This window comes from Alteromonas sp. 4NH20-0056, assembly GCF_057539655.1.
Genome location: NZ_BAAJLS010000002.1, coordinates 1 through 57671, shown reverse-complemented (window position 1 = coordinate 57671; position 57671 = coordinate 1). Strand labels below are relative to the sequence as shown.

At 45.1% G+C, this 57671-nt stretch carries 51 protein-coding genes and 5 tRNA genes (1 of these 56 running past the window's edge); 36 read left to right on the top strand and 20 right to left on the bottom strand.

Annotated features, from left to right (window positions below):
- On the top strand, nucleotides 1–365 hold the end of the coding sequence (gene der / locus AC27EZ_RS03850; protein WP_487134056.1) for a ribosome biogenesis GTPase Der. The gene continues 1081 nt to the left of window position 1, outside the view; the window shows 365 of its 1446 coding nt (coding positions 1082–1446); its start codon lies beyond the left edge, outside the window; it ends in the stop codon at nucleotides 363–365.
- 37 nt (nucleotides 366–402) lie between these two features.
- Here der and AC27EZ_RS03845 read toward each other — a convergent pair whose 3' ends face one another.
- Nucleotides 403–1452, bottom strand: coding sequence for a hypothetical protein (locus tag AC27EZ_RS03845; RefSeq protein WP_487134055.1), 1050 nt, complete (start codon nucleotides 1450–1452; stop codon nucleotides 403–405).
- Nucleotides 1453–1523: 71 nt separating this feature from the next.
- The gene (gene xseA, locus AC27EZ_RS03840) at nucleotides 1524–2879 is read right to left on the bottom strand and encodes an exodeoxyribonuclease VII large subunit (RefSeq protein ID WP_487134054.1); all 1356 of its coding nucleotides are present in this window, start codon (nucleotides 2877–2879) and stop codon (nucleotides 1524–1526) included.
- 100 nt (nucleotides 2880–2979) lie between these two features.
- Between xseA and guaB the strand changes: the two genes are divergently transcribed.
- From guaB to AC27EZ_RS03820, 4 genes are all read left to right on the top strand, one after another.
- On the top strand, nucleotides 2980–4449 hold the full coding sequence (gene guaB / locus AC27EZ_RS03835) for an IMP dehydrogenase (protein ID WP_487134053.1): 1470 nt from the start codon (nucleotides 2980–2982) through the stop codon (nucleotides 4447–4449).
- 66 nt (nucleotides 4450–4515) lie between these two features.
- Entirely contained in the window at nucleotides 4516–6093 is a 1578-nt protein-coding gene (guaA, locus tag AC27EZ_RS03830) for a glutamine-hydrolyzing GMP synthase (protein WP_487134052.1), read from the top strand.
- A gap of 177 nt (nucleotides 6094–6270) precedes the next feature.
- Nucleotides 6271–7893 (top strand): methyl-accepting chemotaxis protein, encoded by a 1623-nt coding sequence (locus AC27EZ_RS03825; protein ID WP_487134051.1) that lies wholly within the window; start codon nucleotides 6271–6273, stop codon nucleotides 7891–7893.
- Nucleotides 7894–7991: 98 nt separating this feature from the next.
- Nucleotides 7992–8891, top strand: a complete 900-nt coding sequence (locus AC27EZ_RS03820) for a histone deacetylase family protein (protein ID WP_487134050.1) — start codon at nucleotides 7992–7994, stop codon at nucleotides 8889–8891.
- A gap of 87 nt (nucleotides 8892–8978) precedes the next feature.
- Here the strand turns inward: AC27EZ_RS03820 and AC27EZ_RS03815 are convergent, their stop codons facing one another.
- The 6 genes from AC27EZ_RS03815 to folD all read right to left on the bottom strand — a co-directional run bounded on the left by AC27EZ_RS03815 (nucleotide 8979) and on the right by folD (nucleotide 14965).
- Complete coding sequence (locus AC27EZ_RS03815; RefSeq protein WP_487134049.1) at nucleotides 8979–9971, bottom strand: phospholipase A; 993 nt, start codon at nucleotides 9969–9971, stop codon at nucleotides 8979–8981.
- 43 nt (nucleotides 9972–10014) lie between these two features.
- Nucleotides 10015–10863: an MBL fold metallo-hydrolase gene (locus AC27EZ_RS03810; RefSeq protein ID WP_487134048.1), complete on the bottom strand. Its 849-nt coding sequence runs from the start codon at nucleotides 10861–10863 to the stop codon at nucleotides 10015–10017.
- A gap of 29 nt (nucleotides 10864–10892) precedes the next feature.
- Nucleotides 10893–12611, bottom strand: coding sequence for a proline--tRNA ligase (locus AC27EZ_RS03805; RefSeq protein WP_487134047.1), 1719 nt, complete (start codon nucleotides 12609–12611; stop codon nucleotides 10893–10895).
- 133 nt (nucleotides 12612–12744) lie between these two features.
- Nucleotides 12745–13467: a tRNA (N6-threonylcarbamoyladenosine(37)-N6)-methyltransferase TrmO gene (gene tsaA / locus AC27EZ_RS03800; protein ID WP_487134046.1), complete on the bottom strand. Its 723-nt coding sequence runs from the start codon at nucleotides 13465–13467 to the stop codon at nucleotides 12745–12747.
- Between the two features lie 39 nt (nucleotides 13468–13506).
- Nucleotides 13507–14067 (bottom strand): DUF1415 domain-containing protein, encoded by a 561-nt coding sequence (locus AC27EZ_RS03795; protein ID WP_487134045.1) that lies wholly within the window; start codon nucleotides 14065–14067, stop codon nucleotides 13507–13509.
- A gap of 43 nt (nucleotides 14068–14110) precedes the next feature.
- Nucleotides 14111–14965, bottom strand: coding sequence for a bifunctional methylenetetrahydrofolate dehydrogenase/methenyltetrahydrofolate cyclohydrolase FolD (folD, locus tag AC27EZ_RS03790; protein ID WP_487134044.1), 855 nt, complete (start codon nucleotides 14963–14965; stop codon nucleotides 14111–14113).
- Nucleotides 14966–15393: 428 nt separating this feature from the next.
- Here folD and AC27EZ_RS03785 point away from each other — a divergent pair.
- The 11 genes from AC27EZ_RS03785 to AC27EZ_RS03735 all read left to right on the top strand — a co-directional run bounded on the left by AC27EZ_RS03785 (nucleotide 15394) and on the right by AC27EZ_RS03735 (nucleotide 24963).
- Nucleotides 15394–15470, top strand: a tRNA-Pro gene (locus tag AC27EZ_RS03785).
- A 26-nt stretch (nucleotides 15471–15496) separates the two neighbouring features.
- Nucleotides 15497–15573 (top strand) — tRNA-Arg (locus AC27EZ_RS03780).
- A gap of 88 nt (nucleotides 15574–15661) precedes the next feature.
- Nucleotides 15662–15737: transfer RNA gene (locus AC27EZ_RS03775), tRNA-His, on the top strand.
- Between the two features lie 7 nt (nucleotides 15738–15744).
- Nucleotides 15745–15829: transfer RNA gene (locus tag AC27EZ_RS03770), tRNA-Leu, on the top strand.
- 47 nt (nucleotides 15830–15876) lie between these two features.
- Nucleotides 15877–15953 (top strand) — tRNA-Pro (locus tag AC27EZ_RS03765).
- Nucleotides 15954–16258: 305 nt separating this feature from the next.
- Complete coding sequence (gene tig / locus AC27EZ_RS03760; protein ID WP_487134043.1) at nucleotides 16259–17563, top strand: trigger factor; 1305 nt, start codon at nucleotides 16259–16261, stop codon at nucleotides 17561–17563.
- A 98-nt stretch (nucleotides 17564–17661) separates the two neighbouring features.
- Complete coding sequence (clpP, locus tag AC27EZ_RS03755; protein WP_487134042.1) at nucleotides 17662–18291, top strand: ATP-dependent Clp endopeptidase proteolytic subunit ClpP; 630 nt, start codon at nucleotides 17662–17664, stop codon at nucleotides 18289–18291.
- A 74-nt stretch (nucleotides 18292–18365) separates the two neighbouring features.
- Nucleotides 18366–19640: an ATP-dependent protease ATP-binding subunit ClpX gene (gene clpX, locus AC27EZ_RS03750; RefSeq protein ID WP_421131974.1), complete on the top strand. Its 1275-nt coding sequence runs from the start codon at nucleotides 18366–18368 to the stop codon at nucleotides 19638–19640.
- 242 nt (nucleotides 19641–19882) lie between these two features.
- The gene (gene lon / locus AC27EZ_RS03745) at nucleotides 19883–22237 is read left to right on the top strand and encodes an endopeptidase La (protein WP_487134041.1); all 2355 of its coding nucleotides are present in this window, start codon (nucleotides 19883–19885) and stop codon (nucleotides 22235–22237) included.
- Between the two features lie 302 nt (nucleotides 22238–22539).
- Nucleotides 22540–22812 carry a nucleoid-associated protein HU-beta gene (gene hupB / locus AC27EZ_RS03740; RefSeq protein WP_012518978.1) on the top strand — a complete coding sequence of 91 codons (273 nt, stop codon included), beginning with the start codon at nucleotides 22540–22542 and terminating at the stop codon, nucleotides 22810–22812.
- 267 nt (nucleotides 22813–23079) lie between these two features.
- Nucleotides 23080–24963 carry a SurA N-terminal domain-containing protein gene (locus AC27EZ_RS03735; protein WP_487134040.1) on the top strand — a complete coding sequence of 628 codons (1884 nt, stop codon included), beginning with the start codon at nucleotides 23080–23082 and terminating at the stop codon, nucleotides 24961–24963.
- Between the two features lie 391 nt (nucleotides 24964–25354).
- Here AC27EZ_RS03735 and olsF read toward each other — a convergent pair whose 3' ends face one another.
- The 3 genes from olsF to AC27EZ_RS03720 all read right to left on the bottom strand — a co-directional run bounded on the left by olsF (nucleotide 25355) and on the right by AC27EZ_RS03720 (nucleotide 28934).
- Complete coding sequence (gene olsF / locus AC27EZ_RS03730; RefSeq protein ID WP_487134039.1) at nucleotides 25355–27073, bottom strand: bifunctional ornithine lipid synthase OlsF; 1719 nt, start codon at nucleotides 27071–27073, stop codon at nucleotides 25355–25357.
- A gap of 70 nt (nucleotides 27074–27143) precedes the next feature.
- Nucleotides 27144–27941: a UDP-2,3-diacylglucosamine diphosphatase gene (locus AC27EZ_RS03725; RefSeq protein WP_487134038.1), complete on the bottom strand. Its 798-nt coding sequence runs from the start codon at nucleotides 27939–27941 to the stop codon at nucleotides 27144–27146.
- Between the two features lie 99 nt (nucleotides 27942–28040).
- A complete protein-coding gene (locus tag AC27EZ_RS03720; protein WP_487134037.1) occupies nucleotides 28041–28934 on the bottom strand; it encodes a LysR family transcriptional regulator in 894 nt (297 codons plus the stop codon).
- A gap of 102 nt (nucleotides 28935–29036) precedes the next feature.
- Here AC27EZ_RS03720 and AC27EZ_RS03715 point away from each other — a divergent pair, with 102 nt between their 5' ends.
- The 4 genes from AC27EZ_RS03715 (at nucleotide 29037) to AC27EZ_RS03700 (ending at nucleotide 32757) form a co-directional block, all read left to right on the top strand.
- Nucleotides 29037–29909, top strand: a complete 873-nt coding sequence (locus tag AC27EZ_RS03715; protein ID WP_487134036.1) for a bile acid:sodium symporter family protein — start codon at nucleotides 29037–29039, stop codon at nucleotides 29907–29909.
- A gap of 177 nt (nucleotides 29910–30086) precedes the next feature.
- Nucleotides 30087–30929 (top strand): SDR family oxidoreductase, encoded by an 843-nt coding sequence (locus tag AC27EZ_RS03710; RefSeq protein WP_487134035.1) that lies wholly within the window; start codon nucleotides 30087–30089, stop codon nucleotides 30927–30929.
- Nucleotides 30930–30931: 2 nt separating this feature from the next.
- Entirely contained in the window at nucleotides 30932–32002 is a 1071-nt protein-coding gene (locus AC27EZ_RS03705) for a phosphotransferase family protein (RefSeq protein WP_487134034.1), read from the top strand.
- A 2-nt stretch (nucleotides 32003–32004) separates the two neighbouring features.
- Entirely contained in the window at nucleotides 32005–32757 is a 753-nt protein-coding gene (locus AC27EZ_RS03700; RefSeq protein WP_487134033.1) for an SDR family oxidoreductase, read from the top strand.
- A 103-nt stretch (nucleotides 32758–32860) separates the two neighbouring features.
- Here AC27EZ_RS03700 and rpsT read toward each other — a convergent pair whose 3' ends face one another.
- Nucleotides 32861–33124 carry a 30S ribosomal protein S20 gene (rpsT, locus tag AC27EZ_RS03695; RefSeq protein WP_070178347.1) on the bottom strand — a complete coding sequence of 88 codons (264 nt, stop codon included), beginning with the start codon at nucleotides 33122–33124 and terminating at the stop codon, nucleotides 32861–32863.
- A gap of 315 nt (nucleotides 33125–33439) precedes the next feature.
- On the opposite strand from rpsT, the gene murJ reads away from it, so the two are divergent.
- From murJ to AC27EZ_RS03640, 11 genes are all read left to right on the top strand, one after another.
- Complete coding sequence (murJ, locus tag AC27EZ_RS03690; protein ID WP_487134032.1) at nucleotides 33440–34999, top strand: murein biosynthesis integral membrane protein MurJ; 1560 nt, start codon at nucleotides 33440–33442, stop codon at nucleotides 34997–34999.
- A 128-nt stretch (nucleotides 35000–35127) separates the two neighbouring features.
- Complete coding sequence (ribF, locus tag AC27EZ_RS03685; protein WP_487134031.1) at nucleotides 35128–36048, top strand: bifunctional riboflavin kinase/FAD synthetase; 921 nt, start codon at nucleotides 35128–35130, stop codon at nucleotides 36046–36048.
- 109 nt (nucleotides 36049–36157) lie between these two features.
- Nucleotides 36158–38977, top strand: coding sequence for an isoleucine--tRNA ligase (gene ileS, locus AC27EZ_RS03680; RefSeq protein ID WP_487134030.1), 2820 nt, complete (start codon nucleotides 36158–36160; stop codon nucleotides 38975–38977).
- On the top strand, nucleotides 38970–39494 hold the full coding sequence (gene lspA, locus AC27EZ_RS03675; RefSeq protein ID WP_487134029.1) for a signal peptidase II: 525 nt from the start codon (nucleotides 38970–38972) through the stop codon (nucleotides 39492–39494). The genes ileS and lspA overlap by 8 nt, the downstream gene beginning before the upstream one ends.
- Nucleotides 39495–39508: 14 nt before the next feature.
- Nucleotides 39509–39979: an FKBP-type peptidyl-prolyl cis-trans isomerase gene (gene fkpB / locus AC27EZ_RS03670; RefSeq protein ID WP_487134028.1), complete on the top strand. Its 471-nt coding sequence runs from the start codon at nucleotides 39509–39511 to the stop codon at nucleotides 39977–39979.
- A complete protein-coding gene (gene ispH / locus AC27EZ_RS03665; RefSeq protein WP_487134027.1) occupies nucleotides 39979–40923 on the top strand; it encodes a 4-hydroxy-3-methylbut-2-enyl diphosphate reductase in 945 nt (314 codons plus the stop codon). The genes fkpB and ispH overlap by 1 nt, the downstream gene beginning before the upstream one ends.
- A 305-nt stretch (nucleotides 40924–41228) precedes the next feature.
- Nucleotides 41229–41870 carry a pilus assembly protein PilV gene (locus AC27EZ_RS03660; RefSeq protein ID WP_487134026.1) on the top strand — a complete coding sequence of 214 codons (642 nt, stop codon included), beginning with the start codon at nucleotides 41229–41231 and terminating at the stop codon, nucleotides 41868–41870.
- The gene (locus AC27EZ_RS03655) at nucleotides 41867–42733 is read left to right on the top strand and encodes a PilW family protein (RefSeq protein WP_487134025.1); all 867 of its coding nucleotides are present in this window, start codon (nucleotides 41867–41869) and stop codon (nucleotides 42731–42733) included. Before AC27EZ_RS03660 ends, AC27EZ_RS03655 begins: the two co-directional genes overlap by 4 nt.
- Entirely contained in the window at nucleotides 42730–43293 is a 564-nt protein-coding gene (locus AC27EZ_RS03650; protein ID WP_487134024.1) for a PilX N-terminal domain-containing pilus assembly protein, read from the top strand. Before AC27EZ_RS03655 ends, AC27EZ_RS03650 begins: the two co-directional genes overlap by 4 nt.
- A 12-nt stretch (nucleotides 43294–43305) precedes the next feature.
- Nucleotides 43306–47388 (top strand): PilC/PilY family type IV pilus protein, encoded by a 4083-nt coding sequence (locus AC27EZ_RS03645; protein WP_487134023.1) that lies wholly within the window; start codon nucleotides 43306–43308, stop codon nucleotides 47386–47388.
- Nucleotides 47385–47846, top strand: coding sequence for a type IV pilin protein (locus AC27EZ_RS03640; protein ID WP_487134022.1), 462 nt, complete (start codon nucleotides 47385–47387; stop codon nucleotides 47844–47846). Before AC27EZ_RS03645 ends, AC27EZ_RS03640 begins: the two co-directional genes overlap by 4 nt.
- A 57-nt stretch (nucleotides 47847–47903) precedes the next feature.
- Here AC27EZ_RS03640 and AC27EZ_RS03635 read toward each other — a convergent pair whose 3' ends face one another.
- The 4 genes from AC27EZ_RS03635 to AC27EZ_RS03620 are packed head-to-tail and all read right to left on the bottom strand — an operon-like array spanning nucleotide 47904 to nucleotide 50409.
- Nucleotides 47904–48440 carry a hypothetical protein gene (locus tag AC27EZ_RS03635; protein WP_487134021.1) on the bottom strand — a complete coding sequence of 179 codons (537 nt, stop codon included), beginning with the start codon at nucleotides 48438–48440 and terminating at the stop codon, nucleotides 47904–47906.
- Nucleotides 48430–49308, bottom strand: coding sequence for a hypothetical protein (locus AC27EZ_RS03630; protein WP_487134020.1), 879 nt, complete (start codon nucleotides 49306–49308; stop codon nucleotides 48430–48432). The genes AC27EZ_RS03635 and AC27EZ_RS03630 overlap by 11 nt, the downstream gene beginning before the upstream one ends.
- A complete protein-coding gene (locus AC27EZ_RS03625) occupies nucleotides 49301–49900 on the bottom strand; it encodes a hypothetical protein (RefSeq protein ID WP_487134019.1) in 600 nt (199 codons plus the stop codon). The genes AC27EZ_RS03630 and AC27EZ_RS03625 overlap by 8 nt, the downstream gene beginning before the upstream one ends.
- Nucleotides 49894–50409, bottom strand: a complete 516-nt coding sequence (locus AC27EZ_RS03620) for a hypothetical protein (RefSeq protein ID WP_487134018.1) — start codon at nucleotides 50407–50409, stop codon at nucleotides 49894–49896. The genes AC27EZ_RS03625 and AC27EZ_RS03620 overlap by 7 nt, the downstream gene beginning before the upstream one ends.
- A gap of 79 nt (nucleotides 50410–50488) precedes the next feature.
- Between AC27EZ_RS03620 and AC27EZ_RS03615 the strand changes: the two genes are divergently transcribed.
- The gene (locus AC27EZ_RS03615; RefSeq protein ID WP_487134017.1) at nucleotides 50489–50896 is read left to right on the top strand and encodes a prepilin-type N-terminal cleavage/methylation domain-containing protein; all 408 of its coding nucleotides are present in this window, start codon (nucleotides 50489–50491) and stop codon (nucleotides 50894–50896) included.
- Nucleotides 50897–50902: 6 nt separating this feature from the next.
- Here the strand turns inward: AC27EZ_RS03615 and AC27EZ_RS03610 are convergent, their stop codons facing one another.
- Nucleotides 50903–51466, bottom strand: a complete 564-nt coding sequence (locus AC27EZ_RS03610; RefSeq protein WP_487134016.1) for a GspH/FimT family protein — start codon at nucleotides 51464–51466, stop codon at nucleotides 50903–50905.
- A 326-nt stretch (nucleotides 51467–51792) separates the two neighbouring features.
- On the opposite strand from AC27EZ_RS03610, the gene nadE reads away from it, so the two are divergent.
- The gene (gene nadE / locus AC27EZ_RS03605; protein WP_487134479.1) at nucleotides 51793–52626 is read left to right on the top strand and encodes an ammonia-dependent NAD(+) synthetase; all 834 of its coding nucleotides are present in this window, start codon (nucleotides 51793–51795) and stop codon (nucleotides 52624–52626) included.
- Between the two features lie 5 nt (nucleotides 52627–52631).
- The gene (locus tag AC27EZ_RS03600; RefSeq protein WP_421131946.1) at nucleotides 52632–52970 is read left to right on the top strand and encodes a P-II family nitrogen regulator; all 339 of its coding nucleotides are present in this window, start codon (nucleotides 52632–52634) and stop codon (nucleotides 52968–52970) included.
- A 36-nt stretch (nucleotides 52971–53006) separates the two neighbouring features.
- On the opposite strand, the gene AC27EZ_RS03595 is transcribed toward AC27EZ_RS03600, so the two are convergent.
- The gene (locus AC27EZ_RS03595) at nucleotides 53007–53492 is read right to left on the bottom strand and encodes an FKBP-type peptidyl-prolyl cis-trans isomerase (RefSeq protein WP_487134015.1); all 486 of its coding nucleotides are present in this window, start codon (nucleotides 53490–53492) and stop codon (nucleotides 53007–53009) included.
- A 56-nt stretch (nucleotides 53493–53548) separates the two neighbouring features.
- Entirely contained in the window at nucleotides 53549–54544 is a 996-nt protein-coding gene (gene ygfZ, locus AC27EZ_RS03590; RefSeq protein ID WP_487134014.1) for a CAF17-like 4Fe-4S cluster assembly/insertion protein YgfZ, read from the bottom strand.
- 211 nt (nucleotides 54545–54755) lie between these two features.
- On the opposite strand from ygfZ, the gene AC27EZ_RS03585 reads away from it, so the two are divergent.
- Both AC27EZ_RS03585 and AC27EZ_RS03580 read left to right on the top strand, forming a co-directional pair.
- The gene (locus tag AC27EZ_RS03585; protein WP_487134013.1) at nucleotides 54756–55076 is read left to right on the top strand and encodes a hypothetical protein; all 321 of its coding nucleotides are present in this window, start codon (nucleotides 54756–54758) and stop codon (nucleotides 55074–55076) included.
- Nucleotides 55077–55152: 76 nt separating this feature from the next.
- Nucleotides 55153–55974, top strand: coding sequence for a hypothetical protein (locus AC27EZ_RS03580; protein ID WP_487134012.1), 822 nt, complete (start codon nucleotides 55153–55155; stop codon nucleotides 55972–55974).
- Between the two features lie 199 nt (nucleotides 55975–56173).
- On the opposite strand, the gene AC27EZ_RS03575 is transcribed toward AC27EZ_RS03580, so the two are convergent.
- The gene (locus AC27EZ_RS03575) at nucleotides 56174–57352 is read right to left on the bottom strand and encodes an alpha/beta hydrolase-fold protein (RefSeq protein ID WP_487134011.1); all 1179 of its coding nucleotides are present in this window, start codon (nucleotides 57350–57352) and stop codon (nucleotides 56174–56176) included.
- Nucleotides 57353–57671: the final 319 nt, after the last annotated feature.

Below are 57671 nucleotides of genomic sequence, written 5' to 3'. Positions count from 1 at the left end.
AAGCCTATGCAAGTGCAACAAAGCGTATTAACACCGCAATGCTTACGCAGATAATGGAAATGGCGCAAGACGATCACCAACCGCCTCTTGTTCGCGGTCGTAGGGTGAAGATGAAATATGCTCACGCAGGCGGTTATAATCCGCCCGTTATCGTTATTCACGGTAACCAAGTGGATGATTTGCCAAATTCTTACAAGCGCTTCTTGATGAACTATTTCAGAAAGGCCCTAGAAATTATGGGAACGCCAATCAAAATTGAATTTAGAGAAGGCAGCAACCCATTCGAAGGTAAGAAGAATAACCTGACGTTGGCACAACAGCGCAAACGCAAAAGAATGATGTCGTTTTACAAAGACAAAAAATAAAACAAAAAACCGCTCTCAGAGCGGTTTTTTTATGGGCTTAATTCACCAGCATTTTACGGATCTCGACCATCAATGGCGATTCGTCAGGTACGGCTATTTGCGCCACTAACTCATCAATAATCGGGTCTGAAAAGTCAGCAGGGAATGTTGTCGCTACCTTGATGTACTTGTCTGACAATTGAAATACGTAGGTCGTTGCGAAGATAGTGGGCTCGAGTTCAGACTCTGCTTTTAACCCAAGCCTCCAACCCTTGAGTGTTTCTGAAACGACATAGGGCGAGGCGGGGGATGTCTGCGATAATTGTAAGTTTTTAGCTGTTGCTACATCGCCTGCGCGGTTCCAATCCTCATTCAGTGCCGCATTAAGTAGCGTATCTGTATCGCTATCTAATGCTGCCAAAATCGGGTAAATAGTCACATCGACCAACGCTTCTTCGAAAGCGGGGTGAATGTACCGCGTGATCGAACCTCTAAAAGGGTCAGGGTAAAGTTGTGTATCTAATCGCGTAAATTTACCAACGCGCTCAGGTACCACTAAGTTGTTTTCATAGTCGCTAGCATTTAGCGCATGATAGAGAAAAGGTGACGTAAAAACGTTGTTGGTTATTACGTTGTTATGCCAAGCGTCTACCATTTTCGCTGCCACGTCTTGCGGTGCTGCATTTTGTGTATGTTCTTGAACGACCGTAAATGAGTCTATTTCTATGCCACGCCATTGAAGGGTGAATTCAGCTAATTGCGTCTGTTCAGGTAAATTTTTAAACGTTTGACCTAAGTTTGCAATAAGTAATGAATAGTCGGCGTTGTCTTCAAAAGGAAGTAACGCATTAAACGGCACGTTAGCTTGAAGGGCGCCAATAAAAGCGTCGGGAGATAGCGCGTCTTCTGTGCACGTTGGTTGAACGTTAACATTGGTTTCGCGGCATACATTTTCTAGCGCTTCACTAGGAAACGTAGAAAACACGGACAATGTGATACCGTTGGTAGACGCCTGAGCGGGGCTCATTACCATGGATAGCATCATCGCGCTAGTCGCTATAAATGCAGATGTAGCAGCAGCCACTGTCACGTTATTAGACATCGTCATACTGAAATGACCTGCAAGTCACCAGCGTCGACACTGGCGAACGGCTGAACGCGATTTAAATAGCTCATACATTACTCATTGGCTGTGATGGCAACCACTTTACTGGTTATTTCGCCGTCAGTCACTCGCGTTTTTACCTCGTCACCTTCTTTTATTGCCGATATCGATGTTATTGGTGTGCTATCAGAGAACGTAATGCTGTAACCGCGGGATAACGTCGACAGAGGGCTGACAGATTGGAGTAGACCAGCGTACTGCGCCAAATCTCTTTTTTTGCTTTTAATCAACATCTGCATGTTAGCGTGAAGCGATGCTGTTAACTGTGCAACCCGATTAGAGGCGTTATTGATACGGTTAGTTGGTGTGTGTCGTTCAAGGCGTGCGGTTTGGGTTCTTAGCGTGTCAGAAGCCCCGGTAAGCGTGCGCTCTATACAATGATTAAGGCGCAGCTGTAAACGGTCTAACGTTTGCCATTGATGTTGGATTTTTGCAGAAGGGTGCAACGACGTCAGTTTTTGGCGCTGTAAGGTATAATGCTGCCTTGCATGATTTATACGGTGATGCATGGCTCTTACTAAGCGCGCTTTTCTTTGCTCTATTCCTTCAAATAACGCGACGGTATCCTGACTGAGTAGTTCAGCTGCAGCAGAAGGCGTAGGGGCCCGCAGGTCTGCAACAAAGTCACTTATTGTGAAATCAACTTCATGACCGACGGCGCAGACCGTTGGTAGAGGGCACCCTGCGATTTCTCGAGCAAGCTGTTCATTGTTAAAGCACCATAAGTCCTCAAGCGAGCCACCGCCGCGAGTAATCAACAGGGCATCGACTTCATTACGCTTTATTGCTGTTTTCAATGCGTGAATAAGTTGTTGGGGGGCAGCTTCTCCCTGAACCATCGACGGATACACAATGATTTCAGTTTGCGGGCTTCGTCGTTTCAGCACGCTAAGTACGTCGTGCAGAGCTGCGCCACTGGACGAGGTAATCACGCCCAATGTTTTAACCGTTGATGGCAGGGGCTTTTTCACACTACTTGAAAATAACCCTTCAGCATTAAGCTTGGCCTTTAGCGCTTCAAAGGCTTGCTTAAGCGCACCTTCACCGTCGGTCTCCATATGCTCTACCACTAACTGGTAGTCTCCGCGGGCTTCGTAAAGGCCTACCGACGCACGTACTAAAATTTTATCGCCTTCTTTAGGGCGCTGCCTTACAGAACGGTTAGCCCCTTTAAACATAGCAGCGCGCACCTGCGCCTTGTTGTCCTTCAACGTGAAGTACCAATGCCCCGATGCGGCACAGACAAAATTAGATATTTCAGCAGATAGCCATATTAATCCAATTTCGCCCTCAAGCACGGTTCGAGCCAAGCGATTAAGTGATGTAACTGTTAAAATTTGTCGCGATGTAGACGGTGAATTTGTAAACATAAAAAAAATCATCAGGTTTAATACAAATAGAGTTTACCTGAAATATAAAAAACACTACAATTGCGCCGCAATTAACCCTCAATTGAAAAGGTGTTGTTGCATGCTACGAATCATCCAAGAAGCCCTGACGTTTGATGATGTGTTGCTGGTTCCCGGCCACTCAACCGTCCTTCCCCATACTGCCGACTTAAGAACGCGTTTAACGCGCGACGTTACGTTGAATATTCCCATGGTGTCTGCTGCCATGGATACCGTTTCTGAAGCGCCGCTAGCTATTGCCCTTGCGCAAGAAGGTGGTATCGGTTTCATTCACAAAAACATGAAGCCAGAAGAGCAAGCCAAACACGTTCGAGCAGTAAAGAAATACGAAAGTGGCGTAGTATCAGACCCAGTAACGGTGACAAAAGACGCCACTATTGGTGATGTTATCGCGTTATCTAAGCGCTTAGGCTATTCAGGCTTTCCTGTAACTGATGCAGACAACAACCTTATCGGTATTGTGACGGGTAGAGATCTTCGTTTTGAAAAACGTCTGGAATTGCCAATCAGCAATGTAATGACAGGTAAAGATGACCTTGTTACGGTAAAAGCCGGCGCAAGCTCAGATGTCGTACTTGATCTTATGCACGAGCATCGCATTGAAAAAATCTTAGTAGTCGACGACGCCTTCAAACTAACGGGCCTTATTACGGTTAAAGATTTCCAAAAAGCAGAAAATAAACCTAACGCATGTAAAGACTCATTAGGTCGTTTACGTGTTGGTGCTGCGGTAAGCGTAGGGCCAGGTACTGATGAGCGTATTGCTTTACTGGTTGAAGCTGGCGTTGACGTGCTGCTAATCGATACCTCACATGGTCACTCACAAGGTGTTATTGACCGTGTTAAGAAAGTTCGTGCTGACTTCCCAGATGTACAAATTATCGCGGGTAACGTGGCAACGGGTGACGGAGCAAAAGCCCTTGCTGATGCAGGTGTTGATGCAGTGAAAGTGGGCATTGGCCCAGGTTCTATTTGTACAACCCGTATTGTTACTGGCTGTGGCGTACCCCAAATTACAGCAGTGTCAGACGCCGTTGCTGCGCTTGAAGGAACGGGTATACCGGTTATTGCCGACGGTGGTATTCGCTTCTCTGGTGATATTGCTAAAGCACTTGCTGCCGGCGCAAGCTGTGTGATGGTGGGGAGTATGCTAGCAGGGACAGAAGAATCGCCTGGTGAAGTCGAGCTGTTCCAAGGTCGTTATTATAAGTCATATCGCGGGATGGGCTCGTTAGGCGCCATGAACCAAAGCCATGGCTCTTCAGATCGTTACTTCCAAGAATCTAATAATGCTGAAAAGCTAGTGCCAGAGGGTATTGAAGGTCGTGTTGCCTATAAAGGGCCAATTGCCAACATTATTCACCAGCAAATGGGCGGGCTTCGTTCGGCGATGGGCCTAACAGGGTGTGGCACCATAGAAGCGCTTAATACGAAAGCACAATTTGTTCGTGTTACCGCAGCAGGCATGGGCGAAAGCCACGTGCACGATGTAAGCATAACGAAAGAAGCGCCAAACTACCGTTTAGGGTAAAGGTGACCGACGATTGCGAGGCTGGTTCATAACCGGCCTTTGTTCTTCTATTTAACGGGTAAAAACATGACCACAAATATCCACGACCAACGAATACTCATTTTGGATTTTGGCTCGCAGTACACACAGCTTATTGCACGTCGCGTACGTGAAATCGGCGTTTATTGTGAACTTTGGGCTTGGGACGTAAGCGAAGCACAAATCCGAGAATTCAATCCTCAGGGCATCATTTTATCTGGCGGTCCTGAATCGGTAACTGAAGCCGGTTCTCCACGCGCACCCGACTATGTGTTTAATGCAGGCGTGCCTGTATTAGGTGTGTGCTACGGCATGCAAACCATGGCGCAACAACTTGGTGGCAGCGTATTAGGCTCAGATAAGCGTGAATTTGGTTATGCGCAAGTTGAGGTGGTTAAGCCAAGCCCGCTGCTTGATAAAATTGAAGACGCGATTAGCGACAACGGTAATGCGCTTCTTGATGTATGGATGAGTCATGGTGACAAGGTATCAACGATCCCTGAAGGTTTTGAAACCGTTGCAAAAACGCCATCGTGTCCACATGCCGCCATGTATAACGAAGAAAAACAATTTTACGGTGTACAGTTTCACCCCGAGGTGACGCACACCCGACAAGGCATGCGTTTGCTTACGCACTTCGTTATGGATGTGTGTAAATGCGAAAAGTTATGGACCGCAGGGGCCATTATTGAAGATGCCATTGCGCGTATCAAAACCCAAGTGGGTGATGATGAGGTTATTCTGGGTTTATCAGGCGGCGTAGATTCATCCGTAACGGCAATGTTACTTCACCGTGCGATTGGTAAGAACCTGACCTGCGTATTCGTCGATAACGGCTTGTTACGTCTTAATGAAGCCGACCAGGTGATGGAGATGTTTGGCGATCACTTCGGTTTAAATATTATTCGTATCGACGCAGAAGGGCGCTTTTTAGACCGCTTAAAAGGCGTTGAAGACCCAGAGCTCAAGCGTAAGGCTATTGGTAATGAGTTTGTTAGAGTTTTCGATGAAGAAGCGAGCAAATTAGCCAATGCCAAATGGTTAGCGCAAGGGACCATTTACCCTGATGTGATTGAATCGGCGGGCTCTGCAACCGGCAAAGCACACGTGATTAAATCACACCACAATGTGGGTGGTCTGCCAGAAGACATGGCGCTTGGTCTTGTAGAGCCGCTACGCGAACTCTTCAAAGATGAAGTGCGCAAGATAGGTCTTGAGCTTGGTTTACCTTATGACATGCTTTATCGCCACCCGTTCCCAGGGCCTGGTCTAGGTGTGCGAGTATTAGGTGAGATCAAGAAAGAGTACTGTGACTTGCTTCGCCGCGCTGACGCGATTTTCATCGAAGAGCTGCATAATGCCGACTTGTATCAGAAAGTGAGCCAAGCGTTTACGGTATTCTTGCCGGTACGTTCTGTGGGCGTTATGGGTGATGCACGAAAATATGATTGGGTTGTGAGTTTACGCGCGGTAGAAACGGTCGATTTCATGACAGCACATTGGGCACATTTACCGTATGACTTCTTAGGTAAGGTGTCGAATCGCATTATTAATGAGATCGATGGAATCTCTAGGGTAGTGTACGACATCTCAGGAAAGCCGCCTGCCACGATAGAGTGGGAGTAAAAATCAAAAAAGAGCCGAAAGGCTCTTTTTTATTGCTATATCTCAGCCTATATTAAATAGGGCATTAGGTAATCGGTAAGTCTCTATTACTTTATGCTTCTATTGTCATTTCTCTGTCATAAAAATAACATGTAATGTATGTGACAACATTTTCGCAACGCAAAAGGTCTTCTGCCTGTGTTCAATTACACCAGTATCAGTCGTTTAGTGATGACGCCTATCCTCGCCAGTTTCTTTATTTTAGTTTTGCTGAACGGCGCGTCGATTTCCAAGTCTTTCTCTCTGCTTAATGCTTTTGATGAGGTCGATAGTACCCTCGTACAAGCCGAGCGCGATGTAAATCATATACTTAGTACCTTTAAAACACAGGTACAAGAATGGAAGAATGTGTTGCTTCGTGGCAGCAACGATAAAGACAGAAATAAATATTGGGATCGCTTTAAGGCCCGTGAAGCCGAAATTACTAAGCAGTTTACGGCAATGCTGTTGAATCCTGCGATTAGCGACAAAGCCAAAGATGATATTCGACTGTTTTTAAAAGCGCACGATGTGATGGCACAGAAGTACAGGGAAGGGTATCAGGCGTTTATTAATGCGAATTACGACCCGAGTGTTGGCGATAGTTTTGTAAGAGGCATCGACAGGGAGCCCGCAAAGCTGCTTTCTAATGTTGCGGTAGATATTGCCGAACAAGCTGAAACAGCTCTCGTCGATTTGAAATCGACCACACGTAGTACGTTGTGGCTAATTATCAGTGCCGCCATTGCCTTAACGTTACTGGCAATATTTTACGTAACTTCGAGATTGCGCAGTCAGGTGATTAGGCCTACCAAACATATAGCTGCCTGTATTTCGAATTTAGCGTCGAGTCAATATGACTACTCGCTCACCTATACCAGTAACCACGAATTAGGCGTGCTGGCCGACTCGGCCCGTGAGTTGCAGAAAAAATTAAACAGCTCAGTACAACAGTTAAGAGATGCCGAGCAAGAGATGGAAAACGCATTTCGTGCATTAGGTGATGTGGGGTCGTCAATAATGAGCGGCGCAGCAGAACAGCGCAATACCTCGCAAGCGTTGGATAATAGCACCGATAAACTCAAAGAGATTGTTCAAAGCCTAGTGGCTATTACTGACCAAGTTGCTGTGGCAACCAATAACTCTGAAAAGAACGTAGAGAGCTGTTACGCCACATTTGAAAATGCGAATAAAGGGTTCATTCAACTTGCCACCACGGTAACAGATTCAAGCAATATCGTGAGCGACCTTCAAAGTAGAAGTACCAATATTTTAAAGGTAGTTAACGTTATTAATGAAATTGCGGACCAAACGAACTTGCTTGCGCTAAATGCGGCTATTGAAGCGGCAAGGGCAGGGGAGCATGGTCGAGGTTTTGCGGTTGTAGCAGATGAAGTACGCGCATTAGCAGCAAAAACACAGCAATCGACTAAAGAAATAAACGACATACTAAGTAGCTTTGAAGCCGAGGCTAAAACGGCAGTTTCTGCAATGAAGTCAGGTAAAGCCTTGTCTGACAGCAATGCAGCTGAAGCCTCAACCGCACTTGCTACGTTGAATGAAGTGGTTAATGATATTAAAGAAACGGCAAAAGCAGTGGTGGCGCTCAACGACGCGGCAGATGAGCAAGAGGTCGTGCTGGCCGAAGTGGAAGATATTATTAGTAATGTTGTTCGTTCATCAGAACGTTACCATGAGCTAGCACAACGTGATGATATGTCTCGTTCTATGCGAAGCATGTCTGATAACGTAGAAAAAGTGGTACACAGTTTGACCCGTTAATACTGCCTCATCATTATGAATAGGCGGGGCGATTGCTCCGCTTTTTTGTTAGTCTACTCTCCAGTCATGTCAGACGGTTAACACAGCTGAAAGGAATTATGTCTATACCACTTGTTTTTCATCCTATTTACAGCCAGGTTGATTTGCCTGAGCGCCATCGTTTTCCCATTCAAAAGTACCAAGGGATCCGCGAGGCGTTGCGAGATAGAGGTATTCCCAACTCATCATTTTACGCGCCTATACCTATCAGTAGAGACACCCTAGACGCTCATTTTGATAAACAATATGTACATGATCTTATTAGCGGTGAACTTAACCCCAAAGCTATGCGCCGAATTGGTTTTCCATGGTCACAGCAGCTCATAGACAGAAGCTTAACGGCGGTATTTGGGACTACACTGACAGCTCAGCTTGCGCTTGAACACGGAAAAGCACTGAATTTGACGGGTGGTTACCATCATGCTTTTGCTGATTTTGGTTCAGGTTTTTGTTTGTTTAACGATTTGTACCTTGCAGCAAAAGCAATGCAGGAAGATGGGCGTATAGACAACGTGATGATTATCGATTTGGACGTGCATCAGGGCGATGGAACGGCAAAGCTGTGTGAGAATGATAGGTCAATTTTCACGTTATCTATTCACGGCGAGAAAAATTTTCCTCATCGAAAGCAAGTGTCAGATATCGATATAGGCTTACCCAAAGGTGCGGGTGATGAAGAGTATTTACAGGCTTTAGAAGAAGCGCTGTCAGTGGCGTTTAGGATGTTTAGCCCTGATGCCATTATCTATGATGCCGGTGTGGATGTGCATAAAAATGACGACCTAGGCCTTTTAAACATCACTACCGAAGGGGTGTATCAACGAGACTGCATGGTATTTGATGCCGCAGAGTCACGAGGCCTGCCTATCGCTGGAGTAATAGGTGGCGGCTACCAACGAGATATCAAAGCGCTGGTGGATGTGCATTTGCAACTCTATCGGGCAGCCGGCGTATGCTAGGAAGAGAGTGTGGTCGTTATATTGTCGACCACACGGCTTCGTCTAACCATATATATGAGTTATATGGCCATTATGCGCCCAGTATGATTATAAGAAACGTAATTGAAAACCAACACCAATCCGCTCTTGTGAACGATTGTAATCGATAAGTGAATCGCCATATCCGTTAAAGTATTGGAACATAATGTCATAACGGCTAGACAGAGGGTAAGTTAGGTCAACTTGGATACTACCTCGGTTGTCATCGAACGATAGGTTGTTTCTTAATAAGGCGAACAGTTTCACGTCACCAAATTTTCGTCCGTAACCAAATTCGGCACGGCCGTAAAAATCTTCGATATCTGGGTTGTCATCCCCTGTTGGGTCAAGAGGGTCAGTTTTCTCGTCTTCTGGTATGCGGTACCACGTCTTGATATAGTAGATATCGTCGTTATCACTGAAAACGAGAGATGCAAAAAGACGGTTCCAGCTGCGAGATTGAAGACCGCTTTGCCCATTGGACATATGGTTGAAGCCCACTTGAAGCGTATTAAACTTATACCCAAGTACTGAAATATCAGCGGTCTCTTGCCAAAAAACTTCAGGTTCATAATTGGTTTCTCTGAATGGCTTCGATACTTCGCTGTTATACAGCTGCCAAAACGACGTAAACGTGAACCCGAAATACACCCCATCAAACCCAATGTCTTCTAAGTACAACGGGTACTTAACACTAATTTGAAACTTAGCTTCTTTTTTATCAACATTGTCTTCAGTCAGCTCGCTATTGCCCTCTGAATTAGGGTTCGTAACGTAAGTGATAGGCAATATGTAGTTTTGGCGGTGCTGCGTCATCGCGTAAACGTTATCAATTGCTTCTTTGTCGCCTTCTAAGCGATCATCAAGTGCGCTCTCTGTGGTGGTATCTCGTTTGATAATATCGATAACTTCAATATCTAATAGAGTGTCTTTATCACTCTGCTCAGTTGCTTGCTGTTCGCTTCCTGCTTGTTCTGATTGTTGTTGCTGAGGTGTTTCTTGAGCAACCGTGACCGTTGCTACACAGCACAATGCTGCTATTAATGAAATTCGTTTAAACACAGGCACCAGGGCTCTCCATGTGAGGTTAACAAGCAATAAAAAATTAAGGGTTAGAAAAAGTGAGGGTTTGTCCTTCCATTGAACCAATTACATCAAGAGGAGATTCCGCAATCGTCACATACTGGTTGCAGTGATCAATTACGTGGTCAATATCATCATCGGTTCTGTCTGGGTCGTGGCTGTACAACGCTAGACACTTTGCATTGCATGCCATCGCCAGCTTAACGGCTTCTTCGGCGACAGAATGCCCCCAGCCGGATTTTTTCGGCATATCTGACATCATGTATTGAGCATCATGAATAATCACATCGGCATCACGGGCAAACTCAACAAATGTCAGAAAATCGGTTTCTTTTTTGTAAGGAGGGTAAAGTTCGTTGTCTGTAATGTAGGCAACTTTCTGTCCATCAGCCTCGATAGCATAAGCGCTGCCTTTTCCCGGATGATTCATGGGCAGTCGACGGATGGTTGCCGTGCCTATTTCCCATGTGTGTTGTTCAGCAGGCAGCACAGTAAGTTGGATATTTGCCGTTAATGCGCTGGCCGGTACGGGAAAAACACTGCCATTCATCTGGTTTAAAATTTGGTCGTACTCTGGCAGTGTGGTCTGCCCAGGGTAAATATAAATGTCGCGGTCCTTTTGGAATATGGGTACAAAGAAAGGGAAGCCTTGAATATGGTCCCAATGATTATGGCTAAGCAACAAATGAATAGGCGTACTTTTTTTAACAAGCTGGTTTCCCAAGCGCCTAATGCCTGTGCCTGCATCTAAAACAATATCGGTCCCGTCTTCCAGTTCAATGTGAACGCATGCAGTATTTCCACCATAGCGCACAAACTCTGGGCCCGGAGTGGGGATAGAGCCTCTTACGCCGTAAAAAGTTAACTGCATGCGTCCTCCATTAAGTGTGTTGTTGCTATTTATAGGTTAGCAATAAACTCACTTGCCGTATCAATATCTAGCAACTGTTTCTCACCTGTCGCGCGATTTTTGTATTCAATTTGGCGATTGTCCAAGTTGCGCTCACCAATCACGATACTGTGTGGAATACCGATAAGTTCCATATCGTTAAACATCACGCCAGGGCGCTCTTTTCTGTCATCAAACAGTACATCGATGCCTAAACCAACAAGTGTTTCATAAAGTGCCTCAGCAGCTTCTTTAATTCTGTGCGACTTATGCATATTCATTGGTATAAGCGCAACGCTAAACGGAGCAATAGGGGCTGGCCACTTGATACCGAACTTATCATGATTCTGTTCAATCGCCGCTGCCACTATGCGTGATACACCGATACCGTAGCAACCCATTGTTAACGTTTGATGTTTACCCGTTTCTGTTAACACACCGCAGTTCATTGCGTCTGAGTATTTGCTACCTAGCTGGAAAATATGGCCTACTTCGATACCACGTTTAATATCCAATGTACCTTTGCCGTCAGGTGACGCATCACCGGCGACAACGTTTCGGATATCTACACCGGTTACATCGTCCTGCCAATTTGCATTAACGATAACTTTTCCGCCAACACCAGCACCGGTAGTAAAGTCAGCAAGTGCAGCAGCACTCGCATCTACAACTGCCGGTACAGGAAGATTTGTGGCATTTGCAAAAAATGGCGAGACACCGAGGATTTCTTTTGCCTGTTCGAACGACGCTTCAACAAGCGGTGTGGCGACACTATCAATCTTTTCAGCCTTGATGTCGTTTAGTTCATGGTCGGCACGTAGTACTAACGCCACCCAGTCATTTGACTCGATAACATTACCTTTACTGTCGGTTTTGTTTGCCGCTTTGACCAACGTGACCTTAACCGCGTGCTCAGCACTACTGTCTACACTTTTCAAAATAGCAGTGAAGTCTTTACCTTTCGCGTCTTTTGTCTCTTGCGCAGCACCGGACGCTGTCGCTTTTTGCGGTGCCACAGCTGCAGCCATTTCTACGTTGGCGGCGAAGTCACTGTCGCTAGAAAATGCAATTGCATCTTCGCCCGACTCGGCGAGTACATGAAACTCATGAGAATGATTACCACCTATTGCACCTGAATCTGCGATTACAGGCCTGAAGTCGAGCTCCATGCGAGAGAAAATATTGCAGTAGGCGTCATACATGGTTTGATAGGTTTTCTCTAAACACGTATCGTCTAAATGGAAGCTGTAGGCGTCTTTCATGGTAAATTCGCGGCCACGCATAATGCCAAAGCGGGGGCGAACTTCATCTCGAAATTTAGTTTGAATTTGATATAGGTTTATTGGCAGTTGTTTGTAGCTACTAATGTCGTTTCTAACGAGTGCAGTAATCACTTCTTCATGTGTTGGACCAAGCACGAAGTCTCGTTGATGACGATCTTTCACACGCAATAGTTCCGGACCGTATTCGTCCCAGCGTCCAGATTCCTGCCAAAGATCGGCGGGCTGAACCACAGGCATAAGCACTTCAATCGCGCCGGCTTTATTCATTTCTTCACGGACAATATTCGCTACTTTATTAAGTACACGCAGGCCTGTAGGTAGCCAAGTATAAAGGCCAGAAGCGAGCTTTCGAATCATTCCAGCTCTTAGCATTAGCTGGTGGCTTGTTACCTCAGCATCTGCCGGAGTTTCTTTCTGCGTAGCGAGCAAATATTGACTAGTGCGCATGAATTGCAGTCTTCCTGTTTTTAATGAAATCTAATAGTGACGGTATTCTAATTAACTGTACCCAATTGTGCTACAACTGCGTGCGTTTTATCGCAACTTAACCTCACCTTTATCACAGCGCATCCTGAAATGGTCAGGGTGTTTCAACAATATCGACCGCTTTTACGACTACCGTTCCATTTTCAACTACAAAACGGACGTCAAATTGATAAAGTTGAACGCAATATATCTTGTCGTCGGTTTCAAGGTTATGCCGATAAGCGGGGCGAGGATCTTGTGCTAATAATTGGATGATTAACGTGTAAAGATCAGGCTGCATTTTTTGCGCACGCATACAGTCGGCTTGTGCCTGGGCGGTAAAGGTAACCGCGCGTTGCGGGATAGGTGCTGTTTCTGTGAGTGTCTCACTCGCCGTTGGAATAATGTCGGCGTAAGGGAGGTAGGGCTTAATATCGATAATCGGCGTGCCGTCTAGCAAATCAACGCCACTGACTTTAAGTTGCCAACGATTCTTTACCTTTTTAATTCCAAGATTTTTTACCACCGACATACCAACATTATTTGGGCGATGGGTGCTACGAGTGGCTAATACGCCTGTTTTAGCGTTTCCACCTAATCGAGGGGCTTTGACTAACGGCTTCCAACCTCGAGACATGTTTTCATGAAATAAAAACAATAACCACAGATGACTAAACCTCTCTAGTCCTCTCACCATATCCAATGTGCTGTATGTGTCGGTAGGAGTAATGATACCTTCCGCGTTAGCTAAATTAGGCTGGCGGGGGATCGCAAACTTTTGACGAAATGGAGTTGAAATGACTCCGATGGTATCAATCTGAGCCTGTAAGGTTGTCATTAGTAAGCACGTTGGTTAAGGGATTTGGCCATACAGTCATTAACTATCTTGCTTATGCTGTTCTTTAATTTGCGCTAGCGTCGCGTCGAAGTAGGGGCAACCTAATGCTTCTGCTTTTTTCATATTGTCTGTGTAAATAACTTCGGCGTCATCTTCATTAGGCATATACCGTGTAATGTCATCTTCCCTGATTAAATGAAACATAGGGTAGGGCGACCGGTTGGTATAATGTGAGGCATTCTGTTGAGGTTCACCATCAAAACAATAATCAGGATGAAAACTTGCTAATTGATATATCCCCGCATATCCCCAATCAGCCATCATACGCTCGGCAATAGCGAGGGCATCGAGATAATTATCAAACTGTGTAAAGTGGGAATGAGAGAGTATAACTAATGTGGTTGCAATATCGTTACTGTTGTCAAGGTGCACACATTCATCGTATAGGCGTGTTACTGCATCGCCTGTGTCACCGTCAACCACAACGCAGCGAATTTGATTGGGCGTTCTGACAAACCGAGCAAAAGGGCAGAAATTATGTGTTATTACAACGTCGTCTACCCATTGCATAGTCGCGTCGATATAGTGAGATGTTGTCACGGTAACCCTATAAGCCGCCAATGTAACATGGCGGCTACTTTAATTAAGAGTGGTACTTAACGTACGCTTCGAGTGTATTCTCAATGAGACTTGCTACGGTCATTGGACCCACGCCACCGGGTACCGGTGTAATCCACCCAGCATGTTCTTTAGCTTTATCAAATTCAACGTCACCAACCAGTGAGCCATCGTTAATACGATTAATGCCAACATCAATGACAATCGCCCCAGGTTTTATCCAATCACCAGGGATAAAGTTTGGCTTACCGACCGCAACAACAAGTAAGTCTGCACGCTGAACGTGGCTCTTCAAATCTTGTGTGAACTTGTGACATGTTGTTACTGTGCATCCTGCAAGCAGTAACTCTAGGCTCATTGGCCTGCCAACAATATTAGATGCGCCAACAATCACAGCGTCTAAACCTTTAACAGGGCGCTTTGTTGACTCAATCATCGTCATGATGCCCTTAGGTGTACATGGACGCAGGGCGGGTATACGTTGAGCAAGGCGGCCAATGTTATAAGGATGAAAGCCGTCTACATCTTTATGTGGATGGATACGCTCTAGCACTTTCTCTGCGTTTAGGCCTGCAGGTAACGGTAACTGTACGAGTATGCCATCTATCTCTTTATCATTGTTGAGATCATCGACTAACTGAAGCAATGTTTCTTCGGTTGTGTCGGCTGGCAAGTCAAAAGATCGCGAGACGAAACCCACTTCATCACAGGCTTTGCGCTTGTTAGCTACGTAAACCTGTGAAGCAGCATCACTGCCTACCAAGACAACAGCAAGCCCTGGTTGTCGTTTTTTTGCTTGAATAAGAGAGTCGACGTAAGAGGTTACGTGTTGGCGAACTTGTTTGGCAATGAGCTTGCCGTCTATTAGATGGGCGGTCATAAATTGGTATACATTTAGTAATCAACAAGTGCGTATTATTGTTTCACAAAAGTATATCGAGTAACTAGCATTTTTCTTTTTATAGGGGGCGTTTAACGATAGATACGTAATATTTTTGATAATAAAGCCACTTTATTATAATTACCGCTGCGTTTTAAGAAGATAAAATGGCGTGATGAACGGGACATTCACTATTTTTGCACATTAGTATCGATAACGGTGTATCGCATTTAGCTGCCGCGGAATACTCTCAGAAGAGAAAAGTTGTACAAAACACATACGTTCTGGTCAAAAAAACGCGATTATGCGCGCTTTGTGAGCGGTTGGTGTTTTTATTTAAAAAAGTGTTTGACGAGGTGGGGGCAAGTCAGTAATATTCGCACCCCGTAAAGGCAGTGAGGCAAAACGCTTCAAAGTCATTACACAGTCGGTGAGTGGCGCAGCTTGGTAGCGCACTTGTTTTGGGTACAAGGGGTCGCAGGTTCAAATCCTGTCTCACCGACCATTTTTTGCAATGCAAAGATTCGTCGAGCGCCCGTAGCTCAGCTGGATAGAGCAACGGCCTTCTAAGCCGTGGGTCGCAGGTTCGAATCCTGCCGGGCGCGCCATGCGAGTCAGGTAGGACCTGACAATGGACGATGAATTTTAGTAGCATCATGGTACAATTCTCATGTATGCTTTTGCAACACCTCAGTGGTGGGCGTAGCTCAGTTGGTAGAGCCCCGGATTGTGATTCCGGTTGTCGTGGGTTCAAGTCCCATCGTCCACCCCACTTTTTCGCGGGAGTGGTGGAATTGGTAGACACGCTGGATTTAGGTTCCAGTGCTTCACGGCGTGAGAGTTCAAGTCTCTCCTTCCGCACCATGTTTTATGCTTTTTGATGAAAAGCCAATCATATCAATGATTCCAGTCGGTGAGTGGCGCAGCTTGGTAGCGCACTTGTTTTGGGTACAAGGGGTCGCAGGTTCAAATCCTGTCTCACCGACCATTTATCCTTCTTTTTTGCTCTAAATACCGTTATTTGCTCCAATCGCTCATTAATGCGCCAAAAGCGCGTTATAAACTTGCGTTTCTCTCTCGACTCTTCCTTTTAGCGGCTGTATACTACGGCGTCTTTTTTTAACCAGTGCGTTTGTTTCAAGTTTAATTTACGGCATGTTTTATTTGGTCGTGGCTTGGAAGTGCAAACGTCGGAAACGACCTCTAGCCCGTTATGATTTGCCTTTGATTGGTGCGGCGGGAGAGGGGATTGTGAATAAAGCGCCTAAAGAGGCGTACAGTTGAGGTAACATAATGCAAGTTTCAGTCGAGACGACCCAGGGTTTAGAACGCCGTCTTACTATCACCGTTCCATCTGACACGGTTGATTCAGCAGTTAAATCACGCCTACAACAGTTGGCGAAAACGCAGCGTATTAATGGCTTCCGTCCTGGTAAAGTACCAGTAAGCGTAATTAAGAAACGCTTTGGCCAAGCAGTTCGTCAAGAAGTTGCTGGTGACGTCATGCAGCAAAACTTCTACCAAGCGGTTATCCAAGAAAAAATTCAGCCAGCTGGTATGCCTCAGTTTGAACTTACGAAAGACGAAGACGGACAAGATCTTGAATTCGTTGCTTCTTTCGAAGTTTATCCAGAAGTTGAAGTTAAAGGCATCAGCGACTTAGAAATCGAAAAGCCAGTAGTAGAAATTACTGACGCTGATCTTGATACGATGATGGAAACGCTTCAAAAGCAGCATGCCACGTGGAAAGAAGTAAAGCGTAAAGCGAAGAAAGACGATAAAGTAATTATCGACTTTGTTGGCTCTATCGACGGCGAAGAGTTTGAAGGCGGTAAGGCAGAAGACTTTTCTCTAGAGTTGGGTCAAAATCGTATGATCCCAGGTTTCGAAAAACCACTTGTTGGTGCGAAAGCCGGTGATGAAGTTACTATTGAAGTAACGTTCCCAGAAGATTACCATGCTGAAAACCTTAAAGGTAAAGACGCGGTATTCCAAGCGACAGTTAAGAAAGTTGAAGGCCAAGCACTTCCTAAAGTAGACGATGAGTTCGCAACACTATTTGGTGTTGAAGAAGGTGGTGTTGACGCGCTTAAAGCTGAAGTTCGTAAGAATATGCAGCGCGAACTAAACCAGACGCTTAAAGCGAAGCTTAAAGAAGACGTTATTTCTAAGCTTGTAGAAGCAAACGAAGTAGATATTCCTAAAGCGCTTATCGACCAAGAAGTTAATGCACTTCGTGAACAAGCTAAGCAGCGTTTCAGCCAACAAGGTGGAGGCCAAAACCTTCCTGAGCTTCCAGCTGACTTGTTTACTGACAATGCTAAGCGTCGTGTTTCAATCGGTCTATTGCTTGGCGAAGTGATTAAGCAGAACGAGCTTAAAGCTGACGATGCCAAAGTAAACGAGATGATCGAAACGGCAGCTTCTGCGTACGAAGATCCAAAAGAAGTGGTAGAGTACTACAACAACAACCAAGAGCTTATGCAGCAAATGCAGAACGTTGCGCTTGAAGAACAAGCTATTGAGTGGGTTCTTGAGCAGGCTAAAGTTACTGAAGTAACTAAAGCTTTTGACGAGGTTATGAACAAACAGGCGTAATTTTTTATTGTCTGATTGACTTAACACGTCAGCAACTGCTTAAATGCTCGGAGCCTTCCGAGCATTTTTGTTTTTAACGCTAGATAATCAAGGTAGCTATGACTAATTCTCCGTTTGACCCTATGAACGCCCTCGTCCCTATGGTAGTGGAACAAACTTCCAAAGGTGAACGTTCTTACGACATCTATTCACGCCTATTAAAGGAAAATGTAATTTTCTTAGTTGGTCAAGTTGAAGACCATATGGCTAATCTTATTGTTGCCCAGATGCTGTTTCTTGAAGCAGAGAATCCAGAGAAAGACATTTTCTTATACATCAATTCGCCAGGCGGCTCTGTAACCGCAGGTATGGCGATATACGATACAATGAACTTTATTAAACCTGACGTAAGCACGGTATGTATGGGCCAAGCTGCAAGCATGGGTGCATTTTTATTATCTGCTGGTGCGAAAGGTAAGCGTTACTGCCTACCTAACTCACGCGTGATGATTCACCAGCCATTAGGCGGTTTCCAAGGTCAAGCATCAGATTTTGAAATCCATGCGAAAGAAATCCTGTCTATTAAAGAGAAATTAAACCGTTTAATGGCAGATCATACTGGACAAGACTATGAAAAGGTTGCGCGAGACACTGATCGTGATAACTTCTTAAGTGCAACGGAAGCAAAAGACTATGGTTTAGTCGATCAGGTTTTGACAAGTCGATCTGACGTAGCCGGAACTAAGTAGTATAGTTATAGTAGACCTGAACATGTGCCAAGAACGATGTTGTTCTTGGTTCAGGCAAGGCAGAGGCAAGAGTAATGAGTGATAAGCAAAGTGGTGATGGTGACAACAAGTTGCTGTACTGCTCGTTTTGCGGCAAAAGCCAGCATGAAGTAAGAAAGTTAATCGCAGGCCCGTCTGTATTTATTTGCGACGAGTGTGTTGAGCTATGTAACGATATCATTCGCGAAGAAATTAAGGAAATAGCGCCAAAGCAAAAGCAGGACGCTTTACCTAAACCCGCGGAGATTCACGAGCACCTTAATGATTACGTCATTGGGCAGGAGCACGCGAAAAAAGTATTGTCGGTAGCCGTATATAATCACTACAAGCGTCTTCGCAATGGCGATGTTAAAGATGGCGTAGAGTTAGGAAAAAGTAATATCTTGCTTATCGGCCCAACAGGTAGTGGTAAAACGCTGCTTGCTGAGACTCTAGCCAGATTGCTTGACGTACCGTTTACGATGGCTGATGCAACTACGCTTACTGAGGCGGGTTATGTCGGTGAAGACGTTGAAAATATCATTCAAAAGCTTCTTCAGAAATGTGACTACGATGTTGAGAAAGCGCAACGTGGTATTGTTTACATTGATGAAATAGACAAGATTTCACGCAAGTCGGATAACCCGTCGATTACCCGAGACGTATCGGGTGAAGGGGTACAACAAGCGTTATTGAAACTTATCGAAGGTACGGTTGCATCAGTGCCGCCACAAGGCGGACGTAAGCATCCACAGCAAGAATTCTTGCAAGTCGATACCTCAAAAATTCTGTTTATTTGTGGCGGTGCATTTGCTGGGCTTGATAAAGTCATTGAACAGCGTGCTCACAAAGACACGGGCATTGGGTTTGGCGCAACGGTTAAGTCTAAAGATAACTCTGCGGCTGTAAGTGAATTGTTTAAGCAAGTTGAACCAGAAGACTTAGTGAAATACGGTCTTATTCCTGAGTTCATCGGTCGTCTTCCAGTAGTAACCAGCTTGGAAGAGCTTAACGAAGACGCATTGATTCAAATCTTAAGAGAGCCTAAAAACGCGATTACTAAACAGTATGGTGCGTTGTTCTCAATGGAAGATGTAGAGCTTGAGTTCCGTGACGACGCGTTAAATGCGATTGCAAAGAAAGCAATGCAGCGTAAAACAGGGGCCAGAGGCTTACGTTCAATCGTTGAAGCCGTATTGCTTGATACGATGTACGATCTACCATCTGCTGAGAATGTAAGTAAGGTTGTTATTGATGAGACGGTCATTCGTGGCGAGTCTAAGCCAATACTTATTTATGACAGTAACGAGAAGAAAGCAGTCTCTGAGTAAGAGATTGTGAATTGAAAAAAGGCCCATTAGGGCCTTTTTTGCGTCTTATTTAACCAATGTGGCGAAGAATACTATCCTTTGACACTGATTTCGCAACTAAGTATTGCCATTAAAGTGAAAATCGATAATGGTATTGGTGAGCAGGGCATTGCAATGAATTAATGCACTTTTGTAAGTTTTGATTGAACTTTGCTCCCGCATCCCCATATAAATCGACAAAGCAAACTAATTTGAGAACAAGTATGACAGTTGAGCGTGAAAATCGCATTGAAATTCCTGTGCTTGCCTTGCGCGACGTAGTCGTCTACCCGCATATGGTCATACCCCTTTTTGTAGGGCGTGAGAAATCTATCCGTTGCCTTGAAGCTGCAATGGAAAATGACAAACAAATATTTCTTGTAGCACAAAAAGACGCAAGCGTTGATGAGCCAGAGTCAGACGATATCTACACAGTAGGTACCATCGCGACCATTCTTCAATTACTTAAACTCCCTGACGGCACGGTTAAAGTGTTGGTAGAGGGTAGTGTAAGAGGCGAAATAGAAGGCTACGAACAGTCTGAGCCGTACTTCGTGGCGAATATCAATAAGCTTGAAGACGAAGATATTGATGAGAGTGAGCAAGAAGTACTGATCCGCTCAGCAGTGTCTCAGTTTGAAGGCTATGTGAAGCTGAACAAAAAAATACCACCAGAGGTCCTAACCTCACTTAATGGTATTGAGGATGCTGCACGTTTGGCTGACACCATGGCTGCACATATGCCGCTCAAGCTTCCAGAAAAGCAAAAAGTGTTAGAGATGAAAGGCGTAAACGAGCGTCTTGAGTATCTGATGGCGCTGATGGAAGGCGAGATTGATTTGCTTCAAGTCGAGAAGAAGATTCGTACTCGCGTTAAAAAGCAAATGGAAAAGAGCCAGCGCGAATACTATTTAAATGAGCAGATGAAAGCCATTCAGAAAGAACTGGGTGAGCTAGATGATGCCCCTGATGAGTTCGAAGCGCTTTCTAAAAAAATTGCTGACGCAAAAATGCCTAAAGAGGCAGAAGATAAAGCGAAAGGCGAGCTGCAAAAGCTTAAGATGATGTCGCCGATGTCAGCTGAAGCGACGGTATTAAGAAGCTATATTGAATGGCTTACTAACGTACCGTGGAATAAACGCTCGCCTGTTAAAAAAGACCTATCAAGAGCTGAAGTTGTTCTTAATGAGGACCACTTTGGGCTTGAGAAAGTAAAAGAGCGCATTCTAGAGTATCTCGCCGTTCAACAACGCGTGAAGAAGCTCAAGGGCCCAATCCTTTGTTTGGTGGGACCTCCTGGGGTAGGTAAAACGTCGTTAGGCCAATCGATTGCCAAAGCAACCGGGCGTAAATATGTGCGTATGGCGTTAGGCGGCGTACGTGATGAAGCTGAAATTCGAGGGCATCGCCGCACTTATATTGGGTCGTTACCTGGTAAATTAGTGCAGAAGATGGCCAAGGTGGGTGTGAAGAACCCGCTATTCTTGCTCGACGAGATTGATAAGATGTCTTCAGATATGCGTGGTGACCCGGCCTCAGCGTTGTTAGAAGTGTTGGATCCAGAACAAAATAACAGCTTCAGTGATCATTACCTCGAAGTTGATTACGACCTGTCTGACGTAATGTTTGTTGCCACGTCGAACAGTATGAATATTCCTGGGCCGTTGTTAGATCGAATGGAAGTTATTCGTTTGTCTGGCTACACCGAGGACGAAAAGCTTAACATCGCCAAGAATCATCTAATTGGCAAGCAGATGGAGCGTAATGGTTTAAAAGCGAAAGAGCTAGAGATTACCGATTCTGCTGTGATTGGCATGATTCGATATTACAGTCGTGAAGCGGGTGTTCGAAGCCTTGAGCGCGAAGTATCGAAGGTGTGCCGCAAAGCCGTTAAAGATATTCTCTTGAACAAGAGCAAAGACAAGGTAGTGGTAACACAAGATAACTTAAAAGATTATCTTGGTGTTCAGCGCTTTGACTACGGTAAAGCCGATAAAGACAATCAGATTGGCCAAGTAACCGGCTTAGCGTGGACACAAGTAGGTGGAGATTTACTGACCATCGAAACGACCTCTGTGCCCGGTAAAGGCAAAATGACGTCTACAGGGTCTCTGGGTGACGTCATGCAAGAGTCGATTAAAGCCGCAATGACGGTAGTTCGCAGTCGTGCTGAAAAGCTTCGCATCAACGCTGATTTCTACGAGAAGCGTGATATCCACGTTCACGTGCCGGAAGGTGCTACACCAAAAGATGGACCAAGCGCGGGTATTGCGATGTGTACGGCGCTTGTGTCGTCGTTAACGGGTAACCCAGTGAAGTGTGATGTGGCCATGACCGGCGAAATTACATTGCGTGGCGAAGTGCTTGCTATTGGTGGACTGAAAGAGAAGTTACTAGCAGCACACCGAGGCGGGATAAAGACGGTTGTTATTCCAAAAGATAACGAGCGAGACTTGGAAGAGATCCCTGACAATGTGAAGAAAGACTTGTCTATTCACCCTGTTAAATGGATAGATGAAGTGTTAGATATTGCGTTACAAGAACCGATAGAGTCATTTTCCGTCGAAAATGCACATTAATGATTAGTGTTGCCCCCTTTATTTTAAAGGGGTGCAGCATCTTTTTTGACTGTTTTGTATAAAAAATGCGCATACCTGAGCTGTTTAACCGTTTTTTTTCAAAATAGGGCTTTAAAGTCACAAAAGTTGTGTTACCTTTAGGTGGTATTCGCTAAAAGCCTTGCCACAAAAGGGATAGCAGCGATATAACAAAAGTTAATTAATTGTGACATAAGCTTGAAGTTAACAATCAAGCTTGTTATAACGTTCAAACAAATTGTTTTGGACAAACAGTATAATAACAATCGAAGGGGATCATAATAGTGAACAAGTCTCAACTTATCGACCAAATCGCTGCTGGTGCAGACATTTCTAAAGCAGCAGCTGGACGCGCGCTTGACGCATTCACTGACTCAGTAACTGCGGCGCTTAAAGACGGCGACCAAGTTGCACTAGTAGGTTTTGGTACTTTCTCAGTACGTGAGCGCTCAGCTCGTAGTGGCCGTAACCCACAAACTGGTGAGACTATTCAGATTTCAGCAGCGAAAGTTCCTTCTTTCAAAGCTGGTAAAGCTCTGAAAGACGCTTGCAACTAAGCAAATCTTAATAAATAAAAAGGCGATGGCTAGTCCATCGCCTTTTTTATTTCAGCAATTTAAAAACACTAACAGCATTGCAGTAGCGTTCTTCTAATCCCGTTAACTTATTAATTGCATTTACATAGTTAATTTAAGCGGTTTTGTTAAGCAGAGAGCGTTTATATTCGCGGCTATTAGGTTATAATCAGTGCTTATTTTGTTATCGCTTTCACGCAAGCCGAAAGTTGAGACAAGTGTAGTAAGCAACGGAGTTGAAGAATAATCATGCTAGAAAGAATCAGAGAAGGTTCTCAAGGCCCATGGGCGATGGCGATTATCGCGTTAATCGTACTAAGTTTTGTTTTTGCTGGTGTTGGTAGTTACCTGACATCTTCAGGTACTACAGCGGTAGCGACAGTAAATGGCGAAGAGATTTCTGCGCAAGAATTAGAACGTGCCTATCAAAACCAACGGGCACAAATGGAATCACAGTTTGGCGAGAGCATTGCGCAACTGTTTTCGAGCGAGCAATATTTAAGTGATTTTCGCAGTAATGTGCTTGAAAGACTTATTGCTGAAAAGCTAATACAACAGCAAGCGGTTGAGATGGGGCTACGGGTTAGCGATGCGCAAATTCGTGAAGCCATTGTTCAAATGCCAGAATTTCAGTTTGGCGGTCAATTTGATAACGATCGTTTCCAAGCTATTTTGCGCCAAAACGGTTTCCAAGTTGCTGGCTTTCGTGATTACCTTCGCGTTCAAATGACACAGAACCAGCTTGCGGCAGCGCTTACCAACTCATCGTTTACGTTAGACGGTGAAGCCGAGCGCGCCAATGCACTACAACGTCAAACTCGCGATGCAAAATTTGTCACAGTAAGTGCAGCGTCTTTTGCCGACAGTGTAGAGGTTACCGACGCAGATGTTGAAACTTACTATAACGCCAACATCGAATCGTTTGATACCGAAGAGCAGGTAAAACTAGCCTACGTTACTTTAAACGTTGAAGAGTTAAAATCTCGCGTATCTGTTGATGATGCAGATGTACGTAAATACTACGAAGACAACATCGATGGCTATGGTACACAAGAAACGCGTCGTGTATCGCATATCCTTATCGAGGCTGGTGAAGGTGCACAAGGAAAAGCGCAATCGCTTAAGGCTGAGCTAGATAGCGGTGCAGACTTTGCCACCTTGGCAGAGCAAAACTCTGATGACGTATTCTCTGCTGAGAATGGTGGTGATTTAGATTTTATAACGCCAGAAATGATGGACCCATCGTTTGATGAAGCGGCATTTAGTCTTGCTAATGTGGGTGATGTTTCTGAAGTGGTTGAGACCGAGTTTGGTTTTCACATCATCAAACTGACCGACATTAAAGAGGCGCAAACCACGGCATTTAAAGACGTTGAAGCAGAGATTCGTGACACCTTGCTTTATGACAAGGCGATGGAAAAGTATTTTGAGTTGCAAAATACCCTTGCTGAAATTGCGTTTGAAGTGCCTGATACACTTGAAGATGCTGCAAGCGCTGTTGATGCACAAATTCAAGAGTCTGTGCTGTTTAGCCGCGCAACAGCGCCAGCAGAATTAAGCTACCCTGCGGTAATTGATGCGGCGTTTTCGCCAGAGTTAATCGAAGAGGGGTTGAACAGTGACATTATCGAAGTTGATGATGAAACTGTTGTCGTGGTGCGTGTTGCTGAACACTTACCGCAACGTACTCAGACCCTAGAAGAAGTGCGAGATGCGATTGTATCTACGGTACAAGTTCAAAAGTCTCAAGACGCAGCGAAAAGCTGGGCGAATGACCTTCTAGCGAAAGTGCGTGCTGGTGAAAGTATAGACGCCGAATTGGCTGAAAAGTCAGTAGCGTGGGAAACTACCGAAGCGCTTGCTAGGAATGCAAATACCGTGAGCCGTGCGGTTGCTGATACCCTGTTCAAACTGGCGCCAGAGGGTGACGGTAATGTTGACGTTGCCTCATCAGTAAATGGTGACGTGTCATTGGTACAGCTTATCGCGGTTAATGCTGCTCCAGCGTTAGAAGATGATCTTGCTGGTGGCCTAAAACAGCAGTTGGCGTCTATGTACGGTCAACGTTTGTATCAACAGTATATCGATGCGCTACGTGCTGACGCTGATGTGACGGTAACGTCTCAGCTGTAACGCACAGTTCGCCGTTTATTCAAAAGCCAGCGCTCACCGCTGGCTTTTTTTTCAAGCGAATGGTGAAGGCAACATGCTAATGCGTGAGAAAGAGCATCAAAGTATAAAAAGCTGCAATTACGCCTGAAAGTACAAAAATATACAAAAAGCCCTGCTTACCTTGGGCAATAGTGAATTTGTTGGCCTGCAAATAACCAAACCAAAGTAGTGATAAAAATAGTGGGATAAGGACTATTATCTTTAGCACAAACGTTCCTTTTTACGTTATTTATGTTGTCGCTTATTATTACGCTAAATAGTCGAATTATGTTTATCTTTTTTCATTGTCACATAAGAACGCGCGATCACCATTAAAAAGTAACGATATATATCTAATAACGTTGGTTGCCTGTTATGCCGTATTTTTGAGTGCCGCTGTGTGCAGGTATCGTTTTTGTTTTTTGCTCTTGAGTTGGGTTACGTCAACAACAATGAGCCCATCTATACAATCTGCAAAATCAGGGTCGACGTTGAAATCTAAAAATGCGATCCCTCCTTCTTTGGACAGTTCGCCATATTGCTTATAAAGCGTCGGTACATTCACGCCCATGTTCGCCAGTAAATGCTTGAGTTCAGTAAACTCCTTTTTGTAATCAACACCGGTAAAGGTGTGCAGCATATTTTCGTTTGGCTCATAAGGACGTTTAGCCGCGGCCTCGCCAAACTTTGGCGGAAAGTATGTAGAATAGAACTGTATTATTAACGCTTTAGCAGTGTCTGGGTAGCTATTGCTTAATGACACGGCACCAAAAAGGTAGCGATAATTAGGGTAACGTGCTAAGAAAGCGCCAATACCACACCAGAGGTAATCTAAACTGCGCTTTCCCCAATATTGAGGCTGCACAAAGCTTCTGCCTAACTCTAACCCTTCTTGAAACAGTGTGTCGTTATTTGGGGTGTAATCGAACAAGCTTGCCGAGTAAAGCCCCGTAGGGTGGTCTTTTTGGCTAAGCAATGCAGCATCGCCAAACCGATACGCTCCCACTATTTCCATATCGTGTTCGTCCCACAGAATCAGATGGTAGTAGTGGGAGTCATAACGATCAATATCTCGTCGTTTATTTGTGCCTTCTCCAACTGCACGAAAGGCAATTTCTCGAAGTCGCCCAATCTCACGCATAATGGGCGAACAGTGCTTATGCACGTATAAGTAAATTATCTTTCCGTCTTCGGTCGCGCCTAATTTTTCGCACTGCTTTAATGCGTTTGCGAGTTCTTTTTTGTTTTCTGGCAGCGCCACAGGTGCCTGTGTAGCAAGTACGCCTTTTTTACCGCATCCAATTCGGTACAAATGGCGCTTGAATAGGCTTACATGCTCTTGTAGTCCTATTGTGGCGTGGTTAAACGTATCAACGGGAATAATCTCGCCCACCCGAATGGGGAGATGCTTTCGGCGTTGCTTAAACATTTCTTGTACCAGTAATGTCGTGGCGAGGGGCTTGTATATCATTGAAACACCATAAAATAACGGGCTGTTTTTGGCATCAATGAAAAGCGGAAGAATAGGCGCGTTTGCTTTTTTTGCAATCCGTAGAAAGCCTGACTGCCAGTGTGTATCTCGCACACCCTGCGGCCTAAGCCTTGAAACTTCTCCCGCTGGGAAAATAAGTACTGCGCCATTACCTTTTAAGTGAGAGTGAATGGCGTTGAGATGCTGTTTAGGTGTCCTACCTTGCATGTTGTTAACCGGTAATAGCATATTGTGCAAGGGTTTAATGGCCATCAACATCTGATTAGCAACCACTTTTAAATCATGCCTCACTTCGCTTATTAACTTGATGAGCGCAAGCGCATCAAGTGAGCCTATTGGGTGGTTGGCGATAATAACGACACGTCCTTGTGCAGGGATGCGCTCTTTTTCACTATCACGGGCAGAGTAGCTGACATTAAAATACTCGAGGACTTGTTCAACAAAATCAATATCACTGTAATGGGGGTAGGTTTCACTGAACTCTATAATCTCTCGTTCATGCAGTAGGTGCCTTAGTAGCGAAGAAAGCGGTTTGAACAAGAGTGGATTATTTGCCACGCGCGGATAATGTGTCTGTAGTACGTCGTTAACAGTAAACATAGTTAATCTCAATTTACGTATGTCGCCCGCGAATACGCTTAGGGTATTAAGCAGGCGGTTAGTTAATGCCCTATGCCGCTTGTGACGCAGCCGTAGTGGTTTTTATTGCCGTAACATTGGTGTTGTTGTGCATGGTCAAAAAATATACCAAGGTCAAGTTGCCCTCGCTATCTTCACTAAGTGCACTGCAGTTTTCGACCCAGTCACCATCGTTCACGTAGTGAATGCCATCCTCTACAGCGCTTTGTGGATGGTGTATGTGGCCACAAATTACGCCGTCTAACTCCAGACGCTTAGCGTATAAACAGCATGCAGCGCGGTATCTGGAAATAGCGAGGTTGGCACCTTTGATATGCTGTTTGATATAGCCGGCAAGTGACCAATATTCTCGTTTTCGCCAACGGCCAAAGCGGTTGTACCAGCGATTTAGAAACAGAAGTAGGTCATACCCTTTATCGCCTACCCATGCATGAAATTTCCCCATGGTGACGTCGCCATCAAACTGATCGCCATGCAATACCAAATAGCGTTTACCTTGTAGGGTTGTATGAACGCACTGGCGCATGATTTCAATGTTTCCAAACGCCATGCCAGAGTATGACTGAAGCGGGGCATCATGATTTCCTGGTAAATAAACAACCCGTGTGCCGTTTTCACTCATTTGCATGAATTTATGCAGTACTTGGTTATGCGCGTCAGGCCATCTAAATTGTTTCGACATTTGCCACATATCAACAATGTCGCCAACCAAATAAAGGGTGTCGACGGTAATACTATTTAAAAAGGTAAGTAAGTATTCTGCTTTGCAGTCTTTATTCCCTAAATGGATATCAGAGAGCCAAAGGGTATGATGGTGTGTGGTCTGCATTGTCTTTCCAAAGCGTTTTGCCTTGGTTCACCACAATAAGTTGAATAATTGACAGTTACGTGACGATAGCCTTACTGTTTCGTTACATAAAGCGGTGTGTTAGATGAGCGCATGTAGCTTGGTTCTCATCCACTGATTAACTAAATCTTCATGCTGGTCTTCGTGCCAATACATGTGAATATCTAACTGAGGAACCGTGAAGGGCAGGGGTAACACCTTGACGTCAAACCGCGTTTCTATTTGTTTGGCGTATCGACTTGGTATGGTGAGAAGCAAGTTTGAGCGACTAACAGCACTTGCTGCCGCAAAGTAATGCTCACACCGCATGACAATGTTTCTTGATGCATGGTAGCGCGCAAGCGCGACATCTACCGTATCAACCTTAGAGTTTTTAAGCGTAACGAGCGCATGAGCAGCCTGAGTAAATTGTTCCAGTGTAGTGTTGCTGACAATGGGGTGATGTGGTGCGCATATCAGCACAAAGTGTTCATGGCATAAAAATTCAGAGTGAATGTGTTTTGAGGTAGGCGTTAATACATCTATTGCGATATCAACATGCTGTCGGGTCAATGAAGATTCGAGCGCTAATGTACTTATTTGGGTGCTGTTGACGGTAATGCCCGGCGTATGCTCGAGTAAGTCTGGAATAAGCGCTGGCAGCAGCACAAACTCTAATATATCACGTAGTCCAAGATTGACTTGTTTTACCACCGTGTTGATGTCGAACGTGTGATGCTCAGTAGCAGTTGCCTCCAGCGTGCTAATTGCAGTGAGCACTTTTGTAATAACGGTTTGGCAAAATGGTGTGGGGACCATCTTTCTACCATTTCGTATAAACAACGCATCATCAAGGTTTTTCCTAAGCCTTGCGAGCGCATGGCTTACCGCTGGCTGCGTCAAATGGAGCCTATTTGCTGCTGCGGTAATTGAACCTTCTTGGTAAATCGCGCGCAATACAATGTATAAATTTAGATCTACCTTACCATGCATCATATTTATGGCTCGCTATAAAAATGCATCATTTAAATTAATTTCTTATGAGGTTACACTCATTCAATTGTTAATGAAAGGTTGTCAGTTTGCGGAGCAGTAAATATGCAGGCATCAATATTCACAGAAGTACTTTTACCCTTAGCGCTTGCATTTGTTATGTTCGGAATGGGACTGACGCTTACAACAAAAGATTTTGCCAGGTTAATACGTGCACCACGAGCTATTTTGGCGGGTTTTATCGGACAAATTATATTACTACCACTGTTAGCGTTCTTGCTGTGTTTGGTTTTTGATCTGCCAGCCTATCTTTCTATTGGGGTTATGGTACTCGCGGCTTGCCCAGGCGGCACCACAAGCAACCTCATCAGCCATATAGCGCGTGCTAATCTTGCGCTATCGGTAAGTTTAACCGCGGTGTCTACTTTGGTTTGTGTGTTTACCACGCCGTTTATTATTCAGTTTGCCATCCACCATTTTGCCAGCAATAACCCGCCTGTTTTTTCAATTAGCGAAACGGTAGTGGGGTTGATTGGTATTTCAATCATGCCCGTGTGCATCGGCATGCTAATTCGAGCGGTAAACCAAAGGTTTGCGATAAAAACAGAGCATTTCTTTCGTCAGTTTTCGATGTACTTTATGTTGGCGATGATCGTGGGGGTATTAGTTAGTGAGCGAGACAGTCTATTGTCTTCCTTCAAGGCCGCATTTTTAGTTTGTCTAACACTTAACCTATTAAGTGTATTACTGGGTTTGGCATTAGCAAAACTCACCGCTTTGTCGTTGAAAGACGCGGTTACTCTCTCAATCGAAGTGGGTGTTCAAAATGCCGCACTCGCCATGTTAGTGTGTATTACCTTTTTACAGTCTCCAGAGTATGCGATAGCGCCTGGCGTTTATGGTATTGCGATGTACGTTGGCCCACTATTGTTGGCGCTGTGGGCAAAAAATCATGTGAATGCATCTCAGCTCAGCTAATAACTAACTGTGACTGTAATTCATAACAGCCACACAGTATTTTTCATTTAATTCAACAATGGTCTTGCTCTATGGTAGCAGCCAATAACATAGTGCGGCTTATAGAATACGCTGTGATATCCAAAACAATGTGCATGGGCATTGTATAAATAATCAATAAATAGTGAGAGTGAGCCAGTGAAAATAGTCATTACGGGTGGAGCAACCGGCCTCGGCAGAGCGTTAGCATTAGAATGGGCGTCTAACCAGCCATCGCTGGCGGTATGTATTGCCGATATTCACGCAGAACGCGGAGAAGAGACCGTCAGTATGCTAAAAGCAAAAGGGGCAAGCGCTTTCTATCAGCATTGTGATATTACCTCACAGAATGATGTGAATAGTTTAGTCGACACAGTGCAAGCGAAGTGGGGCGGTGTAGATGTGGTTGTCAATAATGCGGGTGTTGCCACAGGGGGCAGTTTAGCCGATGAGAGTATTGCCCAATGGGAATGGGTAATTAACATCAACTTACTTGGTATGGTAAGAGTAAGTCAGGCGTTCCTGCCGCTTTTTGAGCGTCAAAACAGTGGCCACTTTGTTAATATTGCCTCTCAGGCTGGTATTACGCCTATTCCTTATATGAATAGCTATAACGCGGTGAAAGCGGCAGTGGTGTCATTGTCAGAGACAATGAAACTCGAATTGTCGCCTCGTAATATCGACGTTAGCGTAGTGTGTCCAAGCTTCTTTAAAACGAACCTTGACGAGTCAATGCGAAGCGATAATCCCGCCATGCATAAGATGATGGGGCACTTTTTTAAGAAAGCCGATATCGATAAAGAAACGGTAGCAAAGATTATTTATCAAGAAGTACAGAAGAAACGCTTTCTGATCCTCACACATAAACAAGGTAAGCGCGCATTTTTACTCAAGAAACTGTTGCCCTCAGAGCGTTATATTAAAAGCATGCTGAAGCAAACTAAGGGCATGAAAAAAGCGCTAGACAAAGCACAGGCTACAACGTCGAAAGAAGGTCAGTAATAATGGAAAGAGCAGTGGTAGATAAAGCAACAGAGGTGAGAGATGGGGAAGCCTTGCCGGTTGATGTCGTTGATAGTTGGCTCAAACAACACGTTGCGAACCTTGAGGGGAAGCCCTTGGTCACCCAGTATGCGGGCGGCGCGTCTAACTGGACTTATTGCCTCGACTATCAAAATACTTCGGTTATTTTACGCAGAGCACCTGCGGGTACAAAGGCTAAGGGCGCGCACGATATGGGGCGTGAGTTTCGGCTGCAATCTGCTTTAAAACCGGTGTATCGCTACGTGCCACAAATGCTAGCATATTGTGAAGACCACCAGATCCTTGGTACCGATTTTTATGTTATGGAAAAATTAACCGGGGTGATCCCAAGAAAAAACCTTCCTAGAGATTTAGCGACAACCGAAGAAAAAACACGAGCCTTGTGTACTAACGTTCTTGATAGCCTTATCGCACTTCATGAAGTTGATTATGAAAAGGCATCTTTATCGCACCTTGGTAAAGGGCCGGGATATATTGAGCGACAAATTACAGGGTGGAGCGAAAGATACAGTAAAGCGAAAACGTGGAACGTGCCTTCAGGAAAATCGGTGATGAATTGGCTTGAAGCGAATATGCCCGCAAAGGAATCTATTTGTATAACGCACAACGATTTTCGGTTTGATAACGTGGTGCTTAACCCTACCGACTATACTCAAATCATTGGCGTACTGGACTGGGAATTGGCAACGCTAGGCGACCCACTAATGGACTTAGGTAATACGTTAGCGTATTGGGTTAATGCCGATGATGATTTTCTGGCCCAGTCTACAAGGCGCCAGCCGACTCACTTACCCGGCATGATGACAAGAGACGAGGTGGTGAAGTATTACTGTGAAAAACGTCATGTAGAGGCTGATGACTTTACGTTTTACGAAGTCTATGGGCTTTTCAGACTTGCCGGCATAGCTCAGCAAATCTATTACCGTTATCATCACGGACAAACAAATAATCCGGCATTTAAAAACTTTTGGGTATTTATCCATTATCTAATGTGGCGCTGTAAGAAAGCGATTAAAAAATCAGGAAAATAATAATGACAAATAGACAAAATATTCTGATAACCGGCGCAAGCTCGGGGTTAGGCAAAGGAATGGCCGTTGAATTTGCGAAGCAGGGGAAAAATCTTGCGTTGTGTGCTCGTCGCATGGACCGTTTAGAAGAGGCAAGAGAGGAGTTGCTAGCGATAAATCCGAATATAAAGGTGTTTATCCGCGCCCTTGATGTTAACGACCATAGTGCAGTGTTTGATGTATTTGATGCATTCAAAGAAGATATGGGGCAGATAGACCGTGTTATTGTTAATGCGGGAATGGGAAAAGGCGCGTCGATAGGTACAGGCTTCTTTCATGCCAATAAGCAAACTGCCGAAACAAACTTTGTTTCAGCGCTTGCGCAATGTGAAGCGGCAATGACTATTTTTCGTGAGCAGAATGCGGGTCATCTTGTCACCATCTCTTCCATCAGTGCGGTGAGAGGATTTAGACGAGCTATGACGGTATACGCTGCCACCAAGGCAGGACTTACGTCGATGACAGAAGGGATCCGTATGGACGTAATGAACACGCCCATTAAGGTAACCTGTATTCACCCAGGCTTTATTCGTAGTGAGATTAACGAAAAGGTTGAAAAGGTGCCGTTTATTGTTGATACCGAAGTGGGCTGCAAGGCCATGGTAAAAGCCATAAACAAAGAAAAAGCGAGTGCGTATGTGCCAAGTTGGCCGTGGGCCGTTATGCACTGGTTGATGCGTATCGCGCCAGCAAGCACAATGAGAAAAATGAGCTAGCGATTGCCAGTAGGGGCGTGCTGTATTCAGTGCGCACTTATCGATAAGTTAGCAGACATAAAAAAAGCGCCTTGCGGCGCTTTTTTACTACTAATCGTAAAGATTAACCTAGTGCTTTAATTTGTGCAGCTAGACGGCTCTTATGACGAGCAGCTTTGTTCTTGTGAATCAAACCTTTTGTAGCCATTCTGTCAAGAATCGGAGTGGCAGCAGATAGTGCAGCTTGTGCACCTTCTTTATCGCCGCTAGCAATAGCAGCTACTACTTTCTTGATGCTTGTACGAGTCATGGAGCGACGGCTAGCATTATGCTGACGACGCTTTTCGGCTTGGATTGCACGTTTCTTAGCAGACTTGATGTTAGCCAAGGTGTAACTCCCAAAATAAATTCATGTCAAAAACGAGGGTGCGGATTGTGCCTATCTATCACCATAATGTCAAACGATTTAATATTTAAATGTTCGACGTAAACGCGCAATCCATTGAACACCGGTAAGTGCTCAACACGTTGCACATTCAATGGTAATACATAGGGTCGAAAACACTACCCAATTCGGGCGCGGATTATAGCAAGAAATATACAGAAGGTGCACAACTATTTTGAATAAGACGTTTCACCGGTATCAAGCTTTCGTTATCATGGTGTTTATACAACCTTGTGAATCACAATTTGGAAACTACCGGTGTCACGTAAGTTAATTAAGTCAGGCCTTATTGTCAGTATTATGACCCTTATTTCTCGCGTGCTAGGGCTGGTTCGTGATGTTGTAGTAGCGCGTCTTATGGGCGATGGTGCCTCGGCAGATGTATTCTTCTTTGCCAATAAAATTCCGAACTTCTTGCGCCGCCTGTTTGCTGAGGGCGCATTCGCACAGGCGTTTATCCCCGTTCTTACTGAAGTGCACAATAATGACGATAAAGCAGAGCTTAAAGCGTTTGTGGCAAAAATAAGTGGTACGCTGGGTGCCATTGTTTTTATCGTTTCAATTATTGGGGTTATTGCCTCGCCCATTCTTGCTGCGCTATTTGGTACCGGATGGTTTGTAGCGTGGTTACATGACGAAGATGCGGGCAATAAGTTTGTTCTTGCCTCGACAATGCTAAAAATAACGTTTCCTTACCTAGCGTTTATTTCGTTGACGGGGTTAGCGGGTGCCATTCTCAATACCCTCAACAAATTTGCGGTGGCGGCATTCACGCCAGTACTGTTGAATGTTTGTATTATTACCTGTGCAATTTTCTTAGCGCCTCAATTTGACCAACCTGCTTACGCGTTGGCATGGGGTGTATTCATTGGTGGTATTGTACAGTTTTGCTTTCAGCTTCCCTTTTTGTTCCGCGCTGGTTTGTTAGTTAAGCCAAAATGGGGGTGGCACGATGAAAACGTGGTAAAAGTGCGCACCTTAATGATCCCCGCGCTATTTGGTGTGTCGGTAGGGCAGATAAATTTATTGTTTGACACGTTTATTGCCAGTTTTTTAGTTACCGGGTCAATCAGTTGGTTGTATTATTCAGACAGGCTTCTGGAGTTCCCCTTAGGGTTATTCGGTATTGCTATTGCCACGGTTATTTTGCCTGCGCTATCGCGCAACCATGTGGGCAAAGATGCCAAAGCATTTGCGGCGAATATTGACTGGGCCTTTCGAATGGTGTGCTTACTGGGCATACCAGCCGCGGTGGGGCTGGCGACTATGGCTCGCCCGATACTTACCGTAATCTTCCAGCGTGGGGCGTTCACCGCTGATACTGCAATTATGGCGTCTTATTCGCTTACCGCGTATTCGTTCGGTTTATTGAGTTTTATGCTTGTGAAAGTGTTAGCGCCCGGCTTCTATTCCCGCCAAGATACTAAAACTCCCGTTAAATTTGGTATTTGGTGCATGGCTGCAAACATGGTCTTTAATCTGGTGCTTGCCCTCCCATTTGGGTACGTAGGTCTCGCCATCGCCACCAGTATGTCAGCGACGCTTAATGCTGCTTTACTTTATTTTTCTTTGCACAAGCTCGGTGTTTTTACGTTAAGTAAAACCTCGATGTTATTTATTGTGCGGGTGGTTATTGCTAGCACAGCAATGGGGGCGCTTATCTATTATCGCGATAAAGGGCTAGCGTTTTTCGACTTATTGCTATTAGAACAGATTAAAGACGTTGCCATTACGATTGGGCTGTCTGTCATGGTGTTTGGTATCAGCATGGTGTTGTTGGGAATGAAACCTCGGCATTTTCGAAGCGGTGGCGGCTAAATGTCGTTATCTGCAAGAAAATAGGGCAACTTGATAGTCAATGCGCGGTCAGAGTGTTGGTATTGTGACCGTGGTCGGCTATAATCGCGGGCTTTGAATTTCAAGCAGTTAAAAGGTAGTGGCTAACAGTGGAATTTATCCGCGGGCTAAATAATGTAAAACCTCATCACAAAGGGTGCGTGCTTACCATTGGTAAGTTTGACGGTGTACATCGTGGTCATCAAGCGGTGCTTGCTAACGTGCTTGAAAAAGCAAAGTCTCTCGCCTTGCCTGCTACCGTCATGGTGTTTGAGCCTCAGCCTGAAGAGGTGTTTACCCCAGACACTGCGCCCGCGCGTATAAGTCCTGTGCGAGAAAAATACGAACTGCTAATGCAACAAGGCGTTAACCGGCTGCTAGCCGTAAGGTTCAATGCGAAATTTGCGAAGCAGTCTGCTGACACGTTTGTGCATGATTTGCTGGTGGATAAGCTTGGCGTTAAGTTTCTTGTTGTTGGCGATGATTTTCGCTTCGGCAATGGACGCGAAGGTGACTTTGCTATGTTGCAAGCCGCCGGCCGCAAATATGGGTTCGATGTGGTAAGTACGCAAAGCTTTACCATGCATGCTCATCGTATTAGCTCTACCGCCGTACGAGAGGCATTAGCCGACAGCGATTTTTCATTGGCGAATGAAATGTTAGGTAGGCCCTTTGCCATACACGGGCGTGTTGTTCATGGAGAAAAGAAGGGACGAACTATAGGTTTCCCTACTGCCAACGTGATGTTGAAACGCTGCCGTACACCAATTAGAGGGGTATTTGCAGTGCGCGTTGATGTGGATGGGGAACACCATACTGGTGTTGCAAATATCGGAACGCGCCCCACATTAAATGGCGAGCGCAACCAATTAGAAGTTCATATATTCGATCTCGATAGTAATTTGTACGGGAAACCCATAACCGTGTTCCCAATTGCAAAAATTCGAGAAGAAATTAAATTCGCTTCGTTTGAAGCGTTAAAAGACCAAATACAAGCAGACGCTGCGCAAGCGCGTCTGTTATTAGCATAGATAAACGTGATACAGTTTGCGCACTATTTTATAGTGATGACCAATGACGCCTTCGCAGCACTATCAAGGGTGCTGGGTGATATTTAAGGTAACCGGATAATACAATTTTATGAGTGATTACAAAGCCACATTAAACCTCCCAGAAACTGCGTTCTCGATGCGCGGAAACCTTGCCCAACGTGAGCCTAAAATGCTCAAAGATTGGCAGGAAAAAGGGGTGTATACAAAAATTCGCGAAGCGAAAAAAGGCAAGAAACCTTTTATTCTCCATGATGGCCCTCCGTACGCCAACGGCAATATTCATATTGGTCACGCCGTAAACAAAATCCTTAAAGATATTATTGTTAAGTCTAAAAACTTATCAGACTTCGACTCTCCGTTTGTTCCTGGATGGGATTGCCACGGTCTGCCTATCGAGTTAATGGTAGAGAAAAAAGTGGGTAAGCCTGGAAACAAGGTCACGGCTGCAGAATTTCGCCAAAAGTGTCGCGAGTATGCGCAAAAGCAAATTGACGGACAAATGTCTGACTTTATTCGCTTAGGCATATTCGGTACGTGGGACAACCCTTACAAAACAATGGACTTTAAATCGGAAGCAGACATTATCCGTGCTCTCGGTAAAATTGTTGAGTCAGGGCATTTGGAAAAAGGCTTTAAACCTGTTCATTGGTGCACAGACTGTGGTTCTGCGCTGGCGGAAGCTGAAGTAGAGTATAAAGACAAAGTGTCTCCAGCGATTGATGTTAAGTTCCCTGTCGCTGACAGTGCTGAAATTGCGCAAGCGTTTGGTGTGAGCGAGGCCGATTTATCTGCTCACAATGCTGGCGTTGTTATTTGGACAACTACTCCTTGGACGCTCCCAGCAAACCGCGCTATTAGTCTTCACCCTGAATTAACGTATTCCATAGTCGAAGTTCAGTCTTCTGGCGAATGGTACGTTGTTGCCCAAGAGCTTCTAGAAAGCTGTATGCAGCGTTACGGTGTAGACTCATTCCGTGAAGTGGCGACATGCCAAGGGCAGGCCCTTGATACATTAAAAGTTAATCACCCGTTTTTAGATATCCGTGTGCCTTTAATTCTTGGTGACCACGTTACGACGGAATCGGGTACGGGCTGCGTACATACTGCACCTGCGCATGGTGTGGACGATTTCAATGTGGGTAAACAGTACGATATCGAAGTATACAATCCGGTAGGAAACAATGGGGTTTACTTAGAAAATACCCCATTATTCGCCGGCCAATTTGTATTTAAAGCCAATGACACCATCATTGAAACGGTCGCTGAGAAAGGTAACTTAGTGCTTAACGTGAAATACGAGCATAGTTATCCACATTGCTGGCGTCATAAAACGCCTATTATCTTCAGAGCCACCCCACAGTGGTTCATTAGCATGGACAAGAAAGGCTTGCGCGCGGCGTCGCTTGAACAAATCGAGCAAACCAAATGGATCCCTGAGTGGGGACAAAATCGCATTGAAAAAATGGTAGAAGGCCGCCCAGATTGGTGTATTTCAAGACAGCGTACATGGGGTGTTCCTATTCCGTTGTATGTGCATAAACTTACGGGTGAAATCCATCCGCAGTCGTCTGCACTCATCGAGAAAGTGGCACTAGACGTAGAGTCTAAAGGTATTCAAGCATGGTGGGATATCGACGATTCAGCGCTCCTTGGGGCAGAGTTTGATCAGTATGACAAAGTAACTGACACACTCGATGTTTGGTTTGATTCCGGGGTTACCCACTACTTTGTAGTAGACCGCAGAGACGATATCCCAGCAAGTGCAGACTTGTATTTAGAAGGGTCTGACCAACACCGTGGCTGGTTTATGTCCTCCCTCATGTCTTCAACAGCAATGCATGGGCATGCACCATATAAAGAAGTACTGACTCACGGGTTTACGGTAGACGCGCACGGTCGCAAGATGTCGAAATCTGTTGGTAATGTGGTTGCACCACAAGAAGTGACGAATAAACTGGGTGCCGATATTCTTCGTTTGTGGGTTGCTTCGACGGATTATCGCGGAGAAATTGCGGTATCAGACGAGATATTAAAACGCGCAGCGGATTCGTATCGACGTGTACGTAACACTGCCCGATTCTTATTGGCCAACCTTAACGGCTTCAGTGTTGAAGATGCAGTAGCTGAAGAAGAGATGGTCGCACTGGATCGCTGGATAGTAGCACGAGCCAAAGCACTACAGGCTGAGTTGATTGAAGCCTACGAACGTTATGATTTGTTGGTGGTTACTCAGAAGCTGATGCACTTCTGTTCAATTGAGTTAGGTTCGTTCTACTTAGACGTGATTAAAGACCGCCAATACACGGCGAAAGCAGACGGTGTAGCGCGCCGCTCGTGTCAAACCGCCCTTTATCATATTGTTGAAGCACTTGTGCGCTGGATGGCACCGATAACGAGCTTTACCGCGCAAGAAATTTGGGAAGCGCTACCTGGTGAACGCAGTGAGTTCGTATTCACCGAAACGTGGTACGACGGCTTCAATGAATTTACACAAAGCGATACGTTCAATGACGCGTTGTGGCACGACGTTCTAAGCGTTAAAGATGCAGCAAACCAAGCCATGGAACAAGCGCGCAAAGATGGCGCATTGGGTGGTTCACTCGATGCTTCTATCGAGCTTTATGCAACAGAGTCACTCTTTACTACCTTGTCTACGTTAGAAAACGAACTACGATTCGTATTGATAACATCAGGTGTTAATTTGACGAAAGTTGACAGCGCACCTGACAATGCTCAGGCAACGGATGTAGACGGCTTATGGCTATCAGTGAGCAAAGCAAATGGCGATAAATGTGTGCGCTGTTGGCATCACCGCGAAGATGTTGGTACGCATGAAGGGCACGATGAGTTGTGCGGCCGCTGTGTAACAAATATCGATGGTGACGGAGAAGTACGCCATTATGCTTAACACAATGCTTTTCACTCACACTGGGTTGCGCTTTTTGTGGATTAGTGCAATTGCGTTCGTGTTAGATCAGTGGAGTAAATATGCGGTGGTTGATGCGATGTCGCTGTTTCAGTCGAAACAGGTGCTGTCGTTTTTTAACATAACGTATGTTCACAACTACGGTGCTGCATTCAGCTTTTTAGATAGTGCAGGTGGTTGGCAACGTTGGTTCTTTACGGCGATTGCCGTCGTGGTAAGCACAGTCATTCTATGGTGGCTAAAACAAACACCACGTGAGCAAAAAATGTTGCCCATCGCCTTTTCATTTATTTTAGGCGGTGCATTAGGCAACGTATACGATCGTCTTGTTCACGGCTACGTAATCGATTTCATCGACGTTTACGTAAACAATTGGCATTGGCCTGCCTTTAATATTGCCGACAGTGCAATTTTTATAGGTGCAGCATTATTGATCATCGATATGATCAAAAATGGCGATAAAGACAAAGACAGTGCTTCTAACGAAGCGCCTGAGTAAGTAGGTGGCAGGATATGACTGATAGCATAGCAATTAGCGCAGACAGTGAAGTGATCCTTCATTTTGATTTAAAGTTGGAAGATGGCTCTGCTGCTGACAGTACGCGCGTAAACAACAAGCCAGCAAAGATGGTGATGGGCGATGGTAGCCTTACGCCTAATTTTGAAGCATGTTTATTAGGCTTGAAAACAGGGGATAAAAAAGCATTCACTTTGGAAGCGGCCGACGCGTTTGGAGAGCCAAACCCTAATAATATTCACTACATGGACCGAAGCCGTTTTGGTGCCGATTTATCAATCGACGAGGGAATGATTTTAGCGTTCTCTCAACCTGATGGCTCTGAAATCCCAGGCATTATTCGCAGTGTAGCAGGCGACTCTGTCACGGTAGATTTCAATCATCCTTTAGCTGGACAGACCGTGGTGTTTGACGTTGAAATTATCGACGTGACGCCAGGCGCTTCTCAACAAGGTGGCAACGAATAATGCAAATTCATCTCGCTAACCCTCGTGGCTTTTGTGCAGGCGTTGACCGCGCTATCACTATCGTAGAACGTGCGCTTGAGATGTTCGAACTACCGATATATGTTCGACATGAAGTGGTGCATAACAAGTTTGTGGTAGACGGATTGCGTGAGCGCGGCGCTGTGTTTGTCGATGAATTGCATGAGGTGCCAGACGACAGTATTGTGATATTTTCTGCGCACGGCGTGTCTCAAGCCGTACGAAAAGAAGCGGGGGACCGTGGATTAAAAGTGTTTGATGCGACCTGCCCATTAGTCACTAAAGTCCATATGGAAGTGACGCGTGCCAGTAAAATGGGGACGGAATGCGTGTTAATTGGGCATGCGGGTCACCCAGAAGTAGAAGGCACCATGGGGCAGTACAGTAATGCAGAGGGCGGGATCTACCTTGTAGAGTCTGAAGCCGATGTAGCAAAACTGACGGTAAAACACCCAGAAAATTTGTATTATTGCAGCCAGACTACCCTTTCGGTTGATGATACCGCGGATGTCATCGATGCATTGCGTGACAAATTCCCACAGATCAAAGGGCCGCGTAAAGACGACATTTGTTATGCTACGCAGAATCGTCAAGATTCAGTTCGTGACCTAGCACAAGACTGTGATATTTTACTGGTAGTGGGAGCACAAAACAGCTCTAACTCAAACCGCTTGAGAGAGCTTGCAGAAAAAATTGGCGCCAAAGCATACCTTATTGCCGATGCGAACTGTATTCAGGAAGCATGGCTTGAGGGCGTTGAAAATATTGGCGTAACAGCAGGCGCATCAGCACCTGAGGTATTAGTCCAAGGCGTTGTCGATAAGCTTAAATCCTGGGGCGCAGTATCTGCAACAGAGCGCGCTGGGCGAGAAGAAAATATTGAGTTTGCGGTGCCAAAAGAACTGAGAGTTAAACAAGTTAGTTAGCCTGTTGTGCCAGACAACGATATTGAAAACACCGCTTTTTAAGCGGTGTTTTTGTATCTGCATACCGTAATATTGTCGCTAAAAAAGCATAGTAGGCCACGCAATGTGCGATAGTGACGCAAGAAATGAGACTAGTTAAATAGATTATGAATATACGTATTAATTGCTGCTGATACCCTGTAACTCGACTTTTTAGCTTACACTATTAAACTGGTAACAGATATTATCGTTAGTGGTATCAAAAAACGTATGTATATCAAAGGCAATATGACACTTATTCGTGCTAATTTACTACATGGTCTCAAATGAACGTAAGACAAGCGTACAGCTCTAAAGGCAAGCGAACGTTGCAGTCCGGTGTGGGGTTGATAGAGATATTGATTACTTTATTCATACTCGCCATAGGATTGTTAGGTGTTGCTGCGCTGCAATTCACCGGTTCGTTTGCAAACAAAGATGCCATTAGTAGGACGCAGGGAGAATTGGTTGCTGCGCAAGTTGCAGAACGACTAAGAACGGCTGCTCGCCCGCCAACGGTGGGCGACGGTATGGTTGCGAACAATAAATATTTTGAGGCGACCAACTATAATTTCGATGGCCTTAGTTGTGGTGGTTCATCAAATAAGTATCACTGTTATTGTTTATCACGCCCGGCCGGTATTCCTAATTGTGAAGGGGCCGAATGTACAGAAGCACAAATGGCAGAATACGACGGATGGGCGCTATCATGTTCTGCCGTTCAAACTAACCCTCAAACCTTACTTAATGTGAATTGTGCTGATAATAACAACGCTGATATTTATGCGTGCAGCCCAGGATCACGTGTTGAAATAATGCTCAAGTGGCCTGTCTCATCGAGTGGCAATAGTCGCTACACATTAAATACTAGATGTAATCCCAATACGGGTGACAGCTATGGCTGCGTGTTTAAGGATGTGACCTTATGATGCGTACCTTTCATCCTATGCCCAATCAGAACGGGTTTTCTCTTGTAGAGCTTATGATTAGCCTGACGTTAGGGCTGCTAATTTCGGGCGCAATTATTCAAGTCTTGGTAAGCAGTAGTGTCACCAATAAGTTGAATCAGGCTGTGGCGCAGGTGCAAGAGTCAGGGCGATTTATTATGGGGCGGCTTTCCAGTGAGTTATATGAGGTGGGCCGCTATGATTTAGTTTCTGCGACAATAGACGACTCAGTCGACCCAGTGGCAGAAGCTGCATTCGTAGAGAATAATCCTATCGCGCTGCCTGGCGACTTTGTATCCAATGCTACGCTTGGTGCTACGCAAGCAGTGAATGGGGGAAACGATAAGCTTACCGTTAGTATGCTCGCGGCCAAAGACTGTACAGGAAATACCCATGGCTATGCAAACGGTGATGAATTTCACGTCGTTAATCATTACTTTGTGAGTGGAAATACGCTCAAGTGTATGGGGTTTGACGGCCGCGTGCTTCGGGGCTTAAAAAGCCAAGTAATCGCGCCAGTTGCAATAACGTTGCTCGATAACGTTGAAAGTTTCCAACTTCAATATGGCATAACCGATAGTGTGGACCAATCACTGGGGCAAGCTATAACGTATCGCACCGCTAACGAATTGGCTCTATTTCGAGCACAAAAACAGCAGGTGGTATCCATTCGCTGGGCGTTGTTGCTGAAAAGCTATCAAAATGAGGTGCAGCAAACTGTTGCGCCTCGGTACGCTTTGTTAAATGAAGCGTCTACAACAATGAGTACCGATCATTATTATCAAGTGTTTACCAAAACGTTAGCACTGCGCAATATGAAAAACTTTGTAAGGAGTTCGCGATGAAACAACAAGGTCTCGTGATGGTGTTTGCCTTATTGGTACTTCTTTCACTTACTGTTCTTGGCGTAAGTGCAGTTTCCAGTAGTTTATCTCAATCTAAAATGGCCGTGTCGATGCAACAAAGCGGGCTTGCATTTGACGCAGCCGAGTCTGCAATCGCGGGCGTATTTTTTGAATCTGAAGATGAAATACTACTAGCTGATGATACTAAAACAGACCCCTTGTCTGAGGCACGTCAAGGTAAAGAACTTGACCCTACCGTAGAAAGTATGAGTTGTTTTGATGAAGGAGAGTGGACCGATAGAGCGCTAACTCAAGGTGGCTTGAATACAGGGGACCGCCATACGGTGACAGGAAATTACCAAAGTGTACCGTCATCGCAAAGCTGGTCACGCACGGCGTTCATCCGAGAGCAGGCGTGCCGTGGTTCTAGTAATGTGATAGGTGGCAGTAATATCAATTGTCATGTTTTTATTATTCGAGGTTGCGGAAGGGTTTCAGGTAAACCCACCGTTGTTGCTAATACGCTTGCGGCGTCAGTGTTCGCTCCGGCATCGCAATAGAGGGCGTGTATTATGAAAAAGTTATCGAGTTACCTAGCTTCCATCAGTCTATTTAGCTGTATCGGCTTCTCCGCCATGGGAGACGATTTAGATATCTACCTTGGAAATGCCAGCAATGCCGTTACCTACAACCCCAATGTCCTATTCATTATGGATACCTCGGGAAGTATGGGGGCGTATGACAATACCGATCAAACCCGTATGTTACGCGTGCAAAACGCATTAAAAGAGGCATTACGATCGGCGACCAATATCAATGCTGGCCTGATGCGATTTTCTGATTACGGTGGGCCGATTCTATTACCAATAAAAGGCGTAGATGAGCCAATCCGCCCAGAGTTGGTTACTTCTACCAGCAGCGGTGCAGACGATGCTCATGAAATTGATGGCACCGTTAATGTTTCATCGAATGACCTAACGTTAAGCGACGGCACTAGAACCGTGACTTCAGGGATGCGTTTTAGTGAGATGAATATACCGCAAGGCGCCACAATATTAAGCGCCTACATTAGGTTTACTTCAGAGGGCTTTAATGTTGCTGGAACCACACTGACCATTTCAGGTGAAGCATCTGCAGCACCAAACGAATTTACCACAGCGTCAAATAACTTATCGTCACGTACCAAAACCAGTAATAACGTTGTGTGGGCCAGTGACAACAGTTTCCCTTCGTCTAACGAGATTATTGCCAGCCCAGATATATCTAGCGTAATCCAAGAAATCGTTGATTTAGGCGACTGGTGTGGCGGTAAAGACCTAGCACTGTTAGTAGAAGGTACCAGTAGCGATCCGGCCAGTTCGCGAGAGGCCAGGGCATATGATTCCGGTCAGGCTGGCTCTCCTCAGTTAGTTGTGTCATACGATGATTCTACCGCCACCGGTTGTGTTGGTGGTGAGTCTATCTACCAAGTGTCGAACTCTAAGGATAACTTAGAAGAAAATTATCGTGGTTATGCAAATACAGGGGCCGAGCTTACCTTTAGCAGTTATTACAATAATTATATTGGTATTCGTTTTAGAAATGTAAATCTTCCGCAAGGGGCCGAAATTACAGAGGCATACATTGAGTTTACTGCCTACGATACTTATCGAAATGGCAGTGCCAGTATGCTTATTCAAGCTGTAGCAGACGACGATGCTGATGATTTTCACCCAAACAGGCGACACCGGCTACGCGATTTAGCAAAAACCGCTGGCACAACGTGGTCGATGCCAGAATTTAGACGAAATCGAACGTATACCACTCCCGACTTATCGGGGGTTATTAAGCAGGTGGTTGACCGGACAGGCTGGGAGCCGGGTAACGCGTTAGGGTTCGTGTTCAGTGACTTTGCTAGTTATCGAGGGGCGTTTAGTTATAACGACGTGCCTTCAAAAGCGCCAAGGCTTGTTATCAAATATAACGGCAGCGCGACACCAGGCGCTACGGCAACGGTCAGAGAACAACTTATTAGCAAAGTCGATGAGCTCAGTGCAAGCGGCTTTACGCCTATTGTTGATACCCTTTACGAAGCGGTAAATTATTATGGTGGAAGAGATGTTGATTGGGGGCTTGCGAGGGGTAATAGCAACGTTTCTAATACAGTTCGAAGGAATACCCGAGTAAGCCACAGAAGCGCTTATTTAGGAAGCGACGCGGTGCGTCCGAGCGGCTGTACTGAGGATAATCTGTCGAGCAGCGATTGTATTAATGAATATATCCCTAATGGGGCAAGGTATATTTCGCCTGTCAGTGACTTACAGTGCCAGACCAACAACCACATCGTCTTGCTTTCAGATGGTGAAGCGAATAACAATCACAGTGTGTCTAGAATTGAATCTTTGGTAGGGAAAACCTGTACGGGAAGCGGCGGTGAGCGCTGTGGCTTAGATTTAGTTAAAAACATTAGTAAGGTGGAAACGTCGGCAATCGACAGACGAGTTATTACGCATACCATAGGCTTTGCTGCAAACAGCACAGCGAATAACTTCTTAAATCAAATTGCTGTTCAAAGTGGTGGTGGTTTCTATCGGGCTGATGATAGTACCCAGTTACTTGAAGCCTTTAATACGATATTGCGTTCGGTAAAAGATATCAATGCAACCTTCGTTTCACCTGGGGTGGCTGTTAACCAGTTAAACCGTCTTACTCACCGAGATGAGCTTTATTTCGCATTATTTAAGCCAAGTGAAGGGGCTATTTGGCCAGGAAATCTCAAGCGCTATCGTTTGAGTGGTGATGAGGTGTTAGACAAGAACGGGCTTGATGCCGTTGACAGCGTCACAGGGTTCTTCGCTGACAACTCTCACAGCTATTGGTCAGTGTTAGGTGACGGTAACGATGTGAGAGAGGGCGGCGCAGCGAGTAAGATGTCTGCAAGTCGTAACTTATATGTGTTTGATGGTGCAGGCACCATTGTCCGCTCAGGTAATGTGCTGCACGAAAATAACACGGGGATCACAGTAGCCGATATGGGGGTAGAGGCAGAGTCAGACCCTGAAGCGCTTCGCGATGTATTGCTCAAATGGGCAAGAGGCGTGGACGTAAAAGACAGTGATGGCGATGGCGATACCAGCGACTTCCGCTTGCAGATGGGTGACCCTATTCATTCGCAGCCGGTTATCGTTAACTATAGCAATACTGACTCAGCGATTTTTGTGGCAACGAATCATGGAATGTTGCATTCGTTCGATGCGCAGACCGGCGAGGAAAATTTTGCTGTAATGCCCAAGTCATTATTGTCTAACCTGCATCATTTTTATCAGGATATTTCTTCTTTCGATCATAAGTATGGGTTAGATGGTGATATGGTGCTTCGCACCGTCGGCTCAAGCACCTATTTGTACCTTGGTATGAGAAGAGGGGGGCGGAATTACTATGTATTTGATGTAACCCAAAAAACGTCACCGCAACTTAAATTTATGATTGAGGGCGGCACAACAGGCTTAGAGAAGCTAGGTCAGACTTGGTCACGTCCAACTATTACTAAAGTTCGTATTGGTTCAGAAGATAAAAATGTGATGATCATTGGCGGTGGTTATGATGTGTCACAAGACAATAAGATCGTTCGTGCCGTAGATGGTGTAGGAAATGCCGTTTATATGTTCGATGCCGACACCGGCGCATTGCTATGGCATGCCAGTAATGCTGATGCCGACTTGAACATTAGCGAACTTCAATACAGCATTCCAGGTCGAATCTCTGTTATCGATAGAGATAATGACGGTTATGCAGATCACATGTATGTTGCTGATATGGGCGGCCAACTGTTCAGAATGGACATCTATAATGGCCAATCTGGAAGTGATTTTGTAAAAGGGGCGAGATTAGCTGACTTCGGTGGTGACACGGCTGAAAGTAATCGCCGATTCTTTTACGGGCCAGATGTTACTGAAGTTGCTCTGGGAGATGAACTTTACTACGGTGTTGCCATCGGCAGCGGGTGGCGCGCGTCACCACTTGATACTGTGGTAGAGGATAACTTCTACATGTTCAAAGATGACGGTGTCTTTCAACGTGATAATAGCGGTTTGTATACGTTCTCAACCTCCGCCAGTCATACTGATTTATATAATGCAACCACGCATGCGCTGACGAGCTCTGACCAAACAACGAGAGATGTTGCCGCCGCGAACTTTGCCAATAAAAAAGGTTGGTATATCGAACTGACCACTGGCGGAGAAAAAGTACTTTCGTCGCCGTTAATCATCGACTATAAAGTCTTTTTTACCACGTACGTACCTGCAGTGAGCAGCACAAGTACGTGTGCACCGCCAACGGGTAACAGCCGCGCGTATCTGGTAAATATGTTCAACGGAAACGCGGTTAGCGACCTTAATCAAAATGGTGATTTGGATGGCGGTGACCGTTCCGCAGAGCTTAAGCAAACGGGTATTGCGCCAGACACCAAGATTTTGATTGAAGAGATTGTGAGTCCGGTGGTGTGTTTGGGGACAGAGTGTGTATCTGCAGTAATATCGGTAGATGAAGATGGAAATGAAGAGGCGTGTACCTCGGCCTTTGCATGTCTTGCGCAAAATATTTATGGTAAGTTTGAACGTATTCAGCGCGGAAGCTGGCATTCAGAAACAGAAAGAGACGAGACCTCACCATGATGAATAAGAACGCACAGGGTTTTTCACTAATAGAGCTTATGATTGTGGTGACTATTATCGGTATTATTGCTGGTATTGCTTACCCGTCTTACCAATCGGTTATCGCTGATGGCTACCGAGGTACTGGTCAAGCTGATTTGCTCGCGTTTGCCGCAGCAATGGAACGTCATCATAGCGGCGCGTTTAGCTATGAAGGCGCCGGTAGTGGTGGCGCAAATACCGGCGCGCCAGCTATCTTTGCATCGTATTCACCCTCGTCGGAACCTAGCGCAAATAAACGCTATGACCTTACCATTGTGGCTTCTAGCGCAACAAGCTATGAGTTGAAAGCCACGCCGGTAAGCGGTACCGCGCAAGCAAGTAATGGTGCTCTGTTTTACTTTAGCGACGGGCGTAAAGCGTGGGATAAAAATGCTAATGGCTCTATCGAAAGCGGGGAATACTGCTGGTCGTGTTAAAACCGTAGAGAATCTGTCTTAGTACCGATTCTCAGCTTACTTGGAGGTATCACTTTTTCATAAAAGTGGCGTAAGCGCGGCAATATCTGACGTTTTACTCCCGTCGTTGCGCATAACGAAAAACGTAGTTTGTCTTATCGTATGATTGGGCGTGTCGTGGGCCGCTGTGGTTTGCAGTGACACGCTTACCTTTTTCACATTTGTTTTTACAACGTGAGCTCCCCACTGCCAACCCAATTGACTTAACTGCCCCGCGTCTACAGCAACTGTGATGTTTATGTTGGATGCATTGGGTACCGCATAAACGTTTGCTTCTAGCGCGTCAAAAGCCGCTGCGTTGTGCTCTGTATTAAAGGCTAATTGTTTAGCTTCGTTGATAAAATAGTGGTTGATAGCGGTTTGGTATTGCATTGCTTTCATATGGCGTTGTAATGCTAAGCTTCCTTTTAACGCCATAGTAAAGAAAGCGACAAACAAGAAGGTAGCCAAAAGCAAATCTAGCGTTGCTATGCCCCATATTTTTGCTCGAATTACTTTATCTTTAGGCATGACTTTCATTGGTGTATTCTCCAGCGAGTTTTTGTCAATGCGCATCGTACCAACTTCCCTTAATCGCGTGAGATTTCTGTAAAGCGGGGAGGTCGCGAAGTTGCTGTAAATTATCTTCGTCAAAGCTTATTGCCCCCATAATAGTGTGAGAGACTGCGCTATTAGCGACCACGGCGCCATGGATACGTGCTGTTGATGAAACCGTTAGCGCATGCGGTACTGGCGACGGCGCGCTGTCAAAAAGGACAACCAATCCATGCAGTGTTACGTGTTCGTCAAACGCCACATCCCCATTTTCTACAAGCAACAATACTGGTGCGCTAGGCGAGCCTAAAACGGTATTATCAGACAGCACACAATTGCCTTCAATCCAGTACATTGACGATGGCGCGAGGGCAGAGCAGTTGGAGTCTGTACTCAGCGCTGGAAATTGCGAAGGCACGAGTTGTGTCAAAGGCGTGTTGAACAAACTTTCCACCAAGGCAGGTGCGTTTATATTGATGCTATTGGTCGGTAGCGAGAACAGCATAGGAAAGTATACGAAACGTTGTCGAACCGACACGTTCATAGTCGCGTGGGTTACTGATATGTCCAAAATGGCGATAGGCTGGCCATTGCGGGCTGTTTCGACTCGCGTGGTTGTCGTTACCCCATAGCCTTGTTTATCGAAGTCTAATGGAGGTACCTGCAAGCGTATTTGCTCTGCTATCGACTTAACAATTCGTTCTGCCTCAAACATGGCGAGCTGGTAATCTGTATCGGCCTTTTGAAGCCTTCCTTCTTCTTTGATTAACAAGGTGGCTGAAGCAAGTATGAGCGCGCAAACCCCCATAATGATTAACGTTATTGAGAGAACGACAATCCCTTGGCTGTGTCGCGGGGCATCGCCTCTTCTTGTTTGCCAATTAGTCATTGGGAACCTGCACAAGTAGGGTTGTTGCTACTGCAATATCTGGAAAGTGAGCACAAGCCATCGCTAAGGAAATATTATATAGTGCTCCTTCTTCGGAAGCCGCATATTGGATAGCCTCAAAGCGGGTGACTTTGATTGACTGGATATCATTAAGATCATGCCATCCGCTTTGGTCGCAGGTTCTGCCCGCCATACGATATTCTAGACTACCATTACGCAGCCTAAACCCTATTTGCTCAGACACCGAAGCGGTATCTATTGTCCCATTCTGATTTTTGTCGTAATTAAATAATATACAAGAATTCGCGCTTTCTGCAGTGTGCTGGCCAATGGTTATTGCCGGCGATAGCCCCGTGTTGTTCAAGGAAGTAGTGGGAGAGGTGTGATAAAACCCCGAACGTTTAAGCTGCATAGACAGCGTCGCGCGTATCAGCCTTAACTCATTGGTTAGTATCACCTGATGTTGGCTAAGCGTGAGGTGATGTTTGAAGGCGGCTACACCCGTTGTAACCGATAGTAAAAAACTGGTGGCGAGTGCCGAGGCAATGAGAAACTCAGTCAATGCCACACCCGCTTCATTACGCGCTAGCACAGAGGCAACCCCGGTAACGATGAAGACACACAGGCTCGTGCTCGCCCTGTATTACTGACAATGACTTTGCCAGTGTAAAGGCTATTTCTTATCGTAACTGATGTGGCTGAGTTGAAGCTCATTCCATGTGTCCCATCGAAGGTAATTATCTTTTTAGTGCCACCAGAAAGCATTATTTCCGTGTTAAGCGGACTCAGGTTTATCGACGACCGATTACTCTGATTCTGACAACTATTGACCACAGTGCAATTACACGTTGCAAGGGTGGTTATGCCCATGCAGCTGTTTGCGCCACTTTGAACAATAATGTTGACGCTGCCTCGATGACTGAGGGCATATTGCCTACCATGCTTCAGCAGTGCCGTGACTTTATTCAATGAAGTGACTAGTGCTTCTTGCTTTTTCCACTGAATGAAAGAAGGGACTCCTTGAGCGATGACGATCGCCATGATCACGATAAACACCATAGTCTCGAGTAGCGAGAGCCCTTTGTTGAGATTTAAAACCATGCTTTTGTTCGGTTTTTGCCGTTAGTTATGGTTGATATGGTTTAGCTTATTCGTATTGGCAAAAAAAAAGAGCTGAACCATGGAACGGAATAATGGCGTAAGGTTAAAAGATAACGACAAAGAGCGGGCTTACTCTCTTGTTGAACTGATGGTGGTTTTAGCCATTATCGGGATTATTGCGGCGATAACGTTGCCGAATTTGACGTTTGCGAGTAACAAAGTATCTCGTTATGAGGTGATGACGCATTTGTTAAGGTTGCAACTAGAGCAAGAAAATAACTGGGTTCTGTATGGGGCCTATAAACCGTTAGCAGACTTGCCACCGCTTGCAGTGAATGGGGCCGTGATATCCACCGTTGCCCTTAGCCCTACACATTATGAGTTTAACGTGACTATGTCGTTTCTTGATGTCAGTGATACATGCAGAACGTTGACCATTACCGAGGCCTCTCAGTCCCCAAGCGGGTGCTGGGGACATCGGATATAAAAACACTTAACTGCAACTTAGCGCATTACCAGACAAATCTTCTTTCACGTTATCACCGTCACTATCAATAGCGATAGCGATACGACCATATAAGGATAATAGTAAGGCTGATGCATAACTGTTTTCGCCGGACGATGGGCAAACGGTAATTGATGCTTGCGTGCTAATTGCGCCTTGCTCGTTAAAGGTAATGGTGCCCGTAATACCGCTTACTGCGTTTTGAGTATGCATTGGATCGCTGCTTGCAATGAGTGTTTCGCTATTTTCTCGCGACCCGTTTCCATTGCTATCGATGAATACCATTTTGGCGCGTTTCCAATCAGAGACGCAGCTGGTGTAGTTTGATGTGGGGCAAAGGGTGACGTCAGTTTGCTCATCAACCGCAGTAAATCGCGCCCGCTGTGCGATAGCACTTAGCGTATTAACGTCGCCGGTTATTCGGTTTTTGATAAGAATTGACTGAATATTTGGTGCAACAACGGTAACTAAAATGCCAAGAATCGCTACGGTGACAAGCAGTTCTAAAAGCGTAAGACCATGTTGATTTTTAGGTGTTGATTGAACCTTCATTTTCGCCCTTGGTGCCTGTCAGGTGTATATTTTGTTGAAATTTTTTAACCCTTAAAATAAGCCAAAATCGCCGATTTTGATACGTTTAAGGGTAAACTATATTTGCCTTCTATGGGTATATGAAAACAGCGTATAGCATAAAGTAAAATACTTGGCGTAGGAATTAACAGACCTTCTTGGTGCTGATATAGAGAAGTACGACATTTAACGTGAGCCTACGTAATACGGGTAAAAGGTACAATGGCTCAATATTTATACTAACATCTATTGCGGCTTTGTCGTAATATCGTTATTTACAAAGAATAAAAATCTACGTGGACATTATGATGCAAAAACAAGCAGTTATTGAAGAAATGCGGGTACTGCCTGATATCGATGTGGAATTTGAGGTCGCACGTCGTGTTTCATTTATAAAGAAACAACTCCTCACATCAGGGTTAAACGCACTTGTCTTGGGCATTAGCGGAGGCATTGATTCGTGCACATTGGGTCGGTTGGCGCAGCTTGCGGTTGACGAACTCAATGAAGAGCATCACGAACGTTATCAGTTTATCGCCGTGCGCCTTCCGTACGACACCCAAGCTGATGAAGAGGATGCGCAAAGCTCTATCGACTTTATACAACCCAGCCATTCGGTAGCCGTAAACGTGAAGCCTGGTGCAGACGCCATTCACGACGTGACGACGTCAGCGTTACGAGAGACTAATTTATTGCCTAGCAGCGAAGCTAAACAGGACTTTGTTAAAGGCAATGTTAAAGCGCGCACACGCATGGTTATTCAATATGAAATCGCAGGCATGGTGGATGGTTTAGTGCTTGGTACCGACCACTCTGCTGAAAATATTACAGGGTTTTACACGAAGTATGGCGATGGCGCATGCGATTTAGCGCCGCTGTTTGGCCTTAGTAAGCGTCAAGTTCGGGCTATCGCTACTCATCTTGGTGCACCGCCTGCTGTTGTTAAAAAAGCGCCCACTGCCGACCTAGAGTCGCTATCACCGCAAAAAGCTGACGAACAAGCGTTAGGCATGACGTATGACCAAATTGATGACTTCCTTGAAGGGAAGCCCGTTGCTGCCGATGTGGAAGAAAAATTGCTTTATATCTACGAACGTACGCAACACAAACGCGTACCAATTCCAACGATTTACGACGAGTAAAAAACATGAAGAAAATAGAAGCTATCATAAAGCCATTTAAAATGGATGATGTAAGGGAAGCGCTAGCTGAGGTAGGGATAGCCGGTATGACGGTGTCAGAAGTGAAAGGCTTCGGACGTCAAAAAGGGCATACAGAACTTTACCGTGGCGCAGAATATCAGGTAGATTTTTTACCAAAGATAAAAATTGAGCTGGTGTTAGACGACGAGCTTGTCGAGCAAGCGGTAGAGGCTATTATGACTTCTGCAAAAACGGGTAAAATTGGTGATGGTAAAATCTTCGTCTACAACGTAGAAACCGCCGTGAGAATAAGAACTGGCGAACAAAACGAAGAAGCACTTTAAATTACAAAAAGGGAGCATGTATGCTCCCTTTTTTTCTTAGTGTTCGTGGCCGCAGCCGCCTGCGCCATGAGCGTGGCCGTGTTCAAGTTCGGTTTCCGTCGCCGCGCGAAAATCAATGACTTCCACGTCGAAGTTTAACGGAATACCTGCAAGAGGGTGATTACCGTCAACGACCACGTCATCTTCTGTGGTTTCGATAATAATGACCGACTGTTCACCTTCTGGCGTCGTTGCTCTAAACGACATACCTACCTCAACATCCATGCCTTCAAACATTGTGCGAGGGACTTGTTGCACTAGCGCATCAACCCTTTCGCCATACGCTTTCTCAGGTTCGACAGATAAGTCGAATTTATCGCCTTTGTTTTTGCCTACCAATGCGTCTTCTAATCCTTCAATAAGAAAGCGGCGCCCGAGTAATACTACAAGCGGCTCTTTGTCTACAGAAGAGTCGAGTTGCGTACCGTCATTTGTCGATACCGTGTAATGCAACGTAACGACACTATCAGAAGTAATAGTCATAGAAATTCCTGTGTTTAGCCTAAAAAAGGCAAATGATTAAAATAGTTTGCTTACGACTACCTGCGTTTCTTCACAATATTGCTGGTAGCTTGCTCAATGCTGTAAGGCAATGTACAAGGGTAACAGGTAATGGAAGGATTTTCAGCTAGGCGATGGATATCGTCGCTCGAGGTATCGTTGGCGACAACGGCCATAAACCACGTTTCGTTCCCGAGTGTCGCAACAGTGATGACGGTACCGCCAGAGCGCCAATGCTCTCCTGCCATTTTCTCAATGCTATCACCTATATTAACGGGCACGGCGCTGTCTATGTGAAAGGCAAACGCAGCACGCTTGTTTTTACCAAGAAATCGCGTGCGCGCGACGACTTCTTGCCCCATGTAGCATCCCTTATCGAAATCAATACCGTTTATGGCCTGCACATTAAACATTTGAGGCACGTACTCACCAACAGTTGACCCACTGATATCAGGAATAGCGTCTTTGATACGAAGGGCATTAAGAACGCTGTGGTCGTAGACTTCAATATTTTGTTCAGCAATATTGCTAAGGAATATCGACGCTACTTCACTGCGAAGTACTACGTAATAGCCCGATGTCGATAAGTCGCTTTTAAAAATGAAACCATCTTTCGATGCTACTTTCGCTAATGGTTCAGTCGGTAATGAAGAGAACAGTGAAAGGCACAGCGTTTCTGCCAATGCATTGCTTACATACAGCTGCGTATAGTGATTGCTCTCATCGGTAATATCGACTTTTGAGAACACGCCGTATTTATTAAGTTCTGCGAGGCTTTTTGCTCCCGCGTCTTTGTTGACTAATATCGCGACACCATCATCAAACCGTGTGACAAACGATAGCGACCACGCTTTCCCTTTATTGTCACAATGGGATGAGTAGCGAACGCTGTCGTCACTTAACTTATTTATATTTACCGTTAATTGGCCGTGTAAATAACTATCTGCTTGCTCGCCGTGAGCATAAATAAACATATTGTCTTGTAAGCTGACAGCGAATGCTTCAGGTAATGTGTCTAGCTTCGTGGCGTTCATGATTTGGTTCCCATCAATAGTGATAGTTAATATGGTAAGGCAGTTATTTTTGTTATCAAGGTGTACCGTTAATTATTTACACGCTCGTGTTGTTAACCTCATTGTTTTAACCAAACGCCATTATACTTTCGCAAAGCATAATTTTTCGCTTTCAGGCATAGGACCAATCCACTGATAACTAGATGAATAATGCTATTCGTTGCGAGCAGAAGTGACGGCATCTCAGGGGGGTAAGAACAGCCCTCGCATAGCAGAACATCTGAACGATTCAGAAAACCCCTACCATGCCCGCAGCATGTCATGGGCGCAAAGGCTTAAAAGAGTATTCAATATTGACATGACTGAGTGCGAAAAATGTCAAAAACACAATGTCACCATAATTGCCTGCATTATAGACACGGTTGTTATTCAAAAAATACTGGCGCATTTAGACAAAACTTACCCGCTATCGACTCAAGTAGCGCTATTGCCGCTCCTACGAGCGCCTCCTGATGAGCAGTACGACGAAGAATTTACCGTTACGCGACTTTGATTTTGGGGTAATTGTGCTCTCGTTTTTTAAAAGCATCGAATAGATAACGGTGCTAGCAATATAAAAAGGATTTATTATGTTTGTTACACGTGCAGCCCTTTGCGCCCTCGCTCTAGCTACTCCTACCGTATTTGCCGAAACTACGCCAATTAACCACGAAGTCAGCATTGGTTTTTCTGATGTCAGAGATGCGGATGATAATTTCATTGGTGCCAGCTACCGTCATTATTTTGATACGGTAAATATCGGCGAGCAGGCTCACGCAATAAGCCCATATCTTCAGCGCAGCAACAATGTATCGGTAGACTATTTCGGTATTGATAACATCGACCAGTTTAATGTTACTGGAGAATGGTTTTCACAAGACGATTTAGTAGTAAGAGACCGTTACGGTAGAACGACTGACGACAACAGATTCTACGATGCAACCCTACAGCGTTTTGGCGTTGATGTTTCAAAGTTTGTTTCTGAAAATTGGGAAGTGGGAGCGGGCGTCGATTTTTACGATCTTGATGAAACCTTCAGGTCTTTTGATGGTGGAAGCGATGTGCAACGTTTTGGCGACTCTGAGTTCAGTGCATCTGTGTTCGCTCGATACACAAGCTTCGGTTTTAACCCTTCAAGCTTTAAACCGGGTTGGGATATCAAGCTTAAAGCTACGCACTTTGATGAAGAGCTTGCGTTAGAAGTCGATGCTGATTACTACTTCAAAGCCAACTGGAGTGTAGGCGTTATGGCAATGCACGAGAACAATGATCGCTTTGGTTCTAAAAACGTCATAGAGCTGGGTACTAACTATTGGTTTAATGCGCATTCATCAATTCGCTTTGGTGCTGGTGTTGATACCGATGAAGGCACACTAGGCTCATTAACGCTATTAGGTACATTCAGATTTTAAGCCTCGCGAATTCTATTTCTTTCTAAAGCCTCGCTATGCGGGGCTTTTTATTGCCATCCGTCCTCTAGAACGAGCTGCGAAGTAGATCAATCTCTATATTTTTTGAGTATGTAGTTAGGGCATGTTGATCTTTGCTGTACATTTTTGCAGTGGTCTGTGAGCTCAATGCTAGCAATATGCTAAATCATGCGTTCAATAGCTAGTCGTCTGTACGTTCGGTAATCTTCTTTTGCAAGTTAGCCAGCCGTGTTTTAAAAGCACCATTTTCAACATTTTCTTCATAGCTCATTGCTAGCGCTTTCTCTCGCATTTCAAGTGCCATGGCTAAATTGCCATTAGCTTCATAACCGTCTGCTAGGCTGTCGTAGGCGTCAGACTTGTCAGGAAATCGAGCTACATTTTCCTTAAAAATTGCAATGGCAGAGTCCAAGTCTTGTTTGTTTAGCGCCGCATAACCCGCGTGGTTTACGGCTTTATATTCTGGCTTTGCTTCAAAAGCGTATTTTGCAGAAAGGTCTTTATAGTATTGCTCTACCGCAGGAATGCCTTCTTGTATTATCGCACCTGTTGGGCGTAACGAATTAAGCTGTTTTTGAAGCGCTAAGCTCATACCTGCAAGCGCAGTAGTATTGTGGCTTTCAGATGTATCTAGCTCGGTATCAAAGGTAAACCCTTTTCGTTCGCTGCTATTTAGTAGTTCAACGTAACGTTCGTATGCGCTTAGCATGTTTCCACCTTCGTTACCCATATTGATATAAAGGTATTTGTTAAGGTCGCTATCTGACGCAAAGAACGCTTTTGCCTCTGGAAATACAACTTCTTCGTGCCACCACAAACTTGGGCTAAATGCAAAGTAGGCTTGAAATAGCTCAGGCCGCTCTTGCAATGCGTATACGGTAAAAAGGGCGCTTAATGAATGGCCAGAAATAATCGCGTAGTTATTGGTGCGATAATTTGCTTTTACGTAAGGCTTTAGTTCATTTTCTAGAAAGTCTAAAAAGTTGTCGGCACCACCAGATATTCCCCACTGGTTGTAGCTTTCATCATAGGTAGGTGTGAAGTCTCGCGTGCGCTCGGTGTTGGTAATACCGATAACAATCATTTCCTGCGCCATTCCAGACTGATTTAGCAGATCAAGCGTGCCAACGGTATGGGCAAAATTGCGCTGGCCATCTAGCAAATATAAAACAGGGTAAGTGGTATCTTTATAGCGGGAATAGTTATTAGGTAAGTGAATAAGCAATTCTCGCGACTCATTTAAAACTTCTGACGTTATTGTTGTAACTACGGCCTCGCCACGCACTTTGGCGTTTACGTGAAAGCTAACGCTTAGGGTAAATACGGCGCCGATAAAAACGCAGGCAAGCTTTTGATACATTTGAAATTCCCTTTCCCGCTATCAGTCGCGAGTTTTTTATAGTTTGTTTATCCTACGCTGTCATAGTCGTATTTACTTGTCAAAAAATAGCCAAATAATAAACAGCTAAAAAGAAAAAAGCCGCATTCAGCAACGTTATGCGGCTTTCCGAGTTGGGCTGACTAGGCAGCTTTATAGAGCAATTCACGAAATTGTTCGTTCTTTCCCTTCGTAGGTGACTTTGAATCGTGGCCTTGTGACATAGAACTGAAGTAGCAAAACAAAAGCTCTAACGCTTGCTCTTTGACTCAAGGGGATTCTGACACTGTTAGGCTGCTCA

Bases quoted from the DNA above. Each gene is read 5' to 3' on its own strand.
- AC27EZ_RS03700 (WP_487134033.1), top strand. From the start codon at position 32,005: ATGACAAATAGACAAAATATTCTGATAACCGGCGCAAGCTCGGGGTTA.
- AC27EZ_RS03645 (WP_487134023.1), top strand. From the start codon at position 43,306: ATGAAAAAGTTATCGAGTTACCTAGCTTCCATCAGTCTATTTAGCTGT.
- tsaA (WP_487134046.1), bottom strand. From the start codon at position 13,467: ATGACAACCTTACAGGCTCAGATTGATACCATCGGAGTCATTTCAACT.
- AC27EZ_RS03845 (WP_487134055.1), bottom strand. From the start codon at position 1,452: ATGACGATGTCTAATAACGTGACAGTGGCTGCTGCTACATCTGCATTT.
- guaB (WP_487134053.1), top strand. From the start codon at position 2,980: ATGCTACGAATCATCCAAGAAGCCCTGACGTTTGATGATGTGTTGCTG.
- xseA (WP_487134054.1), bottom strand. From the start codon at position 2,879: ATGTTTACAAATTCACCGTCTACATCGCGACAAATTTTAACAGTTACA.
- AC27EZ_RS03650 (WP_487134024.1), top strand. From the start codon at position 42,730: ATGAAACAACAAGGTCTCGTGATGGTGTTTGCCTTATTGGTACTTCTT.
- lspA (WP_487134029.1), top strand. From the start codon at position 38,970: ATGCTTAACACAATGCTTTTCACTCACACTGGGTTGCGCTTTTTGTGG.
- guaA (WP_487134052.1), top strand. From the start codon at position 4,516: ATGACCACAAATATCCACGACCAACGAATACTCATTTTGGATTTTGGC.
- AC27EZ_RS03660 (WP_487134026.1), top strand. From the start codon at position 41,229: ATGAACGTAAGACAAGCGTACAGCTCTAAAGGCAAGCGAACGTTGCAG.
- nadE (WP_487134479.1), top strand. From the start codon at position 51,793: ATGCAAAAACAAGCAGTTATTGAAGAAATGCGGGTACTGCCTGATATC.
- AC27EZ_RS03640 (WP_487134022.1), top strand. From the start codon at position 47,385: ATGATGAATAAGAACGCACAGGGTTTTTCACTAATAGAGCTTATGATT.
- AC27EZ_RS03575 (WP_487134011.1), bottom strand. From the start codon at position 57,352: ATGTATCAAAAGCTTGCCTGCGTTTTTATCGGCGCCGTATTTACCCTA.
- AC27EZ_RS03735 (WP_487134040.1), top strand. From the start codon at position 23,080: ATGCTAGAAAGAATCAGAGAAGGTTCTCAAGGCCCATGGGCGATGGCG.
- AC27EZ_RS03615 (WP_487134017.1), top strand. From the start codon at position 50,489: ATGGAACGGAATAATGGCGTAAGGTTAAAAGATAACGACAAAGAGCGG.
- AC27EZ_RS03820 (WP_487134050.1), top strand. From the start codon at position 7,992: ATGTCTATACCACTTGTTTTTCATCCTATTTACAGCCAGGTTGATTTG.
- AC27EZ_RS03595 (WP_487134015.1), bottom strand. From the start codon at position 53,492: ATGACTATTACTTCTGATAGTGTCGTTACGTTGCATTACACGGTATCG.
- AC27EZ_RS03715 (WP_487134036.1), top strand. From the start codon at position 29,037: ATGCAGGCATCAATATTCACAGAAGTACTTTTACCCTTAGCGCTTGCA.
- fkpB (WP_487134028.1), top strand. From the start codon at position 39,509: ATGACTGATAGCATAGCAATTAGCGCAGACAGTGAAGTGATCCTTCAT.
- AC27EZ_RS03635 (WP_487134021.1), bottom strand. From the start codon at position 48,440: ATGCGCATTGACAAAAACTCGCTGGAGAATACACCAATGAAAGTCATG.
- AC27EZ_RS03720 (WP_487134037.1), bottom strand. From the start codon at position 28,934: ATGATGCATGGTAAGGTAGATCTAAATTTATACATTGTATTGCGCGCG.
- clpP (WP_487134042.1), top strand. From the start codon at position 17,662: ATGACTAATTCTCCGTTTGACCCTATGAACGCCCTCGTCCCTATGGTA.
- AC27EZ_RS03805 (WP_487134047.1), bottom strand. From the start codon at position 12,611: ATGCGCACTAGTCAATATTTGCTCGCTACGCAGAAAGAAACTCCGGCA.
- AC27EZ_RS03600 (WP_421131946.1), top strand. From the start codon at position 52,632: ATGAAGAAAATAGAAGCTATCATAAAGCCATTTAAAATGGATGATGTA.
- olsF (WP_487134039.1), bottom strand. From the start codon at position 27,073: ATGTTTACTGTTAACGACGTACTACAGACACATTATCCGCGCGTGGCA.
- AC27EZ_RS03725 (WP_487134038.1), bottom strand. From the start codon at position 27,941: ATGCAGACCACACACCATCATACCCTTTGGCTCTCTGATATCCATTTA.
- clpX (WP_421131974.1), top strand. From the start codon at position 18,366: ATGAGTGATAAGCAAAGTGGTGATGGTGACAACAAGTTGCTGTACTGC.
- ygfZ (WP_487134014.1), bottom strand. From the start codon at position 54,544: ATGAACGCCACGAAGCTAGACACATTACCTGAAGCATTCGCTGTCAGC.
- ispH (WP_487134027.1), top strand. From the start codon at position 39,979: ATGCAAATTCATCTCGCTAACCCTCGTGGCTTTTGTGCAGGCGTTGAC.
- AC27EZ_RS03580 (WP_487134012.1), top strand. From the start codon at position 55,153: ATGTTTGTTACACGTGCAGCCCTTTGCGCCCTCGCTCTAGCTACTCCT.
- folD (WP_487134044.1), bottom strand. From the start codon at position 14,965: ATGACCGCCCATCTAATAGACGGCAAGCTCATTGCCAAACAAGTTCGC.
- AC27EZ_RS03655 (WP_487134025.1), top strand. From the start codon at position 41,867: ATGATGCGTACCTTTCATCCTATGCCCAATCAGAACGGGTTTTCTCTT.
- tig (WP_487134043.1), top strand. From the start codon at position 16,259: ATGCAAGTTTCAGTCGAGACGACCCAGGGTTTAGAACGCCGTCTTACT.
- ileS (WP_487134030.1), top strand. From the start codon at position 36,158: ATGAGTGATTACAAAGCCACATTAAACCTCCCAGAAACTGCGTTCTCG.
- lon (WP_487134041.1), top strand. From the start codon at position 19,883: ATGACAGTTGAGCGTGAAAATCGCATTGAAATTCCTGTGCTTGCCTTG.
- AC27EZ_RS03620 (WP_487134018.1), bottom strand. From the start codon at position 50,409: ATGGTTTTAAATCTCAACAAAGGGCTCTCGCTACTCGAGACTATGGTG.
- AC27EZ_RS03705 (WP_487134034.1), top strand. From the start codon at position 30,932: ATGGAAAGAGCAGTGGTAGATAAAGCAACAGAGGTGAGAGATGGGGAA.
- AC27EZ_RS03810 (WP_487134048.1), bottom strand. From the start codon at position 10,863: ATGCAGTTAACTTTTTACGGCGTAAGAGGCTCTATCCCCACTCCGGGC.
- AC27EZ_RS03610 (WP_487134016.1), bottom strand. From the start codon at position 51,466: ATGAAGGTTCAATCAACACCTAAAAATCAACATGGTCTTACGCTTTTA.
- AC27EZ_RS03630 (WP_487134020.1), bottom strand. From the start codon at position 49,308: ATGACTAATTGGCAAACAAGAAGAGGCGATGCCCCGCGACACAGCCAA.